The organism is Nonomuraea sp. NPDC050022, assembly GCF_044460705.1.
GTDB lineage: Bacteria > Actinomycetota > Actinomycetes > Streptosporangiales > Streptosporangiaceae > Nonomuraea.
The window spans coordinates 559090-616621 of the sequence record NZ_JBITKE010000008.1 but is presented as its reverse complement, the minus strand read 5'-3'; the positions used below and the strand labels follow the sequence as shown (position 1 = coordinate 616621).

Annotated in this window: 45 protein-coding genes (2 of these 45 running past the window's edge); 25 read left to right on the top strand and 20 right to left on the bottom strand. The window is 69.6% G+C overall.

Going from position 1 to position 57532, the window contains the following annotated elements:
* On the top strand, positions 1-720 hold the 3' portion of the coding sequence (locus ACIBO2_RS35060; RefSeq protein WP_358552394.1) for an NADP-dependent oxidoreductase. The gene continues 213 nt to the left of window position 1, outside the view; 720 of the gene's 933 nt are visible here — the last part of the coding sequence; its start codon lies off the left edge, out of view; its stop codon occupies positions 718-720.
* Positions 721-762: 42 nt separating this feature from the next.
* Here ACIBO2_RS35060 and ACIBO2_RS35055 read toward each other — a convergent pair whose 3' ends face one another.
* Genes ACIBO2_RS35055 through ACIBO2_RS35040 form a run of 4 tightly spaced genes read right to left on the bottom strand, consistent with a single transcriptional unit; the run spans position 763 to position 5216 of the window.
* Entirely contained in the window at positions 763-2415 is a 1653-nt protein-coding gene (locus tag ACIBO2_RS35055; protein ID WP_397302516.1) for a GMC oxidoreductase, read from the bottom strand.
* A 43-nt stretch (positions 2416-2458) separates the two neighbouring features.
* A complete protein-coding gene (locus ACIBO2_RS35050; RefSeq protein WP_397302513.1) occupies positions 2459-2875 on the bottom strand; it encodes a gluconate 2-dehydrogenase subunit 3 family protein in 417 nt (138 codons plus the stop codon).
* A 5-nt stretch (positions 2876-2880) separates the two neighbouring features.
* A complete protein-coding gene (locus ACIBO2_RS35045; RefSeq protein ID WP_397302510.1) occupies positions 2881-3972 on the bottom strand; it encodes a Gfo/Idh/MocA family protein in 1092 nt (363 codons plus the stop codon).
* 44 nt (positions 3973-4016) lie between these two features.
* Positions 4017-5216 carry a Gfo/Idh/MocA family protein gene (locus ACIBO2_RS35040; RefSeq protein ID WP_397302507.1) on the bottom strand — a complete coding sequence of 400 codons (1200 nt, stop codon included), beginning with the start codon at positions 5214-5216 and terminating at the stop codon, positions 4017-4019.
* A gap of 87 nt (positions 5217-5303) precedes the next feature.
* Here ACIBO2_RS35040 and ACIBO2_RS35035 point away from each other — a divergent pair, with 87 nt between their 5' ends.
* Positions 5304-6509, top strand: coding sequence for an ROK family protein (locus ACIBO2_RS35035; RefSeq protein ID WP_397302504.1), 1206 nt, complete (start codon positions 5304-5306; stop codon positions 6507-6509).
* A 43-nt stretch (positions 6510-6552) separates the two neighbouring features.
* On the opposite strand, the gene ACIBO2_RS35030 is transcribed toward ACIBO2_RS35035, so the two are convergent.
* Positions 6553-7104, bottom strand: a complete 552-nt coding sequence (locus tag ACIBO2_RS35030) for a TetR/AcrR family transcriptional regulator (protein ID WP_358552382.1) — start codon at positions 7102-7104, stop codon at positions 6553-6555.
* An 85-nt stretch (positions 7105-7189) separates the two neighbouring features.
* Between ACIBO2_RS35030 and ACIBO2_RS35025 the strand changes: the two genes are divergently transcribed.
* The gene (locus tag ACIBO2_RS35025) at positions 7190-7930 is read left to right on the top strand and encodes an SDR family oxidoreductase (protein WP_397302501.1); all 741 of its coding nucleotides are present in this window, start codon (positions 7190-7192) and stop codon (positions 7928-7930) included.
* Positions 7931-8017: 87 nt separating this feature from the next.
* On the opposite strand, the gene ACIBO2_RS35020 is transcribed toward ACIBO2_RS35025, so the two are convergent.
* A complete protein-coding gene (locus tag ACIBO2_RS35020; RefSeq protein ID WP_358552378.1) occupies positions 8018-8815 on the bottom strand; it encodes an aminotransferase class IV family protein in 798 nt (265 codons plus the stop codon).
* 91 nt (positions 8816-8906) lie between these two features.
* Here ACIBO2_RS35020 and ACIBO2_RS35015 point away from each other — a divergent pair, with 91 nt between their 5' ends.
* The 7 genes from ACIBO2_RS35015 (at position 8907) to ACIBO2_RS34985 (ending at position 24418) form a co-directional block, all read left to right on the top strand.
* On the top strand, positions 8907-9251 hold the full coding sequence (locus ACIBO2_RS35015; RefSeq protein ID WP_358552376.1) for a MerR family transcriptional regulator: 345 nt from the start codon (positions 8907-8909) through the stop codon (positions 9249-9251).
* Positions 9252-9452: 201 nt separating this feature from the next.
* Positions 9453-10604 carry a hypothetical protein gene (locus ACIBO2_RS35010; RefSeq protein ID WP_358552374.1) on the top strand — a complete coding sequence of 384 codons (1152 nt, stop codon included), beginning with the start codon at positions 9453-9455 and terminating at the stop codon, positions 10602-10604.
* 166 nt (positions 10605-10770) lie between these two features.
* The gene (locus tag ACIBO2_RS35005; protein ID WP_397302497.1) at positions 10771-11439 is read left to right on the top strand and encodes a class I SAM-dependent methyltransferase; all 669 of its coding nucleotides are present in this window, start codon (positions 10771-10773) and stop codon (positions 11437-11439) included.
* Between the two features lie 478 nt (positions 11440-11917).
* On the top strand, positions 11918-15973 hold the full coding sequence (locus ACIBO2_RS35000) for a LamG-like jellyroll fold domain-containing protein (RefSeq protein WP_397302494.1): 4056 nt from the start codon (positions 11918-11920) through the stop codon (positions 15971-15973).
* A 21-nt stretch (positions 15974-15994) separates the two neighbouring features.
* Complete coding sequence (locus tag ACIBO2_RS34995; RefSeq protein ID WP_397302491.1) at positions 15995-22117, top strand: RHS repeat-associated core domain-containing protein; 6123 nt, start codon at positions 15995-15997, stop codon at positions 22115-22117.
* 197 nt (positions 22118-22314) lie between these two features.
* Positions 22315-23136, top strand: coding sequence for a TetR family transcriptional regulator (locus tag ACIBO2_RS34990; RefSeq protein ID WP_358552366.1), 822 nt, complete (start codon positions 22315-22317; stop codon positions 23134-23136).
* Positions 23137-23146: 10 nt separating this feature from the next.
* Entirely contained in the window at positions 23147-24418 is a 1272-nt protein-coding gene (locus ACIBO2_RS34985; RefSeq protein ID WP_358552364.1) for a cytochrome P450, read from the top strand.
* A 46-nt stretch (positions 24419-24464) separates the two neighbouring features.
* Here ACIBO2_RS34985 and ACIBO2_RS34980 read toward each other — a convergent pair whose 3' ends face one another.
* From ACIBO2_RS34980 to ACIBO2_RS34970, 3 genes are all read right to left on the bottom strand, one after another.
* Positions 24465-25979, bottom strand: coding sequence for a tannase/feruloyl esterase family alpha/beta hydrolase (locus ACIBO2_RS34980; RefSeq protein ID WP_358552362.1), 1515 nt, complete (start codon positions 25977-25979; stop codon positions 24465-24467).
* A gap of 104 nt (positions 25980-26083) precedes the next feature.
* Positions 26084-27613: a CocE/NonD family hydrolase gene (locus ACIBO2_RS34975; protein ID WP_358552360.1), complete on the bottom strand. Its 1530-nt coding sequence runs from the start codon at positions 27611-27613 to the stop codon at positions 26084-26086.
* Positions 27614-27635: 22 nt separating this feature from the next.
* Complete coding sequence (locus tag ACIBO2_RS34970; RefSeq protein WP_358552358.1) at positions 27636-28982, bottom strand: citrate:proton symporter; 1347 nt, start codon at positions 28980-28982, stop codon at positions 27636-27638.
* 103 nt (positions 28983-29085) lie between these two features.
* Between ACIBO2_RS34970 and ACIBO2_RS34965 the strand changes: the two genes are divergently transcribed.
* From ACIBO2_RS34965 to ACIBO2_RS34955, 3 genes are all read left to right on the top strand, one after another.
* The gene (locus ACIBO2_RS34965) at positions 29086-30003 is read left to right on the top strand and encodes a LysR substrate-binding domain-containing protein (RefSeq protein ID WP_358552356.1); all 918 of its coding nucleotides are present in this window, start codon (positions 29086-29088) and stop codon (positions 30001-30003) included.
* A 97-nt stretch (positions 30004-30100) separates the two neighbouring features.
* Complete coding sequence (locus ACIBO2_RS34960; RefSeq protein ID WP_358552354.1) at positions 30101-31348, top strand: CoA transferase; 1248 nt, start codon at positions 30101-30103, stop codon at positions 31346-31348.
* Complete coding sequence (locus ACIBO2_RS34955) at positions 31338-32252, top strand: CoA ester lyase (RefSeq protein ID WP_358552352.1); 915 nt, start codon at positions 31338-31340, stop codon at positions 32250-32252. Before ACIBO2_RS34960 ends, ACIBO2_RS34955 begins: the two co-directional genes overlap by 11 nt.
* Here the strand turns inward: ACIBO2_RS34955 and ACIBO2_RS34950 are convergent.
* Entirely contained in the window at positions 32240-33295 is a 1056-nt protein-coding gene (locus tag ACIBO2_RS34950; RefSeq protein WP_358552350.1) for a LacI family DNA-binding transcriptional regulator, read from the bottom strand. The two genes, ACIBO2_RS34955 and ACIBO2_RS34950, sit on opposite strands and share 13 nt — an antisense overlap.
* A 222-nt stretch (positions 33296-33517) precedes the next feature.
* Between ACIBO2_RS34950 and ACIBO2_RS34945 the strand changes: the two genes are divergently transcribed.
* From ACIBO2_RS34945 to ACIBO2_RS34930, 4 genes are read left to right on the top strand one after another with little or no spacing between them, the layout of a single operon-like run.
* On the top strand, positions 33518-34792 hold the full coding sequence (locus tag ACIBO2_RS34945) for an extracellular solute-binding protein (RefSeq protein WP_358552348.1): 1275 nt from the start codon (positions 33518-33520) through the stop codon (positions 34790-34792).
* A 7-nt stretch (positions 34793-34799) separates the two neighbouring features.
* A complete protein-coding gene (locus ACIBO2_RS34940) occupies positions 34800-35750 on the top strand; it encodes a carbohydrate ABC transporter permease (RefSeq protein ID WP_397302482.1) in 951 nt (316 codons plus the stop codon).
* Positions 35747-36592 (top strand): carbohydrate ABC transporter permease, encoded by an 846-nt coding sequence (locus ACIBO2_RS34935; RefSeq protein WP_397302479.1) that lies wholly within the window; start codon positions 35747-35749, stop codon positions 36590-36592. The genes ACIBO2_RS34940 and ACIBO2_RS34935 overlap by 4 nt, the downstream gene beginning before the upstream one ends.
* A 35-nt stretch (positions 36593-36627) precedes the next feature.
* Positions 36628-38181, top strand: a complete 1554-nt coding sequence (locus ACIBO2_RS34930; protein WP_358552442.1) for a glycoside hydrolase family 43 protein — start codon at positions 36628-36630, stop codon at positions 38179-38181.
* On the opposite strand, the gene ACIBO2_RS34925 is transcribed toward ACIBO2_RS34930, so the two are convergent.
* The 3 genes from ACIBO2_RS34925 to ACIBO2_RS34915 all read right to left on the bottom strand — a co-directional run bounded on the left by ACIBO2_RS34925 (position 38171) and on the right by ACIBO2_RS34915 (position 41154).
* On the bottom strand, positions 38171-39295 hold the full coding sequence (locus ACIBO2_RS34925) for a S8 family peptidase (protein WP_358552342.1): 1125 nt from the start codon (positions 39293-39295) through the stop codon (positions 38171-38173). The genes ACIBO2_RS34930 and ACIBO2_RS34925 overlap by 11 nt on opposite strands.
* Before the next feature lie 273 nt (positions 39296-39568).
* Entirely contained in the window at positions 39569-40348 is a 780-nt protein-coding gene (locus tag ACIBO2_RS34920) for a pectate lyase (RefSeq protein ID WP_358552340.1), read from the bottom strand.
* A 185-nt stretch (positions 40349-40533) separates the two neighbouring features.
* The gene (locus tag ACIBO2_RS34915) at positions 40534-41154 is read right to left on the bottom strand and encodes a TetR/AcrR family transcriptional regulator (RefSeq protein WP_397302474.1); all 621 of its coding nucleotides are present in this window, start codon (positions 41152-41154) and stop codon (positions 40534-40536) included.
* Positions 41155-41313: 159 nt separating this feature from the next.
* Here ACIBO2_RS34915 and ACIBO2_RS34910 point away from each other — a divergent pair, with 159 nt between their 5' ends.
* The 4 genes from ACIBO2_RS34910 to uidA all read left to right on the top strand — a co-directional run bounded on the left by ACIBO2_RS34910 (position 41314) and on the right by uidA (position 46241).
* Positions 41314-42600 carry a sugar ABC transporter substrate-binding protein gene (locus tag ACIBO2_RS34910; protein ID WP_358552336.1) on the top strand — a complete coding sequence of 429 codons (1287 nt, stop codon included), beginning with the start codon at positions 41314-41316 and terminating at the stop codon, positions 42598-42600.
* Positions 42601-42662: 62 nt separating this feature from the next.
* A complete protein-coding gene (locus tag ACIBO2_RS34905; protein ID WP_358552334.1) occupies positions 42663-43541 on the top strand; it encodes a sugar ABC transporter permease in 879 nt (292 codons plus the stop codon).
* 1 nt (position 43542) lies between these two features.
* Positions 43543-44412, top strand: coding sequence for a carbohydrate ABC transporter permease (locus ACIBO2_RS34900; RefSeq protein WP_358552332.1), 870 nt, complete (start codon positions 43543-43545; stop codon positions 44410-44412).
* Between the two features lie 41 nt (positions 44413-44453).
* Positions 44454-46241 (top strand): beta-glucuronidase, encoded by a 1788-nt coding sequence (uidA, locus tag ACIBO2_RS34895; RefSeq protein ID WP_397302470.1) that lies wholly within the window; start codon positions 44454-44456, stop codon positions 46239-46241.
* Between the two features lie 8 nt (positions 46242-46249).
* Here uidA and ACIBO2_RS34890 read toward each other — a convergent pair whose 3' ends face one another.
* Complete coding sequence (locus tag ACIBO2_RS34890) at positions 46250-46435, bottom strand: hypothetical protein (protein ID WP_358552328.1); 186 nt, start codon at positions 46433-46435, stop codon at positions 46250-46252.
* Positions 46436-46516: 81 nt separating this feature from the next.
* Positions 46517-47698 (bottom strand): RNA-guided endonuclease InsQ/TnpB family protein, encoded by a 1182-nt coding sequence (locus ACIBO2_RS34885; protein WP_397302467.1) that lies wholly within the window; start codon positions 47696-47698, stop codon positions 46517-46519.
* Positions 47699-47909: 211 nt separating this feature from the next.
* Here ACIBO2_RS34885 and ACIBO2_RS34880 point away from each other — a divergent pair, with 211 nt between their 5' ends.
* Positions 47910-48620 carry an N-acetyltransferase gene (locus ACIBO2_RS34880; protein ID WP_358552440.1) on the top strand — a complete coding sequence of 237 codons (711 nt, stop codon included), beginning with the start codon at positions 47910-47912 and terminating at the stop codon, positions 48618-48620.
* 39 nt (positions 48621-48659) lie between these two features.
* On the opposite strand, the gene ACIBO2_RS34875 is transcribed toward ACIBO2_RS34880, so the two are convergent.
* The 3 genes from ACIBO2_RS34875 to ACIBO2_RS34865 all read right to left on the bottom strand — a co-directional run bounded on the left by ACIBO2_RS34875 (position 48660) and on the right by ACIBO2_RS34865 (position 52493).
* Positions 48660-51365 carry a M48 family metalloprotease gene (locus tag ACIBO2_RS34875; RefSeq protein WP_397302464.1) on the bottom strand — a complete coding sequence of 902 codons (2706 nt, stop codon included), beginning with the start codon at positions 51363-51365 and terminating at the stop codon, positions 48660-48662.
* A 37-nt stretch (positions 51366-51402) separates the two neighbouring features.
* Positions 51403-51729 carry a hypothetical protein gene (locus ACIBO2_RS34870; protein ID WP_397302462.1) on the bottom strand — a complete coding sequence of 109 codons (327 nt, stop codon included), beginning with the start codon at positions 51727-51729 and terminating at the stop codon, positions 51403-51405.
* Between the two features lie 215 nt (positions 51730-51944).
* Positions 51945-52493, bottom strand: coding sequence for a hypothetical protein (locus ACIBO2_RS34865; RefSeq protein WP_397302459.1), 549 nt, complete (start codon positions 52491-52493; stop codon positions 51945-51947).
* A gap of 166 nt (positions 52494-52659) precedes the next feature.
* Between ACIBO2_RS34865 and ACIBO2_RS34860 the strand changes: the two genes are divergently transcribed.
* Both ACIBO2_RS34860 and ACIBO2_RS34855 read left to right on the top strand, forming a co-directional pair.
* The gene (locus ACIBO2_RS34860) at positions 52660-53490 is read left to right on the top strand and encodes a hypothetical protein (protein WP_397302456.1); all 831 of its coding nucleotides are present in this window, start codon (positions 52660-52662) and stop codon (positions 53488-53490) included.
* A gap of 67 nt (positions 53491-53557) precedes the next feature.
* Positions 53558-54472, top strand: a complete 915-nt coding sequence (locus ACIBO2_RS34855) for a maleylpyruvate isomerase family mycothiol-dependent enzyme (RefSeq protein ID WP_358552316.1) — start codon at positions 53558-53560, stop codon at positions 54470-54472.
* Between the two features lie 226 nt (positions 54473-54698).
* Here the strand turns inward: ACIBO2_RS34855 and ACIBO2_RS34850 are convergent, their stop codons facing one another.
* Both ACIBO2_RS34850 and ACIBO2_RS34845 read right to left on the bottom strand, forming a co-directional pair.
* Positions 54699-55721: an ADP-ribosylglycohydrolase family protein gene (locus ACIBO2_RS34850; RefSeq protein ID WP_358552314.1), complete on the bottom strand. Its 1023-nt coding sequence runs from the start codon at positions 55719-55721 to the stop codon at positions 54699-54701.
* Positions 55722-55823: 102 nt separating this feature from the next.
* Positions 55824-56654, bottom strand: a complete 831-nt coding sequence (locus tag ACIBO2_RS34845) for a SpoIIE family protein phosphatase (RefSeq protein WP_397302452.1) — start codon at positions 56652-56654, stop codon at positions 55824-55826.
* A gap of 304 nt (positions 56655-56958) precedes the next feature.
* Here ACIBO2_RS34845 and ACIBO2_RS34840 point away from each other — a divergent pair, with 304 nt between their 5' ends.
* A protein-coding gene (locus ACIBO2_RS34840) for an ATP-binding protein (RefSeq protein ID WP_358552310.1) crosses the window boundary here: on the top strand, positions 56959-57532 show its 5' end (the start). It continues 581 nt past the right edge of the window; only the first 574 of its 1155 coding nucleotides appear in the window; it begins with the start codon at positions 56959-56961; the stop codon falls past the right edge of the window.

Genomic DNA, 57532 nt, shown 5'->3' with positions numbered 1-57532 from the left:
GTGGTGCGGACCGGCCCCGGAGTCGTCGGCCTCGCCGCCGGTGACCGGGTCTTCGGCAGTACGGTCGGCGGCAGCGGCGGGTACGCCGAGCTGGCGCTACTGCCTGCGGCAAAGGCGGCGCGCATGCCGGACGGGCTGTCGTTCACGGACGCGGCGGCGCTGCCGATCGCGGCGGGCACCGCCTATGAGAGTCTCGCCGAGCTCGGCCTGGCCCCAGGGCGGAGGCTGCTGATCCTGGGCGCCGGTGGGGGAGTGGGCACGATCGCGGTCCAGCTCGCGGCCATGGACGGAGTCGCCGTCGTGGGCACCGCGAGCGCGGCGAAGCGCGCCTTTCTCCAGTCCCTCGGCGCCACGGCGATGGCCTACGACCGCGACGACGTCGCCGACCGGCTCCGCGACCTGCTTCCGGCGGGCGCCGACGCCGTGCTCGACCTGGTCGGCGGTGACGCGCTGCTCGGGGTCGCCGGTGTGATCAGCGAGCGGACGCGGGTGACCACGGTGGCCGACGAGAAGATCGCCGCCCGCTTCGGCGCGCGCCCGCTGAAGCGGACCGGTGGTACGGGGACGCTGCCGGCCTTGGCCGAGCTCGTGGCCGCCGGGAAGCTGGATCCGTGCGTTGGCCGGGTGTTTCCGCTGGCCGAGGCGGCTGAGGCGCTGGCGTTGGTGGAGTCCGGTCACGTGTCCGGCAAGGTCGTGCTCGACGTCGCCGGGCGTCGCTGAGCCTCACCTACGCTTTCGTCGGCGGCTCGTTGACAGTCGTGCTCACCACTCCGCGCAGAGTCGTTCGGTCACGCGGAAGGCCAGAGCCATGATCGTCAGGACCGGGTTGACGCCGCCGTTGGTGACGTGCACCGAGGCGTCGACGACGTAGAGGTTGTCATGGCCGTGGACCCGGCCCCACCGGTCCACGACCGACGTCCGCTCGTCGTCGCCCATCCGGCACGTACCCGACTGATGCTGTCCGCCGTGCAACGCCAAGGGCACCGGTCCGCTCCACGTCCGGCGCGCGCCCGCGGCGACGAGCCATTCGCCGGCCCGTTCCCGCAGGTGGGCGGCGGTCCGCAGGGTCTCGGGATGAGTCGTGCCGGACAGGCGGGCGACGGGGATGCCCCAGCGGTCGCGTACGTGCCGGTCGAGCCGGGTGCGCGCGTGCGGGCTGGGGATCTCCTGGACAGGTCCCCCCACACGCATGACGCGGCGGTAGTTGTCACGCATGTACCGCTTGTTGAGCGCGCCCCAGCGGGGCAGGTCCGGCGGCAGGTTCCGCGCCCAGAAGGCGATGGGCAGCACCGTGAACTCGTCCGCGAGCATCGCCCCGCCGACGACCCCGTCGTTGTGATGCGCGAAGTCGAGCGTCGCGACCGAGACCCCGGGGCCGCGTCCGTCGTGCACGGGCTCGTCCATCTCGGCCAGCGCCCACACGTAGGCATGGCCCTGCAGATGCCGCCCCACCTGATCGTGGTTGTTGCCCAGCCCGTACGGCTCGCGCCGGGTCGGTGAGTTCTGCAGCAGCCGGGCGGTCTCGATCGCGCCGGCGGCGCAGACCACCACCTCGGCCTCGACCACGTGACGTGCCCCCGAGCGGTCCACCCAGCGGACGCCGGTGACGCGGCCGGCGGCATCGCAGATGACGCGTTCGGCGACGGCCTCCGGCCGCAGCCGGGCGTGGCCGGTGGCGAGGGCGCGACGCAGGACGGTGTTGTGCGAGCCGTTCTTGGCGTCCACCGGGCAGGCGAAGCCGACGCAGTGCTGGCAGCGGGTGCAGGCGGCCCGCCCGGCGTACGGCACCGAGTTGATCAGCAGGGGGATCGGTAGCACGTCCCAGCCGAGGGCGGCCGCGCCGCGCCGCAGCGCCCTGGCCTGTAGGCCCTCGGGAAGCGGGGGCATCGGGTACGTCTTCGCGCGCGTCCAGTGCCGGCTGCTCGCCGCGTGGTCGCCGCACACCCCGATCTCCCATTCGGCGCGCTCGTAATGGGGTGCCAGGTCGTCGTAGCCGATGGGCCAGTCGGCGAGGCTGCTGCCCGCGGGGACGCCGTACGTGCCGGCCATCGTGAAGTCGGCCGGCAGGAAGCGCCACGCCTGGGCCCCGTAGAGCCGGGTGCCGCCGCCGACCAGCGTGGCGTTGCCGTGGAAGCCCGGCTCGTGTGCCCGTACCAGATGCTCGCGGCCCATCATGTCGACGGCGACGCGCGGGCTCCCCTCTAGGTCCGGTCCGGAGCGGTGCGGATAGCGGGCGATCCGGTGATTGCGCAGGTGGTCGCGGCCGATCTGCTCGTAGGTGAGGTCGCGACCGCGCTCCAGGACGAGCACCCGCTTGCCCGCCTGGGCGAGGACCGCGGCGGCCACCCCGCCCCCGGCGCCCGACCCGATCACCACCGCGTCCACCCGCTCGCCCCGCCCGGCGTCTTCCCGCATCAGTCGCTCACCTCGAACCCGATCAGCACCGCGACCGCCGGCATCAGTCGCTCACCTCGAACCCGATCATCCGCCATGAGACGGCGTCGCGGTTGCCGCCATTGCCCGGATCACCGTAGAAGCCCTCCATGACGTGCTCCACCACCGTGCTGACGAACGTCGGCGCGTCGAACGGCCATGGCGTGCGCGTCTGCCCGGCTTCGACGGCGCGCAGCAAAGCCTCCCGCCGGTCGGGTTCGAGGAGGTCGAACCGCGCGCCGTACGTCTGGCCGGCCTCGGCGTCGAGGGCGTCGAGGCCGGCGCCGTAGTACGCGCGCAGACCCGCCAGGTCGCGCCCGAACTGCCCCTCGAGGTAGTCGAGGACACCGGCCTCGACGCCGCCCGGATGCTCATCGGCGGGGACGATCGTGTCGACGACCGCGCTCAGGGTCGCCACCTGTGAAGCGGTCAGGTTCGCCATCACGGTCAGCTCTCGAAGCGGCCCGCCGGACGTTCACACGTGCTCTCCAAGGTGACGACCTGCGCGGCCCCGTCGATCGCGGAGAGCGCCTCGAGCACGTGGAAGGCGAACGCGGCGTTGGCGCGGTGCGGGCCGCCCTCGATAGCGTCGGCCAGATCCCGTACGCCGAGCCCCCGGCGAGCCTGCTCCTTGGTGCCGACCGCGCCGAACAACTCCACGACCGGCGGAAGGACGGTCCAGTCCGCCTCGCCGTGCTGCCGCACCCGGACGTCGCCGTCGAAGTGGTTGGGGTTGGGCACCGACAGCGTGCCTTCGGTGCCGTAGATCTCGATGGCGGGCAGATCGCTGTCCCAGACGTCGAAGCTCATCAGCGTCGTGCCGATGACCCCGGAGTCGAAGACGAGGACGCCTGAGGCGTGGGTGGCCACCTCGACGTCGATGTGGTCCACGGTCCGGTCCGGCGCGGTCACCGTGCGTACCGGGGCGCCGATGCGGGCGGCCCCCGCCACGGACCTGATGGGGCCGAGCAGGTTCACCAGTATGGCGAGGTAGTACGGGCCCATGTCCAGCACCGGGCCGCCGCCGGCCTGGAAGAGGAAGCGCGGGTCCGGATGCCAGGTCTCGGCCTTGCTGTGCCGGATGAACGCCGACGCGCCGATGGGCTCGCCGATCAGCCCGTCGTCGAGCGCCTTGCGCGCGGTCTGGCTGGCGCTGCCGAGGAAGGTGTCCGGGGCCGAGCCCAGAACGCGCCCGCTGGCCGCGGCCGCCGCCAGCACCGTCTTCGCGTCGGCGACGGTCGTGGCGATCGGCTTCTCGACGTAGACGTGCTTGCCGGCGTCGAGCGCCCGCATGATGGTGCTCGCGTGGTGCGCCGGCGGGGTCAGGTTCACCACGATGTCGATCGAGTCGTCGCCGTAGAGCTCGTCGGCGTCCCCCCACCCCGGGATGCCGTGCTCGCCGGCGGCCCGCTTGGCCCGGTCGACGTCGATGTCGCCGACGCGGACGATCTCGAGCTCCGGGTAGCGGGCCATGCCGGTGACGTACCGGCTGAAGATGTTGCCGCTGCCGAGGATGCCGATGCGGTGGTGTGTCGCCATGTCTTCGCTGTCCTTCCTTAGGGGATTCAATCGTGAGGGCTGTCTCACATGCGTGCTGGGGCCTGCTCGACCACGGTCCAGGCGAGGCTGTCGTTGGCCCGCAGCACCGCGTCGATCAGGTGCGCCGAGCGGACACCGTCGGCGGCCGTCGGCAGTCCCTCCACCTGGTGGCCGACCATGGCCGAGTAGGCGTCGTTGACGAAGGCGCGGAAGCAGTCGCCGTACCCCTGGGAGTGTCCCGGCGGAAGCGTGGCCAGGCGGCGCTGCTCGGCCGATCCCCGGCCCGGGTCCCGTAGGAGCAGCCGGGCGCCGTCGGCGTCGCCGAGCCACACCGACTCGGGGTTCTCCTGATCGAAGACGGCGCTGCCGTCCGCGCCGTCGAGTTCGAACCAGAGGCGGTTCTTGCGGCCGGCGGAGACCTGCGACACCGTCAGCGAGCCCAGGACCCCGTCGGCCGTCCGCAGCAGGACGGCGGCGACGTCCTCGGTCGAGACCGGCCGCAGTCCGTCCGCTGCCGCTCCGTACGTCCCGCTCTCCGGACCGTCCGGACTGCTCGTTCCACTGTCCGGACCATTCGCACTGAAAGTGTCGCCGCTGCCCGCCGGGCGCGCCGGGATGGTGACGCCGAGCCGGGCCGTCACCTCGTGGAACCGCACCCCGGCCACCCACTCGACGAGGTCGCACCAGTGCGATCCGACGTCGGCGAAGGCGCGGGAGGGCCCGCCCCGCGCGGCGTCGACGCGCCAGTTCGTGGTGCCGGTGTCGAGCATCCAGTCCTGCAGGTAGCTGCCGTGCAGGAGCTGCCAGGCGCCGAAGTCGCCGCTCATCCGGCGGGCCCGGATCTCGCGTACCAGCGGGTGGTAGCGGTAGACGTACGGGACGGCGAGCGTCCGGCCGGTCTCGGCGGACACCGCGGCGAGCCGCTCGGCGTCGGCGAGCGACGTCGCGATCGGCTTCTCGCAGATCACGTGCTTGCCGGCCCGCAACGCCGCCACCGCCTGGTCGGCGTGCAGCGCGTTCGGCGTGCAGATGTGCACCACGTCGACCGCGTCATCGGCGAGTACGGCCGCCAGGTCCGAATAGCGCGCCGGGACGTTCCATTCGTCGGCGAGCGCGGCCGAACGGCTCGGAGTGGAGCCGACGACGCCGCGCACGGTCGCGCCGACGCCGCGCACGGCCGCCGCGTGTACCGAACCGATGAAGCCGGCGCCGACGATCACGGCTTGGATATGCGGATGCGCCACGTTCAGACCTCCGGACAGATGTATTGCCGTATAAGAGCATGATTGAGGCCATTGACAGCCACAAGATGCCGTCTTTAGTTTCGTCGCATGCAAAAAGACGACGAGCACGGGCCGACACCTGTGGCCATCGCGCTGCGCAAGGTGCTCCGTATGATCGCCACCGGCGAGGCGACCAGCCGCGCGGCTATCGCGCGGCTCACCGGCCTGGCCCGATCGACGGTGAGCCAGCAGGTGGACAGGCTGATCGAGCTCGGCATCGTCGAGGAGACCGAGTCGAGCCAGTCCGTACGCGGGCGGCCGCCCCGGGCGCTCACCATCAGCCCGCGCGCCGGTACCATCGCCGTGGCCGACGTGGACGTCTCCGCGACCCAGCTGGCGATCGCCGACCTCAGCGGCACCGTCATCGCCCGCGACACCGTCGACATGTCCGTCGACGGCGGTCCCGAGAAACTGCTGGCCGTGGTGTCCAAGCGGCTGCGCTCGATGCTCGACGAGCACGACCATGATCCGGCTCGGGTACGCCACGTCGTCGCGGGCCTGCCGGCACCGGTCGACTTCCAGCGCGGCTGCGCGGTACGCCCGCCGATCATGCCCGGATGGGACGCCTACCCTGTCGGGGACTACCTGCGCGGGCAGTTCGGCGCCGCGGTCACGGTGGACAACGACGTGAACCTGATGGCCCTGGGCGAGGCGACCCAGGAGATGGCCGACACGCCCCTGCTGTTCATCAAGGTCGCCTCGGGCATCGGCGCCGGCATCGTGACGGCCGACGGCTCGGTGCATCGCGGCGCCGACGGCGCGGCCGGCGACATCGGGCACATCCGGGCGCCCACGCGCCGCGACGTGGTCTGCAGATGCGGCAAGACCGGCTGCCTGGAGGCCGTGGCCAGCTATCGGGCGGTCCTCGCCGACCTCGGCATCACGCCGTCCTCGTTTGACGACCGGCTGCACGCCTCGCGCGAACTGGCCCGCCTGGTGGCCGACAGCGACACCAGCGCACTGCACCGCATCCGCCAGGCGGCCACCGACATCGGTGAGGTGGTGGCGATGCTGATCCACACGCTGAATCCGCGCACGCTGGTGCTCGGCGGCCCGTTGAGCGAGCTGCAGGACGAGATCCTGTCGGGAGTGCGCGCCGCGGTGTACGAACAGGCGTTGCCGCTGGCCACGCGCAAGCTCATCATCATGCCGAGCCAGCTCGGCGCCGACGCGGGGATCTTCGGCGCGATCGCGCTGGCCAGCCGGGAGGCCTTCAGCCAGGCGGGAGTGGGCCGCCTGCTCGCCGAGGCATGACCGTTCGCCTTTGGCTACGGATGCCTGGTCATGGCTTTCGTGATCATTCGCGAGCTCGTACCCCATCGAGAACGATGCGGAGCAGGTGCCGGGCTCGGCTGTCCCACTCGGTCTCCTCAAGGCGGGTCAGATAGCCCATGAGGAGTATGACGTCACGGGCGTCGACGTCGGAACGGATGGTTCCGTCCGCCTTGCCGGCGTCGAGGAGAGTGGTCAGCGCGTCACCGATCGGGCCCAAGCTGTGGGCCGCGAGGCCCTGCCACACCGACGCTTCGACGGCGGCGAACACCCCGCGTTTGACCTGCGCGTAGTCGACGACCCGGTCGAACCAGCGAGCCAGCGCCGTGAGCGGCTCGTGCTCGCCGAGCAGTGCCGGCGCTACCGCCACCAACTCGTCGACCTCCTCCCGGTAGACCTCGATGAGCAGCGCCTCCCGGGTCGGAAAGTGGCGATAGAGGGTGCCCTGCCCGACCCCTGCTTGCTTGGCGATCGCATTGAGCTTGATCTCGTCCGCGTTCGCGATGACCGCTCGTGCGGCCTGGATGATCCGGTCGCGGTTGTCGGCGGCGTCGGCTCGGCGCCCGGTTGGGTTCATCGCTTCCCTACTTTGCTAAGCGGACACGTGTCCGGTAGCTTCGGGTTAAGCGGACACGTGTCCACTTTATCTGAAGGGGATTCCTATGACTGCCATCGAAGGCCAGGTCGTCGCCATCACCGGAGCGAGCAGTGGCATCGGTGAGGCCACGGCACGCCTGCTCGCCGAGCGCGGCGCGGCGGTCGTCCTCGGCGCGCGCCGGACAGAACGCCTCGACCAGCTCGCGCGGGACATCCGCGATCGTGGCGGACGTGCCATCGCCTGCGCCACGGACGTCACCCGGCGCGGGGACCTCGAACGACTTGTCGGCCAGGCCGTGGCGGAGTTCGGCCGGCTTGACGTGCTGGTGGGCAACGCCGGCATCGCCCGGATCGGCCCCGTGAGCGAGCTCGACGTCGACGGCTGGGACGCGATGATCGACGTCAACCTGCGGGGAGTGCTGTACGGCATCGCCGCCGCCATGCCGGTGTTCCGCCGGCAGGGCCACGGCCATCTGGTGACCACAGTGTCGACGTCGGGCCTGAAGATCGTGCCTACGCAGGCGGTCTACGCGGCGACGAAGAACGCCGTACGCACCCTGCTGGAAGGACTGCGGCAGGAGTCGACCGATGGCGTGCTGCGGACGACGGCGATCTCGCCGGGCTTCGTCCGTACCGAACTCACCGGCTCGATCGACGACACGCAGGTCCGTGAGGAGGTCCGCCGCAACATGGACGGGTTCGGCATCGCGCCGGAGGCCGTCGCCCGCGTTGTCGCCTTCGCGATCGAACAGCCCCGGGATGTCGAGATCGGCGAGGTCACCATCCGCCCGACCGTACAAGGCTAGGAATGCTCTGGCCTGCTGAGTCGGTGAGCGATAGATGGCCCGCCGCGCGGCAGGCAAGTGACAGTCGACGCGCGACCCGCCCAGCCGCTACGGGGTAGTGAGCCGTTCGGCCTGGTACGCCCGGCGCAGGGTCGCCTCGAAGGCCGGCGCGTGGGGCAGAGGCACGGAGCCGATTCGACGCACTGGAACGGCCGGCGTCCACGAGTTCATCACCACGGCCCCGGCCATTCCTGGCAGGTCGGCCGGCCGGATCTGCTGAACGCGCTGGGGAACCCCGAGCCGGTCCAGCTGCCGGCGGACGATGCCCATCGTGGTCCCGGTCAACATCTCAGCTTCTGGCCACACCACCGCGGTCCCGTCCCAGAAGGCCAGGTTCCAGATCGACGCTTCGCTGAGCCGCCCCCGGCGGTCGATGAAGGCGGCGTCGTCGAAGCCGTCCATGACGGCCTGGCGGAGATAGTACGTCTTGGCCACCTCCCCGACGTGCTTCACCGCAGGAAGCACGCGTTCATGCTCCACCACCGCCAACGCGAGCGGCCCCCGGGGCCCGGACGCCGCTGGTCCGGTACGGATGAGCAAATCGGGCTCGGCGTCCGCCGGCGTGAACTCCCCCGCGGGCGAGAACGCCGTGGCCGTCAGAGAGAGGTCGGCCGGTCCGGCCTGGACGGCTGCCCGCAACAGGGCTCGCACCCGGTCGTCGGGCACCGCGCGGCCGAAGAGCGCTGCGGAGGCCGCTCGCAACCTTTCCAGGTGCAGGTCCAGCCCCCGAACCTGGCCGCCGCGCACCTGCATGGCGGTGAAGTGCGCGTACCCGGCGAATGCGAGCGGCGCAAGGTCCATGGCGTCGGCCACCCGGCCGTCACGTTGCACAACGTAAGAAGACATACCTCGCTCCAGCAGTATGGAATGTGCGTTTCCCGAGCGACGTTAGGGCTTGACATCAATGGCAAGGTCAACCGAGGAGTGGAGCCGGCGCATGCTGATCGGTGAGTTGTCGCGGCGCACCGGGGTCAGTACACGGCTGCTGCGGTACTACGAGGCACAGGGAGTGCTGGAGGCCGGTCGCGGCGCGAACGGCTATCGCTTCTACAATGAGGACTCCGTGGTCACCGTGCGTCAGGTGCGCGCGCTGCTGAAGGTGGGCCTGTCGACCGAGGTGATCCGCGTGGTGTTGCCGTGCGTGCGCGGCGAGCGTCCGGACTTCGAGTGGTGTGCCGAGCTCTGGGAGATTCTGAACGGCGAGCTCGAGGCCATGGATAAGCGCATTGACGATCTCCAGCGCAGCCGCGGCGCCCTGGCGGGCTTCCTCGGCCAGCCCTGACCGATCAGGACGGCGGCGCTCGCCCCGAATGTTGAAAATCCCGGCGCGGCGGGAGGAACGTCCTGCACAGTGTGATCATGACAAATCACCGGTAACCCCGGACCACCACCTGATGCAGAAGCACCGCCTCTGCCGCTGGACGGCACGAGTCGGTAACCGACCGTATCGGAGCACGAGATCAACACATCGCATCGCGCTGGCGTGGACGACCGGCGCCGCATCCCGTTAGCCCGCTCGCTCGCCCGGAGCTGCCTGTCCGCCGCGCTCGCCCTCGCCTTCCTCGCGGCCGCCCTTTCCACGAGCGTCGTCCCCGGCGACTTGCGAACGAGCGGCGCGGAAGAGACCGTCAGCGCCATCGACGCCCGCCCCAACGACGGCTCCGGCTACTGGCCGGACTTCTCGAACACCGGCTACGCCAACACCCCGGCCAACGCCGGAGGGCTGGGCCTGGGCGCGTACCCGGGCAAGCTCAGCGACTACGAGTCGGGCATGAGTGCCGACGAGCCGCTGAGGCTTGAGTTTCCGGACAACAGCGTCATCTCCTACAAGCGCTTCCTGGGCTTGAAGGTGCTGATCTATGGCGACAACCTGACGTTCGTCGGCTGTCTGTTCGAGGGCACCAACCCCAATGACAACCTCGTCCAGATCTACTCCGACAACAACATCAAGTTTCTCTACTCGACGTTCAAGCCGAACTCCTACGCGATGCCTCCCGGCAACGACGGCACCGTCTCGTCGTCCCACTCCAAGCCCGGCACGCCCTTCGAGAAGTCCTGGCAGCTGGCCACGACGATGAAGGAAGCCGTGGCCGTCATGGACCACAACGACATCTGGGGCAACGCGGGCATGATCATGGTGACGGGATTCCCGGGCCGCCCGTCGACGTGGACGAACAACTACATCCACGACATGGCCGACACCTCGCATGACGTCTACCACCACGACGGCATCGGCCCGCAGAGCGAAGGTAACGGCGGTCCGATGATCCTCGACCACAACACCCTGGCCTCCGTGGGGAACACCAACGGCCTGGCCCTGCAGGGCAGCGGCGTGTACGACCACATCTCGGTCACGAACAACTATGTCTCCGGCTGGGGTTATGCCTTGCACATCGGCGACGTCAACAACGCCACGAACATCACCGTCACCGACAACGTCTTCTCAGCGGAGCTCGAGCAGCTGTACGGCTTCCTGTACGGCAACATCTGGGGCGGATCGGCGCGCGGCTCCACCTGGCGCCGAAACCTCATCCAGGCCCGTACGGGAGACGACAGCCGCACCTATACGACGGCCGACCACGGCAAGTATCTGTGGCCGAGCGGCCAGACCCAGACCACCGACTACACGGGCTGAGACTCTTCCCACGTGACGCCCGCGGGACCATCGCTGCTCTTCGTCATCCGCACCGCCTCGAAGAGCAGCGAGGCCGCGGCGCTTTCTGGAGGGCCTTACGGAACGGACGCGCCGACCGGTCGATGATCGACGACCTTTGCCGACCGATGAACTACAGTCGTCCGCCATGGCCGAATCCTCCTCCCACCTGACCGCGACTTATCTGAGCGCGACGGCGGACGCCTACGACGCCGTCGCCGACCTCTATGCCGATCTCGCCCGGGACTCGCTCGACCGCCTGCCACTGGATCGCGCGATCGTCGCCGTGTTCGCCGAACTCGTACGGGCCACCGGGCCCCGGCCCGTCGCCGAGGCCGGCTGCGGTCCCGGGTACATGACGGCACACCTGCGTAGCCTCGGGCTGGACGCCTTCGGCGTCGACCTGTCTCCCGCACTGATCGAGATCGCCCGCAAAGACCATCCTGACCTGCGTTTCGAGGTCGGTTCGATGAGTGCCTTCGATGTGGCCGACGGCGAGCTGGGCGGTCTGCTGTCTTGGTACTCGGTCATCCACGTCCCACCGCCGGAGCTGCCGGCGTACTTCGCCGAGTTCCGCAGGGTGCTGGCTCCGGGTGGTCACCTCCTGCTCGGCTTCTTCGAATCCGATGGCGGTCCAGTGCTGGAGTTCGACCATAAGGTCACGCCGGCCTACCGGTGGCCGATCGACGACTTGGCCGACCTGGCCCGCAAGGAGGAGTTCATCGAGGTGGGGCGGATGTTGCGCGAGCCTTTGGAGGATGAACGATTCCGCCGCGGCCACCTGCTGATGCGCAGACAAGCCGCCTGTTCGTCCTGATCGCAGGGATTGATCGACGTCCCCCGGGACCGCCTGGGCCCCGGGGGATCGCTGGTATTGCGCGGCGGGAAAGCCGCTCGCACCGCGAAGCCGCGCCCGGGAGGCGGGCCCGCATGACACATGTCCTGAAGCGGGAGGCCGTTGAAAGTGCTTCCCTGATCCCCCTCATGAGATGCCGGAAGCGACCGGCGGGGACGAGGACCTCCACGCGAATCTCGTCCTTGTGACCCGGCCGCACGCATCCTGGTGCTCCTCTGCGGCATAACACGCACAGCGCGGCAATTGATCTTCCGCCCTGGACCGCGGCAAATGGCCGATAAATGTCCGCCTCCTGCCCTGGAGCATGAACGCTCCGAGCCGGAAGCTCGATCTTGTCGCGGCACGAAGGCAGCAGTGGCCTGCCTGAGGAGTTTCTGGAGGCGCAGTGAGGCGTTGGTTGCGTGCGCCGTTAGCGGGGCTAACGGCCATGTTCGCCGGTTTGTTACCAGTCACGGCGCCGGCGGAGGCGGCACGGGACACCATGGTGGCGGCGATCGCGGACGACCCGGCGGGCTCCGCGCCCTGGGCCGTCGTCCAGGCGAAGAAGTCGGGGCAGCGGGTCGCGGTGCCCGCGGAGCAGTCGGAGGCCCGGGACGTCTACGCCAACCCGGACGGCTCGTTCACGGCCGAGCTGCGGACCGTTCCCGTCCGCGTCCGACGCGGCGCGGGCTGGGTCCCGGTGGACACGACGTTACGCGTGCGGGCCGGCGGCGGCGTGGAGCCGGCCGCGACCACGGTCCCCGTCGTCTTCTCGGGCGGCGGGGACCAGCCTTTGGTACGGCTCGGCGAGGACGCGGCCCGGATCGAGCTGCGCTGGCCGAAGCCGCTGCCGGACCCGGTGCTGAGCCGCGACTCCATCAACTACCCCGAGGTGCTGCGCGGGGTTGACCTGCGGAAGACCGCGACGGCACAGGGCTTCACCGAGGTCCTGGTGGTCAAGAACCGGGAGGCGGCGCGCAACCCGGAGCTGTCGAAGCTGACGTTCGGCCTGGACACCAGGGGCGTCTCGGTCCGCGACGACGGCGACGGGAACATCGCCGTCTACGACGCGAAGGGCGAGCAGGTCTTCGGGTCCGGCGCGCCGATGGTGTGGGACTCGACCCCGTCGGCCGCCAAGCGGGCCGTGGGCGCGCTGGAGCTGGGCAAGAAGGCGCTGGTCCTGCGGCCCGATCGCAAGCTGCTGGACGATCCCGCCGCGACGTTCCCGGTGTTCATCGACCCGGACTTCGCGGCCGGCCGGACGGGCTTCGCCCTGGCGTTGTCCGGCCATCCGAGCCAGGCGTACTGGGGCGGTGACGGGGAGAACCTGGCCAAGGTCGGGCTCTGCGACTGGGCGGGCTGCAACGGCATCGGCGTGGCCAGGTCGTACTTCCAGTTCGACGCCTCGTTCATGGTCGGCAAGCACGTACTCGGCGCGGAGTTCAACGTCTTCGAGAACTACGCCCCGTCCTGCTCGGCCCGCGCGGTCGAGGCGTGGGGCACCAACCCCGTCGGCGGCGGCACGACCTGGAACAACCAGCCCTTCCCCGGCGGCGGCCCGGTCGCGCTGGGCACGGCCAACGTCGCCCACGGCTACAGCGCGAGCTGCCCCGGCGCCTGGGTCGGGTTCAACGCGACCGGGGCGGTCAACGCGGCGGTGACGTACAACAACGGGGCCACGGCGATCATGCTGAAGGCGGCCGACGAGGGCGACAAGTTCGCGTGGAAGAAGTTCAGCACGAACCCGAGCCTGGTCATCACGTACAACAGCTACCCCGGCGCGCCGACCGGCCAGACGGTGGAGAACGCGTCCTGCGCGGTGCAGCCGAACGAGCCGTACGCGAACCCGCACATCGACAACGACCCGAGCAAGGGCCCGCGCGGGCCGAAGTTGTCGGCGGTGGTCGCCGATCCGGACGGCGGGCTGGTGCAGGCACAGTTCGAGTGGTACACGAGGTTCGGGGCGCAGCTCGGCGGCTCTGCCACGGAGTTCAAGTCCTCCGGCTCCGCCTTCACCGTGGACGTTCCTGCGGCGCACGCCGGCGACGGGGCGAAGCTGGCCTACCGGGTACGCGGCGCGGACGGCGTGGACTTCGGCCCGTGGGGCCCGTGGTGTGACGTCACCATCGACAGGAAGGCCCCGGACAAGACACCGAAGGTCAGCTCGGTGACCTACCCCGAGTGCCCGCCGCCGGACTACGACCCCTGCGACAGAGGCGGCGGGGTCGGCCGCACGGGCGGCTTCACGCTGGGCGCCGACGGCGTGGAGGACGTGGCGGGCTTCGAGTACTACCTGTACGGCCAGGAAGGCTACTCCAGCGTCAAGACGAGCTCGGGCTCGGCGAACGTGCTGGTCACGCCGCCTGAGGACGGCCCGATGGACCTGTACGCGCGCAGCGTCGACAAGGCCGGCGACGTGGGCCCGGAGTACCGCTACCACTTCTGGGCCGGCCCAGGCACGCCGCCCAACGGGCACTGGAAGCTCGATGGCTATGCCGAGCCGGCCGTGGTCGACGACTCCAGGAACGCCCACCACGGCACCTTCACCAAGGGCCCGGCGAAGTGGGCGCCCGGCCGGCACGGTGACGCGCTCTGGTTGGACGGCGCCACCGGTTACGTGAGCACGGAAGGCGGCTCCACCGTGGACACGAGCAAGTCGTTCTCCGTCTCCGCCTGGGTGAAGCTCGACCGGCTCGACACCGACTGGCGGACCGCGGTGAGCCAGAGCGGCAGCACGATCAGCGGGTTCTTCCTGCAGTACAACCCGAACGTCAAGAAGTGGCACTTCGTGCTGCCGGCGACGAACGCCGACACCGCCGCACGCGACGTCGCCGAGTCGGCGGGCCCAGCGGTCGCGGGCCGCTGGACGCACCTCGTCGGCATGTACGACGCCGCCGCCAAGAAGATCAGGATCTACGTGGACGGCGTGCCCGGCACGACGGGCGACCATCTCACGCCGTGGAAGGCGACCGGCTCCGTGCAGCTCGGCCGCGCCCAGGTGGGCGGGCAGGCGGTGAACTACTGGCCCGGCTCGCTGGACGAGGTCCGCGTCTACGACCGCGCACTTACCCTGGACGAGATCCACGACCTGGCCGGCTCCCCGGCGACGGAGGAGGTGTTCCTGCCGCTGGACGAAGGGACGGGCACGACGGCGCAGGACGTGTCCGGCAACTACCGCCTCGGCACGCTCGGCGCCGCCGCCTCCTGGACCACCGGCAAGGTGGGCACGGGGGCGGTGATGTTCGGCGGCGGCACCGAGACCCTCTCCACGACCGGCCCCGCACTCCGTACGGACGCCGGCTTCACCGTCACGGCGTGGGTCAAGCTGGACGCGGACGACGGCCAGGTCCGCACGGTGCTCAGCCAGGACGCCGTGCAGGGCAGCGGCTTCCAGCTCCGCTACGACGGCGGGAAGCGCAAGTGGTCGTTCGCGCTGCCGCAGTCGGCGACCGACACCCAGCTCGCCCTCAGCGTCGAACCCGGAGACAGCGCGCAGGCGGGCGTGTGGACCCATCTGGCAGGCGTCTACGACCCGGCGGCCCAGGAAATCCAGCTCTACGTGGACGGGGTCAAGGCCGGCTGGAAGAAGGTCACGGCCACGGTGAACGCCACGGGCGCGCTCCAGGTGGGGCGGGGCAGGCAGGCTGGGGCGCCGGCCACGCCGTTCGCCGGGGCGATCGACGACGTGCACGCGTGGACCGGGGTGCGGACCGCCGACCAGATCAAGGCGGAGTACCAGAAGCCGATCACCAGGCGGAACGTGCCCTACGGCGCCCAGCTCAGCCGCTATAACAACCTGGCCACCGGCCGGCACATCGTGACGAACGGGCCGGTGCCACCGTCGGCGCATCTGGAGGGCTCCTTCGGCCTGCTCGCCGGCGCGGACGAGCCCAACACACGAATGGTGTACTCCTGCCGCAACGGGGAGGTCGACTACTTCCTCGCCCACGACTGCGGCACTTACACCAACCTCGGCAGCGTGGGCCGGCTCTACATCTCGCCGCCCGCCGGGGTGCCCGCGCAGCGGGTCTACCGGTGCCTGATCCCCGGCTTCGGGCACTTCGCCTCGCTCGATCCCGGGTGCGAGGGCCAGACGACGGAGTTCGAGCTCGGTTACACCCGCGGCTATCTCCGTCTGGTCAGGCACATCACCACCGGATATCCCTACGACCACGCCAGCTCCACCGGCCGGATCGCGGCGAACTACCGCCCCGAGGGCTCCACCGGGACGTTGTCGATCGCGCAGCTTCCCGGTACCACGGCGCTGATGAGCTGTCAGGACGGCACCGACACCTTCAGCTCGACCGACGCGGCCTGCGAGGGCAAGACCGTCGTGGGCAGGATCGGCTTCATCTGGACCAGCCCGCCGCAGGGCTTGCCGGGAGCGCCGGGCGCGACCGGCAAGGAGCTGTTCCGCTGCCGGGCCAGCTGGAACGAGCTGTTCGACTCGGGCGACCCCGCCTGCGAGGGCCAGACCCTCGACCGTTCACTCGGCTTCGTCGCCTCCGGGCTGTGACCAGGAAAGGGATCTCGACTCATGCGCGGTAACCGACGGTGGCTGTGGCCGATCACGGCCCTGATCTGCTTACTCATCGTGGCCCTCACGGGCCCTCCCGCGGGGGCGGTCGGTCTCGGGCCCGTACGGCCCAGCGAACCCGACGTAGTGGAGCCGGTCCCCGGCAAGGACTTCACGCCCCCCGCCGCCCGGCGCGACCCCGAGGCCGCGACCGCCGAGCGGGCCGCGCCCAAGAAGGACTGGCCCACCGCCGGCGCTGCGGAGGTGGCGGTGCCGGTCGCCGCCGCGCGTGGGGCCGTGTCGGGCCGCAGCCGGGCCGGCGACCTTCCCGTGTGGGTGAGTCCCGCCGGCGCGCCGGGACCGGCGCGGGTGAAGGTCGAGGTGCTGGACCGGGCCGCCGCCGTACGGGCAGGGGTGGAGGGCCTGCTGTTGTCGGTACGGCGGGCGGACGGTGAGAGCGAGCGCGGCCCGGTCACGGTGGCCGTCGACTACTCGGCCTTCCGCGACGTCTACGGCGGCGACTGGGCGTCCCGGCTGCGGCTCGTCCCGCAAGGAGCCGACGCCGGGCCCGTCAGCGCCGTACGCAACGACCTCAAGGCCGCGACGGTGTCGGCCGAGGTGGCGGTCGGCGGCACGGCGAGCACGTTCGCGCTGACGGCCGGTGCCGACGGGCCGGGCGGCGACTACAAGGCCACCTCGATGGCGCCGTCCGGCACCTGGCAGGTCTCCACGCAGGGTGGCGAGTTCGCCTGGTCGTACCCGCTGAGCACGCCGCCCGTGCCCGGAGCGCTGGCCCCGGAGCTGGCCTTCTCGTACTCCTCGCGGGCCGTGGACGGGCGGACCGTGTCCACGAACAACCAGCCGTCATGGGTGGGTGAGGGCTGGAACCTCGTACCCGGCTTCATCGAACGCTCCTACAAGGGCTGCGCGGACGATCTCGGCGGCAACAACGGCCAGACCAAGACCGGCGACCTGTGCTGGGAGACCGACAACGCCACCCTGTCCTTCGGCGAGCACTCCGGACGGATGGTCTTCGAGAACAACGCGTGGCGGCTGGAGAAGGACGACGGCAGCCGGATCGAGCGCCTGTCGGGCGCGGTCAACGGCGACGACGACGGCGAGTACTGGAAGGTCACCACGACCGACGGCACCCAGTACTTCTTCGGTCTGAACCGGCTGCCCGGCTGGACGCAGGACAAGGCCACCACGCAGTCCGCGTGGACGGTGCCGGTGTACGGCAACGACGCGAACGAGCCGTGCAACAAGGCCACCTTCGCCGCTTCGGCCTGCCAGCAGGCCTACCGCTGGAACCTCGACTACGTCGTCGAGCCGCACGGCAACTCGATGAGCTACTTCTACGACCAGGAGACCAACCGGTACGCCCAGAACCGCGGCGCCGCCACCGCGACCTACGTCCGCGGCGGCACGCTGCGCCGGATCGAGTACGGGACCCGTACCGGCGCCGAGTACACCACCCAGGCGCCCGCCCGGGTGCTGTTCGAGACCGCCGACCGCTGCGTACCCGGCCAGAACTGCGCGGTCCGCACCAGCGCCGCCTGGCCCGACGTCCCGTGGGACACCGACTGCGCGTCCATCCCGTGCGCGGACCGGTACTCGCCGACGTTCTGGTCCACCAAGCGCCTGGCCAAGGTGACCACCCAGGTCTCCACGGGCGGCGGGAACTACCGCGGCGTGGACCAGTGGGAGCTGGCCCACACCTACCCGGCGCCCGGCGACGGCACCACGGCGGGGCTGTGGCTGAACGGCATCACCCACTCGGGCGTGGCCGGTACCGCGATCGCGCTGCCGGACGTGACGTTCGACGGCACCATGAAGGCGAACCGGGTCAACTTCGCCACGGACGGCCTGCCCGCGCTGAACAAGCCGCGCCTCACGACCATCACCACCGAGTCCGGCGGAGCGGTCAACGTCCGTTACGCCGACCCTGACTGCGCCCCGGGCGCCCTGCCCGCTGCGGCGGAGAGCAACACCAAACGCTGCTTCCCGGTCAGGTGGGCGATGCCGCCCGCGGTCACGCCGGTCAACGACTGGTTCCACAAGTACGTGGTGGCCAAGGTGGTCGAGGACGACCTGGTGACCGACGCCAAGGACATGGTGACCACGTACGAGTACGACGCCAAGGGCGGCGCCTGGGCCTACAACGACGACCCGCTGGTCGCCCAGGACAAGCGCACCTGGTCGGAGTGGCGCGGGTACGAGAAGGTCGTGGTCCGCAGGGGCGATCCGGCCAACGACGAGAACAAGCCCGTCTCCAGGACCGACTACCTGTACTTCCGCGGCATGAACGGCGATCGGCTCAACGCGGGCGGCGGCGCCAAGACGGCGCAGATCACCGATTCCGCGGGCGTCAAACTGGACGACGCCGCGCCGCTGTCGGGCTTCCTGCGCGAGCAGGTCACCTACGACGGCGCCACCGCCCTGACCACCGAGGTCAACGACCCTTGGACGCGCCTCGTCGCCACCCAGGGCGGCCTGCGGGCGTACCAGGTGGAGACCGCGCGGACCGAGACCCGGCAGTGGCGCTCCGGCGGTGGCACGCGCGTCCTGCGGGTGGAGACCACCTACGACGAGTACGGCAACGCCATCCAGATCAACGACCTCGGCAGCGTCGAGTCGGCCGGTGACGACCGGTGCACCACCGTCGCCTACGCCAAGAACACCGGCCTCATGCTGGTCAGCCTGCCGAAACAGACCACCACCGTGGGTGTGGCCTGCGGCGCTGCCCCGGCGTACCCCGCCGACGCCGTCTCCGACACCCGCACCTCCTACGATGGCCAGGACTTCGGCGTGCCGCCGACGCGAGGGGACGCCACCAAGGTCGAGGTCGCCAAGTCCTACCAGGGCGGCAGCCCGGTCTACATGGTGAGCGGCACCGCCACCTTCGACGACTACGGCCGCCCCGAGCAGTCGGGCGACCCGCTCAACCGGATCACCACCACCTCCTACACCGAGACCAACGGGCTGACCGTCGAGCGAAACGTGACCAACCCGCTCGGCCACGAGACGACCACCACCCTGGACCCGGCATGGGGCAAGCCGCTCAAGGAGGTGGACGCCAACGGGCGGACGACGTCGCTCACGTACGACGCGCTCGGCCGTCTGGTCAAGGTCTACAAGCCCGGCCGCACCGAGGCGGACGGCGACAGCCCCCACGTCCGCTACGAGTACGGCGTGCGCCGCACCGGCGGTCCCAGCTACCTGCGCACCAGCACGCTGAAGGCCAACGGCAACCACGTCGCCACGTACACGCTGTACGACGGCTTCCTGCGGCCCCGTCAGACCCAGGAACCCAGCCCCGCCGAGGGCCGCGTGCTCACCGACACCCTCTACGACTCCCGCGGCCTGGTCAGCGTCAACCGGGCGTCCTACCACGACACCGGCGCACCCGGCACCACGCTGTTCCAGCCGCAGGCCGGCAAGGTGCCGTCGGCCACCGTCACCACCTACGACGGGGCGGAACGCAAGACCGCGGAGATCCTCCTGAAGCTCAACGTCGAGCAGTGGCGCACCACGACGTCCTACAGCGCCGACTGGGTCAGCACGATCCCGCCTCAGGGCTCGACCGTGACCACCCGGTGGATCGACGCCAGGGACCGGACGACCGCGCTGGTGCAGTGGGAGGGCAGGACTCTGTCCGGCCCGTCCGCGGCCACCCGCTACGGCTACAGCAAGCGGGGCGAGCTGACGAGCATCACCGACCCGGCAGGCAACGTCTGGCGGTACACCTATGACGTCCTCGGACGCAAGCTCACCTCCGACGACCCGGACAAGGGCGTCTCGACCATGACCTACGACGGCGCCGGCCAGTTGCTGACCGTCACCGACGCCCGCGGCAGGACCGTCGCCTCGGTGCCGGACAAGCTCGGGCGCGTCATCGAGACCAGGCAGGACTCGCCCACCGGGCCGCTGCTCACCAAGACGACGTACGACACCCTGGCCAAGGGCGCCCTGACCTCCTCGGCCCGCTACGCCGGCGGCCAGGTGTACGTGAAGGAGATCACCGGCTACGACGAGGCGGGACGGCCTGAGGGAACGTCGGTGACCATCCCCGCGAACGAGGGGAAGCTCGCCGGGACCTACCTGACGAACACGACGTACGCCGAGGACGGCAGCCTCGCGACCAGGACGTTGCCCGCGCTGGGCGACCTTCCGCGCGAGACGCTGACCTTCACCTACGACGACCTCGGCCGCCGGGACACGGTGACCGGCGCCCTGACCTATGTCACCGATACCGAGTACAACGCCCTGGGCGAGACCGCCCAGCTCGAACTGGGCGCCGACGGCAAGCGGTTGTGGCGCACCACCTACTACGAGGAGGGCACCCGCCGGGTCACCGAGACTCTCACCGAGCGCGAGCAGGCCAGCGGCGTCATGGTGCACGACCTCACCTACGGCTACGACCCGGCGGGGAACGTCACCCGCGTCACCGACCGCACCGCCGGTCTGGGGAAGGACACCCAGTGCTTCCTCTCCGACCATCTGCGCCGGCTCACCACCGCCTGGACCCAGGGCACCGACACCTGCGCGGCCACGCCGTCCGCGTCCGTGATCGGCGGCCCCGCGCCCTACTGGCACGAGTACGGCTACGATCTGACCGGCAACCGGCTCACCAGGACCGTCAAGGGGCTGGGCGGGGCGGCCGACACCGCCACCACCTACACCTACCCCGATCCAGGCGACGGCGTCGACCTGCCGCACGCGGTGACCGCCGTGACCACGGGTCAGGCCGGCGCGCAGTACGGTTACGACGCGGCCGGCAACACGATCAAGCGGCCGGGACCCGCCGGCACCCAGACCCTGACCTGGGACGCCGAGGGCCTGCTCGCCGCGATCGCGGCGGGTGGCACGTCCACCTCGTACGTCTACGACACGGACGGCAATCAGCTCATCCGCCGCGACACCGGGGCGGTGACGCTGTTCGTCGGCGACGGCGAGATCCGGCTGAACACCGCGACGGGCGCGACGGCGGGGACGCGTCAGTACGAAGGACTCGGCATCCGCACCGGCGCCGGCTTCACCTGGACGATCTCCGACCACCACGGCACCTCCGTGGCCGCCGTGGACGCCGGCACGCTGGCGGGAACCGCGCGGCGGCTGGACCCGTTCGGCGACGCCAGGGGATCGACGGCCGGCTGGCCCGCCGGCGATCGGGGTTTCGTCGGCGGCACCGCGAACCCCGAGACCGGGCTGACCCGGCTGGGCGTCCGCGAGTACGACCCCGTGACAGGCAGGTTCGTCTCTGTCGATCCCGTCGTCGATCCGATGGATCCGCAGCAGCTCAACGCCTACGCCTACGGCAACAACAACCCGGCCACCATGTCGGATCCCGACGGGCTCAGGTACATCGTGGACGCCGGAGGGTATGTGAGCGTCCCGGGGGCCCAGGCCGCCAAGTACCTGACTCCCTACAAGTACCAGATGATGATCTACCGTGCCGCGCTGCGGGCCTTCAACTGGTACAAGCCTCGCACGTGCTTCCTCTGTTCGGCGTTCAAACCGAAGCCGCCGAACATCTTCGACCCGAAGATCTACAACCCCAAGGCCGTCGCGCCCAAGCCCCAGCCCAAGGCCGACAAGCCGGTGTCCAGTCCGAGCAAGCCCGTGAACTGGGACCGGCCGATCATCACCGCCCTCCCGAACAGCAACGACGCCAACGGTTCGACGTCCTTGTGCGCGTCCGCCGCGGCGGCCGTCGCCTACGGCGGCGGGGCGACGGCCTGCTTCTCGGCCGACTCCAACGGTCTGACGTTCAACGCCGGGCTGAAGCAGTTCCTCACCGACGGGGGCTTCATGTCCGCGGACCTCGGCATCCTGGCGAACAGCGACAACGCCACCCAGATCAACAGTGGGAACGGGGCGTACGCCCAGGCGTCTGTCAACGGGCATGCCCTGCTCGGCGGCACCATGGCGGCCGGCGTCGAGCGCAGCCTCGACGACGGGCACATCTCCAGGTACTCGCAGTTCGGCGGGGGCGTGGGCATCGGCGCGGCGATCGGGGAGATCGGCCTGACCCGCGGCTGGAACTCCGGCTACCTGCTGCAGTGGTCGGACGAGAAGAAGTACATCGTCGACCTCCCGGACCAGCGGCCGTTCACACAGAAACCGCGCGACCCGATGGTGTAGGCGCTCACCCTTCTCAGTAGTCGCCGGGGCACGATCTCGTCCGGGAAGCATGATCCCGGACGAGATCGTGGAAGCGGGTTGCGGCCGGGCGCGGCCGCAACCCGCTCCCGCCCCGCCACCTCGACGAACAGGGGACAAACCCACGCAGAAATGAAGCCGCCCTTGACGAATCAAATGAACGGTCTTTTAATTTGATCATGGGGCGTATCGCGGGCGTCACCGCCGCCGAGACGCGTGAACGCTTGCTGCGAGCGGCTGCCGAGGTGTTCGCCGAGCGCGGTTACGAAGGCACGCGTGTGGCGGACATCGCTACGGCCGCCGGGGTGAGCAACGGCGCGTTGTACGCGCACTTCGGGTCCAAGGCCCAGCTGCTCGTGGCCGCGTTGCGCGCGCACGGGCCGCGCTTGCTGGCCGATCTGCTGGCCGCCGATCCGAACCGGTCGATCGCGGAGCTGCTCGTCGTGGTCGGCCGGCGGCTGCCGTACAAGCGTGACGCCGGCGGCTATCTCATCGTCGAAGCCCTGGTCGCGGCCCGTCGTGATGAGGAGGTCGCGCAGCCGATGCGCGACTACATCGGCGAACGCGCCGGCTGGCTGGCCGGGCTCGCCGGCATCGCCGAGAGTGATGGCGAGCTCGACCCCGCGCTGTCGGGGAACGCGCTCGCCCACTTCTGCCTCCTGCTCGCGATGGGCAGCGCGCTCATCAGCCCGGACCTGCACGCGGTGGACGACGAGGAGTGGACCGCGTTGCTCACCCGCGTCGTCGCCGCCCTGGCCCCCGCCGGCACCACAGACCGTCGAGACCACGGCTCAGAGAGGAGCACCCCAGTGAAAGTGCGTATCGACTCCGAGCGCTGCCAGGGGCATGGTCGCTGCTACGACCTCGCCCCCGACCTGTTCGGCGAGGACGACGAGGGCTACGGGCAGGTGATCGGCGAGGGGATCGTGCCGCCGGACAACGAGCGCGCGGCGCGCCTGGCGGTGTCCAACTGTCCCGAACGAGCGATCGAGATCCTCTAGGAGGATAGACATGACCGTGGACGACCGCTTCAACCAGGAGTACCGGGGGACGCTGGAGGAGCCGCCTCCGGGCGCCCGTAACGAGGTCATCACCGGGCCCGTCTCGGACTGGGCGACCGATTTCTCCCATGCCGAGCCGGAGTGGGCGGCCGACCCGTACCCCATCCAGGACGAGCTGCGGCAGCGCTGCCCGATCGCGCACACCGAGCGGTTCGGCGGCGGGTGGCTGCCGACCCGCTACGAGGACGTCGCGGCCATCGCTTACGACACCGAGCATTTCTCGTCGCGGGCGATCATCATGAGCAACTTCCGGCCGCCTGTCGAGCTGGCTCCCGTGGGCACCGCGCCGCCGATCTCCTCCGATCCGCCCTTCCACCACCACGCGCGCAAGCTGCTGCTGCCGGCGTTCACCAAGTCCGCGGTGGCCAAGCGGGAGGCGGGGACCAGGGCGTACTGCCACGCGCTCATCGACGCGATGGCGGGGCAGGACGTCGTCGACGCCGCCGCCGACTACGCCCAGCACATCCCGATGCGGGTCATCGCCGAGATGCTCGGCTTCCCGCCCGAGGACGGGGCGCAGTTCCGGGTGTTCGTCGAGAACGCGCTCGAAGGCATCAACCTGCCGCCGGAGGAACGTTTCGCCCGTTCGCAGCAGCTGTTCGACTACCTGCTCGTGCAGATCCGTGAGCATGTCGAGCACCCGCGTGACGACCTCACCAGCTACCTGATCGACGCCGAGCTCGACGGCAACAAGCTCGACCCGTCCCACGTGGCGGGCACGATGGCGCTGCTGCTCATCGCCGGCATCGACACGACCTGGAGCGCGATCGGCGCGTCATTGTGGCACCTGGCGAAGACGCCCGCCGACCGAGAGCGCCTGGTCGCCGAGCCGGAGCTGCTGCCGACCGCGATGGAGGAGTTCCTACGGGCGTACGCGCCGGTGACGATGGCCCGGCTGGTCAAGCAGGACATGCACTGGCGCGGCGGCGACATGAAGGCCGACGACTGGATCCTGCTGTCGTTCCCGGCGGCCAACCGCGATCCGGCTCAGTTCGACCGGGCGGACGAGGTCGTCATCGACCGTGAGGTCAACCGGCACGTCGCCTTCGGCCTGGGCATTCATCGCTGTGTGGGCTCGCACCTGGCGCGCATGGAGCTGCGGGTCGCGCTCGAGGTGTGGCTGGAGCGGTTCCCGGACTTCAGCCTGGCCGACCCCGACGCGGTGACCTGGGCCGCCGGTCAGGTCCGCGGGCCGCGTACCCTTCCGCTCCGCGTCGGCTGACCGGTCCGCGTCGGCTGACCTCCGTCCGGTACGCCCTACCTGACCGCTAACACGTGAAGGGCCTGAGGGGACGGGTCATCGCGACGCCGTCCGCCGGGTTGTCGTGTACGTACTTCGTCGCGACGATCTCGGCGGGCGCCGCTCCGCGCTCGACCCAGCTCACGATCGGGGTCAGCGTGTCGAAGACGTTCGGACCGGGGCCGCCGCCGCAGTGGGCCATGCCGGGGACCATGAACAGCCGGGCGAACTCCCGCGTCCGCGCGACCGCCGCGCTGCCCGGCCGGCGCTCACCGGAGGTGGCGCGAACCACCTGACCGTAGTAGTCGATGGTGTCGTGGGCGGAGACGACCGGATCGGCCCAGCCCGTGTACATGATGAGCTTGCCGCCACTACGCCGGAACGGCCTGAGGTCCGGTTCGGTGGCGTTGATGATCGGGCCGAGCTTCTTCTGGGCCAGGCGCAGGTCGCGGTGGAAGTCGAAGGTCCACCACTTCCAGTTCGGATCGTTGAAGACCCAGTAGCGCCAGAAGTTCGCCCGCGCCGGCTCGGTGGCGCCCCAGTAGGAGCTCCAGCCCACCCGCACGGTGCCCGACGCGTCCACCACGGGTGCTTCGCTGCCCACCGGCCAGCCGGGGTAGATCTGCTCGCCGGTACGCGGGTCGCGGGCGCCCGCGTACATCTCCCGCAACGCCTGCACTTGGCGCTTCGTCAGGCAGGTGGGAGCGTCGCCGGCCGGACAGCGGAGCGAGGCGGGATCGAAGGAGCAGCGTCGCGGATCGGTGAGGAAGTCGTCGGTCGCCAGACCGCCGTCTTTGCCCCGGCATCGCTTGACGGCCGCGTTCGTCAGCAGCGGCAGCTTGGCCGCTGGGACGATCGGGTCAGAGGTGCTTCCGGGGGTGTGATTGCGGAGGAACTGCCAGAGGAAGCCGGCGTTGAGCGCGACGCGGTTGTTGCCCGGGGCGCCGGCCACGATGCCGTCGAAGTCGTCCGGGTAGCGCTGGGCCTCCATCAGCGCCTGGTGGCCGCCGGTGGAGCAGCCGATGAAGTAGGAGTAGCGCGGCTTGGCGCCGGTGTACGCCTCGACGATCGGCTTGGCGTTGACGATCGTCTCGTGGACCGCGCGGTGGCCCCAGTCGACGATGATCTCCGGATTGGCGGCGCCCTGGACGAACACGTCAGGGTCGTCACCGGTGTGCCCGGTGTCGGTGCCGACGGTGGCGTACCCGGCCGCCAGCGCGGGGCCGCCCATGGACGGGAAGTCGATGGCCGAGCTGTATCCGCCGTTGCCGAACATCAGCAGCCGCTGGTTCCACCCCTGCTGGGGGATCCACACCTCGAAGCCGATGCTGGAGTTCGGCACCGGCTTGGCGACGCCGTGGACGCGGCAGAACGCGGGCACGGACGGCAGGACCCGGCCGTCGGGAGCGGTGTGCCTGCCCGCCGGGACCGATTCGGCGAGGGTGACGGTCGTGTGGGGGAGCGTCACGGCGGTCAGGCTCTCGCACGTGCCGCTCTCGGCCACCGCGGCGGCGGACGGCTGCGCGTTCAGGGGGATCGCCATCGACAGTACGGTGGCGATCGCGGCCAAGAGCCTCCCGAGGTGAGGCATCTTCCCGGCGGGCGTCCTGAGGCGGGTCAAGCGGGCGTCGCCTGTCCTGAGACGGGTCATTGGACGTCCTTCCCCGAGAGCGTGCCGAGCCGGATTTCGGTGCCGCCGGAGCCCACGCGCAGGTGGACCCGGCCCGCCGGAGCGTCGGAGTCGATCTCGGGATAATCGTCGCTGGACACCGTCACGCGGAGGCTGTGGCCGGCGCTCAACCGGTAGTGCGTCGGCCAGGTGCGGATCTCCAGGTCATACGTCTTGCCCGGCCGGACAGGGACGGCGCGTTCGTGTCCGAACCGGTGGCTCGCCTTCAGCCAGCCCTGGGTGACGCGGACGGCCGTACCGTCGGGGGCGACGTCCTCGACCACGACCGCGATGTTGCCGTCGGTGGCGCTGAAGGCGGCGCGCACCTTCGCGGCCACGTCGCCGGCCAGGACGGTGTCCTGCTGATAGGGCCGCGTCTGGAAGGTGAGCCGCTCGTCCGGCGTCGCGGGGGTCGTCTCGGTGTTGACGGTGAAGGCGAGGGTGGCCGGCTTGGTCGATCCGGTCGTCAGAGCGCCGTCGGCGCTCAGGCCGAGCCGGGTCTGCCGGGTGCCGGGAGGGGGCCAGGTGGCGAACTGCTGCCAGCCGGTGCCCGGCACCTGATAGGAGGTCACCTTGGCGGCGGGCAGCGGCGCGTCGGCGCGGCCGGCCAGCCAGTGGTCCCACCAGGCGAGATAGGCGCCGTTGCCGATGTCGGCGGGCTGGCCTGACGGCCAGCCGTGCTGCCAGGGGCCGGCGATCAGCCAGGCGTTCTTCGGGCGGGCCTGGAAGTTCGCCACCATGGCAGCCCGGTATCGGTCGTACCAGCCGGCGATCTCCAGGACCGGGACGTCCAGATTCTTCCAGCGGGCCTTGACGCTGCGCTCTCGCCAGTAGTCGTCATAGAGCGGGTGCTCGGCGTAGGTCACCAGAGTGTCGGGCGCGACGGCGCGCTGCCAGTCCCGGATCCTGGCCGAGTAGATGCCGCCCCGGTAGATGGTGTTCTCGTACCAGTCGCTGATTCCGTCGACGGGGATGATCGCGGCCAGGTGGGGCGGCTTGTTCACCGCGACCAGGAGGGAGGAGTGGCCGCCGTAGCTGACGCCGGTCTGCCCGATCTTGCCGGTGGACCAGGGCTGGGCCGCCAGCCACTCGATGAGGTCGTAGTTGTCGCGTTGTTCCTGCGCGCTGAACGGGTCGAGGCGCCCGGGTGAGGCGCCCGTGCCGCGGGCGTTGCACACGGCGGCGGCATAGCCGCGGGTGACGAAGAAGGCCGCCGCCTGACCCTGTGGCTGCAGTTGGTCGTAGGCGTTGTAGTCGTAGACGATGCCGGGGAAGCGGCCGTCGGCGGGCTTGCCGTCGGGGCCGGCGGGCCGGTGCAGGTCGCAGGCCAGGTGGCTGCCGTCGCGCAGGGGCACCGAGACCCGCTCGGTCTGCACGCCGTACGCGGCGGCCCGATCGTAGGAGAAGAAGCGATCCGGGGGCAGCACAGTGTCGGCGTGTGCGGGGGTGGGCGCTGCCAAAAGGGCGGACAGGGTGGACAGGGCGGCGGCGATTCTGCCGTACTTCATGAGGGGGGTGCTCCTCGCGCGGTCAGAGGGAGATGGCGCCGGTCAGGAGCGCGGCCACGGTCATGACCAGGGTGGTGGCGAACGCCCAGCCGAAGATGAAGCGCTGGTGCTGGCCGAGTTGTACGCCGCTCATGCCGACGAGGATGAACGTCGCGGCGGTGAGCGGGCTGAGCGGGAAGCCGGTGGTCATCTGGCCGAGGATGGCGGCCCTGGCGACCTCGGCGGACTCGATCCCGAAGCCGCCGGCGGTCTGGGCCAGCACGGGCAGCACGCCGAAGTAGTAGGCGTCGGGGGTGAAGACCAGGCTGAGCGGCATGCCGGTGATCGCGACCAGCACCGGCAGGTGGCCGCCGAAGGAGTCGGGGATGATGTTGACGAACGCGGTCGCCATCTCGTTGATCATCTTGGTCCCGGTGAGGATTCCGGTGAAGACCCCAGCGGCGAAGATCATCGTGGTGACCAGGACGACGCTCTTGGCGTGCTTGTCGAGCAGTTCCTGCTGCTTCTCCCAGGAGGGGTGGTTGACCAGCGCGGCGATGGCGAACCCGACCACGAACAGCACCGGAAGCGGCATGACCTGAAGGATGAGCCCGACGAGCAGCGCGACGGTCAGCGCCAGGTTGAAGAGGGTCAGGGCAGGGTGCCGGCGCGGCGGGGCGAGGGGCGTCCCCGGCCCGTCTCCGGCGACGAACTCTGCCGCGCGCTCCGACGAGGACTCCCGCGAGGGTTCCGGTGCGGGCTCGGGCAGGGAGACCGTGCCGAGGCGACGGCGTTCGCGCAGGCCGATCAGGTACGACGCCACCAGCACCCAGACGATGCCGATGACCATCGCGGGCAGAACCGGGGTGAACACCTGCGAGCTGTCCAGCTTCAGCACCGCCATCGCCCGCGCGGTGGGTCCGCCCCAGGGGATCATGTTCATCACGCCCGCGCCCAGGCAGACGACGCCGGTGAGCACCAGCGGGCTCATCCGCAGCCGTTTGTAGACGGGCAGCAGAGCGGAGACGGTGATGAGGAAGGTCGAGGCGCCGTCGCCGTCCAGCGCCACGCACATCGTGATCACGGCCGTGCCGACGGCGATCCGCAGCGGGTCGTCCTTGGCCAGGCGCAGGATGCCGCGGATCAGCGGGTCGAACAGCCCCGTGTCGATCATCAAGCTGAAGTACAGGACCGCGAAAGCGATCATGATGCCGGTGGGCGCCACCTTGCCCAGCCCGGCGAGGATCATCGGGCCCATCTCGGCGCCGAAACCGCCGGCGAGTGCCGTCAACACCGGGACCAGCACCAACGCGGTGAGGACCGACACGCGCCTGGTCATGGTGAGCACCAGGAACAGGCCGATGGTGAGAAAGCCGAGGAGCGCGATCATCGAGGTCCTTTCGGAGGGTTACGGAGAAGTTTCCGAGCGCTGACCTTTCACGTCCACCATCAAAAGTGGATTTATCCATGCGGTATGTGCATAGGTTGGCCTCATGGACGCTACTCTCCGGCAACTCGCCGCCTATGTCGCCGTGGCCCGGGCGGCGAGCTTCACCGCCGCGGCCGCGCACCTGCACGTCTCGCAGTCGACGTTGAGCCGCGCGGTCGCCGACCTGGAGCGGGTGCTCGACGCCCGTCTGCTGGAGCGCGACACCCGCAACGTCCAGCTCACCGCGGCCGGCCTGGAGACCCTGCGGGTGGCCGAGCAGATCGTCGGCGCCCACGAGTCGGGAATGAAGGAGCTGCGGCGCTACCTGCTCGGCGAGTCGGGCGTGGTGGCCGTGGCCACGCTGCCCTCGGTCGCGGCGGTGCTGCTGCCGCGCATGATCTCCGCCTTCCGGCGGCAGCGGCCGCAGGTGGCGGTGCGCATCATGGACGGGCTCGAACGGGCCGTGCTCGGCAGGGTGCTGTCGGGTGACGCCGACTTCGCGATCACCACGGTGGGCGCGTCGCCGGATCGGCTCGAGCATCGTCCGCTGATCCGCGACCAGTTTCACGCCGTACTGCCCGAGGGGCACCCGCTCGCCGAGGGTGACGAGGTCACCTGGGAGGAGCTGGCCGCCGAGCCGTTCTTGGCCGTCGGGCCGCAGTCCAGTGTGCGCAGGCTCACCGACGCGGCGTTCGCCCAGGCGGGCGCCGCGGTGACGCCCGCGGCGGAGGCGAGCAACGTGGCGACGGTGGGCGGCCTGGTCGCCGCCGGCCTCGGGGTGTCGGCGATGCCCGCTCTGGTGCTGCCCCTCCTGGGTCCGGGGCACGTCGTGCACCGCCGGTTGACCGGCCCCGTGGTGGAGCGGCGGCTGGATGTCGTGGTCCGGGCGCGGCGAACCCTGCCGCTCGCGGCGGCCGCGTTCCTGGACGTGCTCGAAGAGTTCCGTACGGAGCTGCCGCCGGGCGTCTCCTGGATGGGTTAATGCGTAAATAGCATGAATTTATCGGCTTCTTGTGCTGGACCCGCATTTCTCGCCTTGGGCAGGATGGCAGCACCGGACAGTGCGAAGGAGCTCATGCGTGGCGACCGAACAGGCGACGGAACAGGCGAGCGGACAGGCGACCGAACAGCAGCATGGCCAGGGGCAGTTGTGTGGTCTGAAAGTGGTGGAGTTCGCCCATGTGGTCGCCGGGCCGCTGGCCGGGTCCATGCTCGCCGACCAGGGCGCCGACGTGATCCACGTCGAACCCCCCGGTGTCGGTGACGCCGCCCGCGCCATGGGCCCCACGCGCGATGGCGTACCGCTGTGGTTCAAGGTCGCCGGCCGGAACAAGCGCTCCGTCACCCTGGACCTGCACGACCCCGACGGCCGGCAGGTGGCGCACCGGCTCGTGGCCTGGGCCGACGTGGTGATCGTCACGCTGCGCCCCGGCCGGCTGCGGGCCTGGGAGCTGGACTGGGAGGCCGTGCACCGGATCAACCCCAAGGCCGTCCTGCTGCAGATCTCCGGGTTCGGCGCGACGTCCTCGCGGGCCGACGCGCCGGGCTTCGGCAAGGTCGGCGAGGCCAGGAGCGGGGTGGTGCACCTGACCGGCTTCCCCGACGGGCCGCCCGTGCACACCGGGTTCTCCCACGGCGACGCCGTGACCGGGCTGATGGGCGCGTACGCCGTGCTCGCCGCCCTGCACCGGCGGGCCAACGACCCCGCCTTCGACGGCGAGTGGATCGACCTGGCCCTGTTCGAGCCGCTGTTCCGGCTGGTCGAGTGGCAGGTCATCACGCATGACCAGCTCGGTGTCGTACCCGGCAGGTCCGGTAACCAGCTGGCCGTCGCACCGGCCGCGGTCATCAACACCTACCTGTCCGGAGACGGCGACTGGATCACCGTGACCTCCGCGACCCTCCGCTCGGTCCTGAACGTCGTCCGTCTCCTGGGTCTGCCCGAGGAGGAGTACGACACGACGCAGCGGCAACTCGCCGGCCGGGAACGGCTGGACCAGGGACTGCGCGAATGGGTGGCCGCGCGCGGGACCGCCGAGTGCCTGGAGGCGTTCGCGGAGGCCGAGGTGGTCGCCTCTCGCGTCTTCACCGCCGAGGACATCGCCGGTGATCCCGTGTACGCCGAACGCGGCGACATCATCACCGTCGACGACCCCGACCTCGGGCCGGTCCGCATGCAGGCCGCCCTCCCGCACTTCCACCAGAAACCCGGACACGTCTGGCGAACCGGACCCGCGCTCGGGCAGGACAACGCCCTCGTCTACCGGCAATGGCTCGGGCTCGGCGCCGACCAGCTCGCGGATCTGGAGAAGCGCGGTGTCATCTGACCGGCCACCGCTGCGCTGCCTGCTCTTCGTCCCCGGCACCCGTACCGAATGGCTGGCCAAGGCGGCGGCCGCCGGAGCCGACGCGGCCATCCTCGACCTGGAGGACGCCGTCCCGCAGGCCGGCAAGGCCGCCGCTCGCGCGCGCGTGGCCGAGGCCGTCGCCGGCGCGACGGGTGACATGGCGCTCTTCGTCCGGATCAATCCCCTCGACGGCTGGGCGTCCGCCGAGGACCTGCGCGCCATCACGCACGCCCGCCTGGCCGGGGTGGTCCTGCCCAAGGTCGCCGACGAAGGGGACGTACGCCTGGCCGACCGGCTGCTGAGCTGGTGCGAGCGCGAACACGGCCTGCCCGAGGGCCACATCGCCCTCGTGCCGCTGCTGGAGAGCGCCGCCGCGCTGCGTACGGCGTACGACATCGGCCGGGCCGCGCCCCGCGTCGCCTACCTGGGCGCGGTCACCGGCAAGGGGGGCGACGTCGAGCGGGCGGTCGGCTACCGCTGGAGCCCTGAGGGCACCGAGACGCTGGCGCTGCGCGCCCGTGTCCTGCTGGACGTGCGGGCGGCGGGCGCGCCCTGCCCGATCGCGGGCCTCTGGACGAACATCGCCGACCTCGACGGACTGCGGGCCTTCGCCGAGCAGAACCGCTCCCTGGGGTACGAGGGCATGATGGCGATCCACCCCGCCCACGTCCCCGTGATCAACGAGGTCTTCTCGCCCACCCCGGAGGAGCTCGCCCGCTACGCGCGGATGATCGCCGCCGTGGAGGAGGCACAGGGACACGGCGCCGGGGCGATCACCTTCGAGGGGGAAATGGTGGACGAGGCCATGGCCATTCGGGCGCGAGTTGTCCTTGATACATACGGAAAGAATCCAGAAACTTTCGGAACTTCTCAGCGACTGTAGGGGGCGGTGCTCCCTCGCACCACGAGTTCGGTGGCGAGCTCGATCCGGTTCTGCGGCACCGGCTCGCCGTGCGTGAGCGCCACCAGCATCCTGGTGGCCGCGGCGGCCATCTCGGTGAGCGGCTGGCGGATCGTGGTCAGCGGCGGGATGGCCCACCGCATCGGCGGCAGGTCGTCGAAGCCGATCACGCTCAGGTCGTCGGGGATGCGTAGCCCCCGCTCGTAGGCCGCCCCGTAGACGCCCGTGGCCTGCCCGTCGTTGCAGGCGAAGATCGCGGTGGGCGGATCGGGCAGCCGCAGCAGCCGATGGGCCATGGCCAGGCCGCCCTCGATCAGGAAGTCGCCCGCGCAGATCAGGTCCGGGTCGACGGGCACGCCGGCCATGTCCAGCGCCGCGCGGTAGCCGTCGAGGCGGGCCCGGCTGGACAGCGCGTAGTCGGGGCCGGTGATGATGCCGATCCGCCGGTGGCCGAGCTGCAGCAGGTGGCGGGTCGCCGAAAGGCCGCCGTTCCAGTTGCCGGCGCCCACCGAGGGCACCTGGTGGCCGGGCTCGCCGCTCGGATCCAGCAGGACCAGCGGGATGTCACGGCTGGCCAGCTGGTGGCACTGGGTGTCGGTCAGGCTGCTGAACACCGCGATGACACCGGACGGTCGGCGTCTCATCACGCCCTCGATCCAGCTCCGGCCCGGTACGTGGTGGTGCCGCAGCTGGGAGAGCACCAGGGCCAGGTCGTGCTCCTGCGCCACCCGCTCGACGCCCTTGATGATCTCTATCGGGTAGTCGCCCTCCAGCGCGTGGAAGACCAGCTCCACCAGGGCGGCGGGGCTGTCGCGCCGCCGCTGCCGCCGGTAGCCGTGCTCGCGGATGAGTCCCTCGACCAGGGCCCGGGTCTCGGGCGCGACCTCGGAACGGCCGTTCACCACTTTGGAGACCGTGGCCGTGGACACTCCGGCCAGCTCGGCGAGCTGTGCGATGGTCAGCGGCTGGTTGGGCGCGGTGCCAGCTGCGGGGCCGGATGCGGGCGGCTCCTGGGTCGCGGTCATGGGCGCAGTCTAACGCCACGCTTTCAGGCTCCTGTCCGACTGTTTCGGCAATCTTGCGACCAGATTATTGACGGGTTTCGCGTGAAGTGCCTAAAGTCCCCGATTAACGATCGGCCCAAGTTACGAAAATTTTAGGCGCAGCGACGAACTCCACTCCCATGGGCGCGCCGCCGTCAGTCCGTACCAACTCTTCAGCACCGACCCCCAGGGGAAGAGATCGCCATGAAGCTCCGTATCGCAACATCGGCCGTGCTCGCCATGGCCCTCGCCCTGACCGCGGCCGCCTGTGGTGGCGGCGGTTCTCCGTCGCAACCGACGGGTGACGGCAAGTCGTTCGAGTTCTGGTCGTTCTCCGGGATCAACCAGAAAGCCGACGTCGAGGTCTACCAGAAACAGAACCCGGGCATCCAGGTGAAGCTGACCGAAGTGGGCGGCTCGGTGGAGACGGCGCAGGCGCTGACCACGGCGCTGGCCGGCGGCAAGGTGCCCGACTTGGTGCTGATCCAGGGCGATGATCTGCCCAAGTTCGTGCAGCAGCCGCAGAACTTCTATGACCTGCGGCAACTGGGCGCCGACAAGATCAAGGGCGACTATCTGGACTGGGTGATGAGCCAGAGCACCGCCAAGGGCGGCGAGATCATCGGCATCCCGACGGACGTGGGCGGTATGGCCGTCGCCTACCGGACGGACCTGTTCAAGGCCGCAGGGCTGCCGACCGACCGTGAGGAGGTGGGCAAGCTCTGGCCCACCTGGGACGCCTTCATCGAGACCGGCAAGAAGTACACCGCGGCGACCAAGAAGGCGTTCGTCGACAACGCCGGGACCAGCGTGTTCCACCAGGCGGTCAACCAGGGGCCGCAGAAGTACTACGACCCGTCGGGCAACGTCGTCTACAGCACCAGCCCGCAGGTCAAGACGGCTTTCGACCTGGCTCTCAAGGCGGTGCAGGCGGGCATCACCGCCAAGCAGAGCTCCTTCTCCGATGGATGGAGCGCCGGCATTGGCAAGGACCAGTTCGCGGTGATCTCCGCGCCGTCCTGGTTGCTGGAACAGATCCGGAACAACGCGCCCGGTACGAAGGGCAAGTGGGACATCGCCACTATCCCCGGAGGCGCGGGCAACTGGGGCGGCAGCTACCTGGCCATCCCCAAGGGCGCCAAGAACCCCAAGGCCGCCTGGGACTACATCTCCAAGACCCAGTCCCCGCAGGGCCAGCTGGCGCACTTCGTCGTCACCGGCGCGCTGCCCACCACCCCCTCGGTCTACAAGGACCCCAAGCTCACCGCCCTGAAGGACCCGTTCTTCTCCGACGCCCCGACCGGGACGATCTACACCAACTCGCTGCTCGGGCTCAAGCCCTTCTACATCGGGCCGGACAGCTCCGCCATCGGCCAGGAGCTCCTGAACGCGATCACCAACGTCGAGCAGGGCAAGGGCGATCCGGCCAAGGCGTGGGACGCGGCGCTGGCCAACATCAAGACCGCCATCGGCAAGTAGGACGAGCGTGACGACGACCCTCAGCCCCCGGCGGGCGCAAGCGGCGCCCGCCGGGACGACCTCGGTGCGGCAGAGCATCACCGAACGCATCGCGCCGTACGCCTACATCGCGCCGTTCTTCCTGATCTTCGCGGTGTTCGGGCTGGTGCCGCTGCTCTTCACCTTCTACGTGGCGTTGTTCGACTGGAACCCCATCGGCGAGCACGTCTTCATCGGCTTGGACAACTTCACCCGCCTGTTCGCCGACACGCGGTTCTGGGACGCGGCCTGGAACACGATCAGCATCTGGCTGCTGTCCACCGTGCCGCAGTTGCTGCTGGCGCTGGGCCTGGCGCACCTGCTCAACCACGCCCGGCTCCGGCTGGCGGTGTTCTTCCGGATGTCGATGCTGGTGCCGTACATCACCTCGGTGGCCGCCACCACGATCGTCTTCTCCCAGATGTTCGACCGTGACTACGGTCTGCTCAATTGGCTGCTCGGGTTCACCGGTGTGGAGCCGATCGACTTCAAGCAGTCGGTGCTGGGCAGCCACGTGCTGATCGCGGTCATGGTGACCTGGCGCTGGTTCGGCTACACCACGCTGCTCTACCTGGCCTCCCTCCAGGCGATCCCGCGTGCGATCTACGAGGCGGCGGCCGTGGACGGCGCGGGCGGGTGGAAGCAGTTCCGCCACATCTCGATCCCGTCGCTGCGGCCGGTCATCGTGTTCACGATCGTGACCTCGACGATCGGCGGCCTGCAGATCTTCACCGAGCCGCTGCTCGTCTCCCGCCTCTCGCCGCTCACCTGCGGGCCGGTCCGGCAATGCCAGACGCTGACGCTGTTCCTGTACGAGCAGGGCTTCGGCCAGTTCCAGTTCGGCTACGGCGCGGCCATCGGCGTGGCGCTGTTCGTGCTGGTGGTCGGGCTCGCGACGGTCAACTACGTTCTGTCCACCCGCATCCGTCCGGAGCGATGATGACCAAGACGATCCGGCGCTCGGGTGAGCGCGTCCGCTGGTGGACCTACCTCCTGCTGGGACTGGCCGTGTTCGCCTGCCTGTTCCCGCTGTACTGGATGTTCGTGGTGGCCACGACCGACACGGCGACCGCCACGCGGCTGCCGCCCGAGATCGCGCCCGGCGGCAACTTCTTCCATCTGGCCGGGCTGGTGTTCACGACGGTGCCGTTCGTCCGCTCGATCGTCAACAGCCTCATCGTGGCCGGTACGATCGCGGTCGGGCATGCCGTGCTGTGCTCGCTGGCCGGGTTCGCCTTCGCCAAGCTGCGCTTCCCCGGCCGCAACGTGCTGTTCCTGATCGTCGTGCTCACCATGACGGTACCGACACAGCTCGCCGTCATCCCGCAGTACATGATCATCTCTTCGCTGAACTGGGTGGACACGCTCCAGGCGCTCATCGTGCCCGGCCTGGCCAGCGCGTTCGGGATCTTCTGGATGCGCCAGCATCTGTCCACCACGATCAGCGACGAGATCCTCCAGGCCGCGCGCATCGACGGCGCCACCACCTGGCAGATCTTCTGGCGCATCGCGTTCCCGCTGGTGCGGCCGGCCGCGTTCGTGCTCGGCCTGCTCGGCTTCGTCACCGCCTGGAACGATTTCCTGTGGCCGTTCATCGTGCTGAAGTCACCGGAGATGTACACCGCGCAGATCGCCATCAAGGCACTGCAGAACAGTTACTCCATCGACCTGGGCCTCGCCATGTCGGGCTCGTTCCTGGCCACCGTCCCGCTGCTGGTGCTGTTCGTCTTCGTGGGCCGGCGCATGGTGGCCGGGATCATGGACGGCGCCTTCAAGGGCTGATCTCTTCTCTTTGAAAGGAACCGCTCAACGTGCGGATGTACGACAACCCGGTGATCGGCGGGTTCCATCCGGATCCCAGCGTCTGCCGGGTCGGCGAGGACTACTACCTCGTCTGTTCCAGCTTCGAGTACGTCCCCGGCGTCCCGATCTTCCACAGCCGCGACCTGGTGCACTGGCGGCAGGTGGGCAACGTGCTCGACCGGCCGTCACAGCTGGAGCTGCCCCCGGAGGTGCCCGCCTCGGGCGGGATCTACGCGCCGACGATCCGCCACCACGACGGCCGGTTCTACCTGATCACGACGAACGTGAGCGGCCGGGGCAACTTCATCGTCACCGCCGAGCGCCCCGAAGGCCCGTGGTCGGACCCCGTCTGGATCGACCTGCCGGGCATCGACCCCGACCTGGCCTGGGACGAGGACGGCTCCTGCTGGTGCGCCTTCTCCGGTACGCAGATCGCGCGCATCGACCCGGTGGCGGGCAAGGTGCTGGAGGGCCCGTATCACGCCTGGTCAGGCGTCGGCATGAAATATCCGGAAGGGCCGCACCTCTACCAGGTGGGCGACTGGTGGTACCTGCTGATGTCCGAGGGCGGCACCGAGCGCGGCCACAGCGTCTCGATCGCCCGCGCCCGCTCGCCGCGCGGCCCGTTCGAGGCGGGCCCGGCCAACCCGATCCTGTCGCACCGCGGCACCGACCGGCCGATCCAGAGCACCGGCCACGCCGACCTGGTGGAGGCGGCCGACGGCAGCTGGTGGATGGTCCTGCTCGGCACCCGCCCGCGCGGCTACACGCCGGAGTTCCAGGTCCTCGGCCGAGAGACGTTCCTCACCCCGGTGGAATGGGTGGACGGCTGGCCCGTCGTCGGCCCGGTCCTCGAACGCCATCCGGCGCCCGCCGCCTGGCATCCCCTGCCTGAAACGCCGCCGCGCGACGACTTCGACGCCGACGCGCTGGCGCCGTACTGGATCTCACCGCGCAGCCGCCCGGACGGTTCCTGGTCGCTGACCGAGCGCCCCGGCCGGCTCACCCTGCACGCCACCGGCACCACGACGGACCGCCCGGGATGCACCTTCGTCGGCCGCCGCCAGCAGCACCATGACTGCCGCGTCGCCGCCCTCCTGGAGCCGGGGTCGGCCACGGCCGGGCTGTCCGTGCGCCTGGACGAGGCCCACCACTACGACCTGGAGGTAGGCGAGGGGCGGGCGCGCCTGATCGCGCGGATCGGGCCGGTGCGCCAGTGCGTGGCGGACCAGCCCGTACCTCCGGGGCCGGTCACCCTCGCCATCTCCTTCCGTACGCGCGACCTCCTGCCACCGTCCGTGACCGCGTCCGCGTCTGCATCCGTGTCCGCGCCTGCGTCCGCTTCGGTGGACGCGGGCGTCGGCGAGCCGGTTGGCGTCGGCGCCCGCGGCCCGGACACCATCGCCTTCTCCGCTGGCGGCGTTCTCCTGGCCGAACTGGACGGCCGCTACCTGTCCACGGAGGTGGCGACCGGCTTCACGGGGCGGGTCATCGGCATGTACGTCACGGACGGCAGCGCGAGCTTCGACTGGTTCGACTACCAGGCCGGCGATCGCATCAAGGCTTGAACAGCAGCCGGTTCGGCGTGGAGAGCGGGTTGCCATTGACCGCGAGCTGGGTGGCCCACTGGATGATCAAGGCGTTGACCACGCTGGACGACATCTCGCCGTACCGGTCCTTGATGAGGGCGGCCACCCCGGCCACCGTGGGGGCCGCCATCGACGTGCCGCTCAGAACGCTCGGGTAGATCCCGGCCAGCGGGACGGACGGGATGCCCACCCCTGGTGCGTAGAGGTCGACGCAGGGTCCGAAGTTGCTGAACCAGGCCTTGGTGTCGTTGATGTCCGAGGCGGCCACGGTCAGCGTGTTCGGGGCGCTCGCCGGTGATCTGGTGCACGCGTCGACGTTCTCGTTGCCGGCGGCGACCGAGACGAAGACGCCGGAGTCGGCCAGGGTGGTCACCGCCGTGTTGAGCGCCACGGACTGGGGGCCGCCCAGCGAAAGATTGGCCACGGCCGGGTGGATGGCGTGGGCGGTCACCCAGTCGATGCCGGCGATGATCGCTGAGGTCGACGTGTCACCGCTGCACTCGGGGAACACCTTGACCCCGCGCAGTCGCACCAGCTTCGCCACCCCCCAGGACTGGCTGCCCACCGTGCCGGACACGTGCGTGCCGTGGCCCTGGCAGTCGACTCCGTCGCCGCCGAAAGCGTCGAACACGTTGATGGCGCGGTCGCCGAACTCGCCCTGGTCGGTCTGGATACCGGTGTCGATCACATAGGCGCGAACCGACGCGCCGGTGTATCGGAATATGTACCGATTATTCAAGCCAAATCGCTGGTCGATGCGGTCGAGGTTCCACGGTGGGCTGAACTGCTGGTACCAAGGGAGTTCGGCCTCGGTGCTCGGCGCGGGGTCCAGCTTGACGGGCTTGTCCGCCTCGATCGCTATGACGTCCGGGTTGCCGCGGAGCAGGGCGATCTCTTCCGGGGTCAACGTGGCGGAGAAGCCGTTGACGGCGTGGTGATAGATATGATTCGGCGAGATATACGCCGGTATTTCGGCGCCTTCTTTCAGTGTCACGATGTAGTTGGCGGACGAGGGGAGAGTGGCTCCGATGGCTTCGCCGTCGGTGGCCCGCGCCGGCTGGAAGGCGACCGCCGGCGCGAGGGCCAGGAGCATGCCTGATATGCCCGATGCTAGATACTTTCTCACCAAGGTGCCCTTTCGAGTGCATGGGCGATGATCTCCTTAGTGCCATTTCTCCAGTCGCGCATATAGCGATTCGCTCGCTTGAGTACGCGGAGTGAAAAGTGATTTATCGGTGGGGCGTTTTACGGGGGATTGGGCTGGTGCTGAGCGCGGTCTCCCGTCTCAGCGGGGACCGCGCTCAGGTTCGGTCGTCAGATGAAGGTCCGACCGGCTCCGGCGCCGGCGGTCACGATCGATTTTCGCCTACCGGTAAGTGATGTCCGAGCTGGAGTAGACGCAGTTGACGCCGTCGGCGCCGCTGCCGATCTTGGTGGGTTCGCCGCTGGTCACGCCCTTGTACTTCTCGCAGATCACGATCTTCTTGCCGGAGTCGCCGACGATCGTGATGCCGGAGAACCTGGCGGTGTCGCCGTAGTTGGTGTTGATGCCGGCCAGCGTCTTGCCCGAGTACGTGGCGGTGACGTTGGAGATGACGACATGGCGCGCGTACTGCTTGGAGCAGTTTCCGCAGGAGCGGTAGAGCTTGCCGAAGTTCGTCACCTGGAAGTTCCTGATGTACATGGTGCCGGGGCCGTTGTGCTGGAAGACCTTGTCGCTGGCCGCCTTGGCGCCGCCGCCGTCGATCGTCATCGTCTGGGACGACGAGGTGCCCTTGAAGGTGGCGGCGTCCTCGCCGACGTCCTCCCACCAGACGTTCTGGAGGGTGCAGGTGCCCGTGCAGTGGATGCCGTCGGCCGCGGGGGAGCCGAGGATGACGTTCTTCAGCACCGCGCCGTTGGCGAGCTTGAAGATCGGGCTCTGGCCCTCGTCCTGTCCGCCGCTGCCCAGGTCCCCGGTGCCGTAGTAGCGGATCATCTTGCCGTCGACCGTGCCGGACACGTTGATCGTCGCACCGACGGCCTGCTGGCCGCTCGGCGTCGGCCAGGCCGCGGCGGATGCCGACGGCCCGCTGGCGATGCCGCCGGCCAAGGCCAGTGCGGCGGCCACTATCGCCGCTATCCGGGCCGGGATCGTCTTTCTCACGATTGCCTCCCTGCGGATGCCTTCGCCTGTCGTACACGTATGTGAACGAAAGACAGGTGAGTGAATGACCGTCAATGTAGGAAAGCGCTTTCCAGTCGTCAACGCGAACGCGATCTCCGGCGTCCGGTGAGAAGGCGTCGTGGCTGGCCAGAGCATGACAAGGCCATTTGCTGGGAGTGAAACTTTCAGTTCTGCCGCTGTGGTTCCAGGAGGTCCGCCAGCGAGGACCTCATCGCCGCGACCAGGTCCCGTCGCGGGTTGATGAGCCACTGGAGTTGAAGTCCGTCCCACAGGGCCACCAGAGACTCGGCGATGCTCTCGGGGGCCCGGCTGTTGCAGACGCGGCCCGCGTCCTGGTCTCGGCGAATGGCGATCGCCAGCGTCTCGATCAATCTGTCGTACCTGTCACGAAACCACTCATGCGCCGGATGGTCCGCAGCCGACGACTCCGCGGCCATGAGGGCGAGCAGCCTCAGCATCTCGGGGCGTTCGAGGTTCCGGTGAACGTACTGCAGCACGGCGTACGCCACACCCTCCTCCCGGCAGTCCGCGGTGAAGGAGTCGGCGTGCGCGGAATCGGCGTTCTCGAGTACGGCCACGAGAAGCGCGCTCTTGCTGGGGAAGTGATGGACGACGCTGGTCAGGCTGAGGTCCAGCTGCTTCGCGATCTCCCGCAGCGACCCGCCTCGATAGCCGCGGGCGGAGAAGACGGAGGTCGCGGAGGCGACGATCTCGGCCTGGCGGCGCGCGCTCTTGGCGTAGGGGCCCCGCCGCGTGCCGGGTCGGCTCGCCGTCTCTTCGGTCATGCGATCAACCCTATGGGCCGTGCGTCCGTTGCAGGGGGAATTCGCCCAACGAAATTATGGCAACTGTTCGGTTTTTGGGATAACGTCTCGCTCACCCACACCACGACTTGCGGAGGAAGCGGTGGAGCTTCCCTCGGGTGGAGAGGACCGGGACCACAAATGTGCAGCTCAACCATTGCGAAGTCACTTGTCGGCGGCCTGGCCGTCGCACTGCTTCTGACCGGCTGTGGCCGGTCCGACGCCGGCCCGGCGCAGTCCGCGGCGGCCGCCCCGATTGACGCCAAGCCTGCCGACGGCGCCATCACCGTTTGGGCGATGGGAACGGAGGGCGAACTCCTGCCCAAGCTCGCCGCCGAGTTCAGCAAGGCGAACCCCGGCGCGAAAGTGCAGGTGACAGCGGTTCCCTGGCAGGACTACGCCAAGAAGGTGCAGACCGCCATCGCCTCAGGAGACACTCCGGACGCCACCATGGTGGGGGCGGTGGACCTGGCGGCGTTCGCGTCCACGGGCGGGCTGGAGAAGGTCCCGTCCAAGCTCGTCGACTACGACTCCTTCTACCGCGGCGCCGTCCAGAGCACCCTCTTCGAGGGCGCCGAGTACGGCGTCCCCTGGTATGTGGAAACGCGCTCCCTGTTCTACCGCAAGGACATGGCCAAGGCCGCCGGGGTTTCCGCCCCCAAGACCTGGGAGGAGTACGGCCCGTTCCTCCAGGCCCTGCAGAAGCAAGGCGCCAAGTGGGGGTTGTCCCTGCCTACCGGTGCCACGGCGACCTGGCAGGGTGTCGTGCCGTTCATGTGGCAGGCCGGCGCCCAGATCATGAGCGAGGACGGCACCAAGTTCGCCTTCGACACGCCGGAGGCGCTCAAGGGGCTCGAGTTCTACCGGTCCTTCATCAGCTCGAAGATCACCAGCCCGAACGGCCCGGTGAGCCTGGGCGAGATCGAGCCGCAGTTCGTCGCCGGGTCCACTGCCGCGCTCATCGCCGGCCCCTGGGAAGGGAGCCTGCTGAAATCCGCCGGAGGCGCGTCCTTCGTCGACGACAAGGTCGGCATCACCCCGCTCCCCTCCGGGCCGAAGTCCAACGCCAGCTACATCGGCGGCGGACAGTGGGCGGTGTTCAAGGACGCCAAGAACCGGGAGGGCGCCTGGAAGTTCATCCGGTGGATGGCCGCCCCTGACGCACAGAAAACCTGGTATGACCTGTCCGGAGACCTGCCCGCCGTCGAGTCGGCCTGGAACGAGGGCAAGCTCGCGACCGATGCGACGTTGGCCGTGTTCCGTACGCAGCTGAAGACGGCACAGCCCGGACCGACCACCACGACGTGGCGGCAGGTCACCGCGGTACTGGACGCCGAGTTCGAAAAGGTGGCCAAGGGCGTCTCCTCGCCGCAGGCGGCCTTGCAGGAGATCCAGAAAAAGGCGTCGGCGATCGGAACCGGGGCGTAGAGATGGCCTCTCTTGCCACCACGCGCTCCTCGTCGGGCCGGGCTGCCAAGCCACCGCAGACTATGTCTGGACATTCCCGGCGCACCCTGGTCGCGTGGGCCTTCTGCGCGCCCTTCATCGCACTCTTCGCCACCTTCGGCGTGTGGCCGGTGCTCTCCTCGTTGTCGATGAGCGTCACCGACATCACGAACCGGGACGTACGGGCACCCTTCAGTGTCAACTTCGTGGGCATTGAGAATTACACCAGCCTTTTCGGGGACCCGACCTTTCTCCGGGCAGCTCTTAATACGGTCTACTTCGTCGTCGCGGGAATCCCGCTGACGATGGTCATCGCCTTGGGTCTCGCCGTCGCGCTCAATTACGGGATCCAGCGGGCGAAGGGACTCTTCAGGGTTGCGTATTTCGCGCCCGTGGTGACCAGCATCGTGGCGATAGCGGTGGTGTGGAGATACCTCTACCAGGAGGACGGAATGATCAACTCCGCCCTCGCCGTCGTGGGAATCCACGGCCCGGACTGGTTGAACGACCCGAACTGGGCCATGCCCGCGCTCATCCTCATGGCGGTCTGGCGCCACTTCGGCATCCCCATGGTGATTTTCCTGGCCGGACTGCAGTCCATTCCCGAGGAACTGCGCGAGGCGGCCCACATTGACGGCGCCACCCGCTGGCGCACTTTCCGCAGTGTCACCCTGCCGCTGCTCAGACCGGTCACGCTGGTGGTCGCCGTGCTGCTGAGCATCGGTTATCTGCAGTTCTTCGAGGAGCCGTTCGTGATGACGAGTGGTGGCCCGCTGGACAGCACCACCTCGATCAGTTACTACGCCTTCGAGCAATTCGGCTTCGGCAACTACGGCACGGCCGCCGCCGCCTCGTACGTGCTGGTGGCCGCGATCGCGCTGCTCAGCCTCCTGCAGTTCCGTATCTTCCGAGCGAAGGCGTGATATGACCACTGCGAGCGCGAGCACCGGTGCGGCCACGTCCGGCATCGGCGTACGAATCCGGCCTGCCCGCATCATGCTCTACGGCGCCCTCGTCATCGGCCTGATCGCGACGCTGGCACCGTTCGCGTGGATGTTCCTGGGATCGGTCAAACCGACCGGGGAAATCGTCGCCTATCCGAGCTCCTGGCTTCCCCGCTCTCCGACGCTGGACAACTTCGAACTGCTGCTGTCGAAGCAGAATTTCGGCCTGTACTTCTTCAACAGCGCGCTGGTCGCCGCGGTGTGTGTCATGGGCAATCTGCTCTTCTGCTCCATGGCGGGGTACGCCTTCGCGAAGATGGAGTTCGCCGGAAAGCGGCTGCTGTTCGGCCTCGTCCTCACGATGCTGATCATCCCCGGAACCACGACTTTCGTGCCGCTCTTCGTCCTCGTCAGCAACATGGGACTGAGCAATTCCTATCTGGGATTGATTCTGCCCTTCCTCGTGACGCCGCTCGGCGTATTTCTCATGCGCCAGTTCATCCAGGACATTCCAGATTCGCTGGTCGAAGCGGCCCGGCTCGACGGTGCCGGGGAAACACGCATCTTTCTCCGGGTGATCGTCCCGCTCTGCCGGCCGGCGCTGGCGACACTGGCGATCCTGACCTTTCTCGCCCAGTGGAACAACTTCCTGTGGCCGCTGGTGATCGCGCAGACCGAAGATCATTACACGCTTCCCGTAGCGCTCGCCCTGTTCTCGGTGGGCGCCAACGGCACCAACTACGGGCTGCTGCTCGCCGGTGCGGTCACCGTCGTCACCCCGATCCTGGTGCTCTTTCTGTTCCTCCAAAGACAGTTCGTTCAGGGCATCGCCAACACCGGCATCAAATAACCACCGCGTGAATCACCGCGCGGAGAAAAGGAGCACCGACCATGCTTCGCCCGCAGGACGGCCCCACCCGCGAACGCCGCTGCCTGGCCGGCTTGTGGAGGTTCCGGCTGGACGCCGAGGGAGCAGGCCGCGCCGAAGGCTGGTGGCGCTCACCCCTCGCGGAAGCCGTGGACATCCCGGTACCGGCCAGCTACAACGACATCTATCCCGACGTAACAGTCCGGGACCACGTCGGCGACGCCTGGTACCAGACGAACGTATGGATACCGGCCCAGTGGACAGGACAGCGCATAGTCCTGCGGTTCGACGCCGCTACCCACCGCGCGACCGCCTGGGTCAATGACACCGAGGTCGTCACCCACGAAGGCGGCTACACCCCGTTCGAAGCCGATGTGACCGCACACCTGCGACCGGGAGCCGAGAACCGCGTCACCGTCGTGGTCAACAACGAACTGAGCTGGGCGACGATCCCGCCGGGCACCATCGAGGAACGTCCCGACGGCCGCCGGGTGCAGCGATACTTCCACGACTTCTTCAATTACGCGGGCCTGCACCGGCCGGTCTGGCTCTACACCACACCCCCGGAGCACATCAGCGACATCACCGTCACCACGGCCTTCGACGACACCACCGGCGTCATCGGCTACCGGGCGAACAGCACCGGGGAGACGGACTCGGTCCGCGTGTCGCTGCGCGACGCCTCGGGTGCCGAGGTGGCCGCCGCCACGGGTGCGGTCGGCACCCTGCGGGTGCCCGACGTACATCCTTGGGCACCTGGCGACGGCTACCTGTACGAACTCGAGGCCACGCTGCTCAGCGCGTCCGGGGAGGTCACCGACAGCTACCGCCAGCCGGTGGGCGTACGCACGGTGGAGGTACGCGGAAAGCAGTTCCTGATCAACGGAACCCCCTTCTACTTCAAGGGATTCGGCAAGCATGAGGACGCGGCGGTGCGCGGCAAAGGGCACGACGACGTGCTGATGGTGCATGACTTCGCGCTGATGGAGTGGACCGGCGCGAACTCCTTCCGCACCTCGCACTACCCGTACGCGGAGGAGGTTCTCGACTACGCCGACCGGCACGGCATCGTCGTCATCAACGAGACGGCGGCCGTCGGGCTCAACCGCAACATAGGCGGAGGCGTCTTCAGCTCCGGCGAACGGGTGCTCACCTTCTCCCCGGACGCGGTCAGTGACGAGACTCAGCGCGTCCACCTGCGGGCGCTCCAGGAGCTGGTGGCGCGCGACAAGAACCGTCCCAGCGTCGTGTTGTGGTCCGTGGCCAACGAACCCGACCACGTCCAACCCGAAGCGCGCGACTACTTCGCCCCACTGGCAGCGGAAACCCGCCGCCTCGACCCGACCCGGCCCGTGGCCTACGCCAACGCGCTGCTCGCGCCGCCGGACCAGTGCGTGGTCACCGACCTGTTCGACGTGGTCCTGCTCAACCGTTACTACGGCTGGTATTTCGGTACCGGCGATCTGGAAGCGGCCGAGACCGCGCTGGAGGCCGAACTGCGGCAGTGGGCGGCGCTGCACGACAAGCCCATCGTCATCACCGAGTACGGTGCCGACACCTACCCCGGCCTGCGCAGCGTCGTGCCCAACCCGTGGACCGAGGAGTATCAGGCGGAGCTGCTCGACGTGTATCACCGGGTCTTCGACCGGGTCGACGCGGTGGTGGGCGAGCAGGTGTGGAACTTCGCCGACTTCGCCACCACACCGGGCGTCTTTCGCGTCGACGGCAACAAGAAGGGTGTTTTCACGCGCGACCGCCGCCCCAAGACTGCCGCCTTCCACCTGCGCGCCCGCTGGCGCGAAGACGAGTGAGCCCGGCCCTAATAGTCGACGGCCTCAGGCGCCGGGCCGATTCGGCGGGCCAATTCCGCTTCGTCATACCGCACGTCTATGCCGTGCTGTTTCATCACCGAGACGAGCTTCTTCAGCGAAATGTGAATATCGGTGTGGCCGACCTCCTGCCACCCCACGTTCGACCCGTTGTCCGAATCCGCGGGCATCATCATGATGGGAACCTTGGCCCATCCTATTTCCGAGCACATGATCGCACCTCCGTCCGAGGTGGAGCCGCATACGTACCTCTTGAATCAACTACCACCGGTTGAAGCTGGTGGTTTGCTCTCGCGGTCCCGTCTGGCTGAAGGGAGGCCGGTAGCGTGTGGCTGGTTGATGGCAGCCCAGCCCGCTACGCCGCGTGCGGCGATGTTGCGGGCTGCGATGTGGTCGGCGTGCCCAGCGAGGCCGCACCTTTGGCAGACGAACCGGCCCCGCGCCGGCCGATTCGCCCTGGACACGCACCCGCACTCCGGACACGCCTGCGAGGTGTGGGCGGGGTCGACCAGGACGAAGGCGATCCCGGCTCGGGCGGCCTTGTAGCGGGTGAAGGTGATCTGCTGGGCGAAGGCCCAGTTGTGCAGGGTGCGCCGCTGGAACCGATGAGCCCTTACCCGCCCGCGGATGCCCTGCAGATCCTCCAGGGCGACCCCGCGGCCGGTGCGTTCGGCTTCGCGCACCACGAACGTGCTGATCTGGTGGTTGAGATCGGTCACCATCCGATGCTCACGCCCCGACAGACGGCGCAGCACCCGCCGCGCCGCAGACGTGCCCTTCTTCTGCAACCGGCGGCGTTGGCGGTGCCGTCGCTCCCGCAGCGTGCGGACGTGGCCGTTGCCGCCGACCGGCCCCGGCAGGGCGGGGCCGGGCAGCACCGCGCCATCGGAGGTGACCGCCAGGTTCGCCACCCCTTGATCCACCCCGACGAAGCCGCCAACCGGCTCACGCGCCACCGGCTTCGGCAGGGTGAGGGCGACCTGCAGCAACCACACCCCGTGCCGACAGACCAGGTCGGCCTCCCCCATCGGCAGCGTGTCGATGGCTTTGAGGTCGTCTGGTCGGCCGGTGTAGGGGACGGTGACGCGCCCGGTGGGAGTCCACAGCGACACGGTCCGGGCATCACGATTCCAGCTCATCAGCCGGGCGTCGTACGGGACGGCGCCGTGCGGGCGGAAGATGTGGGCGCGTTTCTTGCTGGAACGCCGGTTGGCGTAGGCGCCGGCGACCCGGGCGATGGCCCGCACGGCCGCTTGCGCGCCCAGCCCGGCCACCTGCGCCCGCACCTCGTAGTAGGCCAGCCGGTGCAACTCCACCACGGTGAAGGTGCGGTGCTGCCAGGCCAGGCGGGAGACGACGGTCGCCGCCTGATTGCACACCAGCACCGCCGCAGCCAGGGCGTCGGCTTGGGCCGGTGCGGGCGTGAGCCGCAGTTGCACGGTCGTGGGGCAGGCCGTGTCGTTTGGTGGTGGAGCGGCGGATTGCCATCGTGCACCTCCTGTCACAGCGTCCTCACCCACCGCACATATTACCGAACGTGACTGAGCCTTTCCATGCTGTTTTCGGTCTCCGCGCCACCATTCAGATTAAGTCGCCAGGCATGCTGAGCCTCCGAAGTGTGTCGACGTGGCGGAGCGCCACGTCGGTGGCATGCTCCGGCGTACCCGGACGCCGGCCTCGGCCATACGATCGCCGCGGTCAAGTTGGTCAAGATCACATGGGGCCAGGCCCATGGACCGCCCTCACGACCCCTACGCCGTCGTCGCGAAAATTCAGATGCCCGCCACGAACCAGTGCTCTACTGTCCGGGAAATGAATCTTCGCGATGAGCGGCAGGGCGACAGAGAACCAGTGCGGACGGTGCATCTGCGGGCGTTCGGCGACCATGGAGCCGTCGTGACCGATCTCGTGGATACCCTGCGCGGCGCGATCACACCTGACACGGGCATCTCGCTGGTGGCCGAGGACGCCGGAAGGGTCATCGGCCACATCATGTTCACCTCGAGCCTGCTCGACGCGCCACGGCGACTGGTCGAGGTGCAGGTCCTCAGCCCTTTGGCCGTGGCGCCCGAATATCAACGGCAAGGCGTCGGATCGGCCCTGGTCCAGCGCGGCCTGGAGGTGCTCGCCGAACGCTCTGTCCCCCTCGTCTTCCTCGAAGGCGACCCGGGCTATTACCATCGCTTCGGCTTCCAGCCGGGGAGTGTCCATGGCTTTCGTAAACCGTCCCTGCGCATTCCCGACGCGGCCTTCCAGGTGATCCGGTTTCCCGCATACGAGCCATGGATGACCGGGACGTTGGTCTACTCGCAGCCATTCTGGCAGCACGATGCCGTTGGTCTCCGTGACCCTGACAACTAGGTTCAGCCCCCGGCGTCTGGGCACGGTATCGGCAGCCTGTCAGGGTGGGCAGAGGGTCGTGAGGCGGCGCAGGTGGAGGGCGTACGCCTGGGAGTCTCCGTCGGCGATCGCTTGACGCAACGCCAATGCCTCGTCCGTCATCACCGGGTGGGTCGAGCGGTCGGCCGCGTCCAGGAACGCGAGAAAGGTGGCCCGCGACTCTTCGTGGCTCAGCGCGCCCGTGCCTCTGCCGGTTGGCAGGCGGTGGAGCAGGTCGCAGGCTTCCAGGGCGGCTGGATCCAGACGCAGAGTGGTGGGCGGTGGTTCGGGGGGAATCCGTACGGCTTCTGGGATCCACAACACGGTCAGTGCGGCGACGGCGATGGCCATGGGGACGATGAGTGAGATGCCCGCGGCGGGAGCGGTGGGGGAGGGGCGCCTGGATACGACGGATGCGACTCCGGTCAACCAAGCGGAGACCAGTGCGGCGGCCAGGGCAGTGAGAGAGCCGACGACCGTCACCTGTCCGAGCGGGAGGCGTACCGCGGACAATGACACGTCCCACGCGCAGGGGCCGGGTCTGAGACTGAAGGCGTCCAGACAGCCGCCGAGGACGCCGGCCGACGGCATGACGAGCGCGCCGACGGCACCCGTGAGGAAGGCCGCCACCATGCCCAGGACGACGGCGAAGCGCTGCCGCCTGACAGTGACCACGCAGGCCACGAACGCGGCCGCCACCGCCTGCAGCAGTATGGCGAGCGACACCTGCCAATGGTTGAACAGCAACGCGAAGCCGGGCATGCCGCGCTGGGCCGGTGCGTACGCCTGGTGAGCCAGGAAACGGATGGCCAGCAGCGCCGCCGCGTACGCCACCGCCGCCCCCACCCCCGTCAGTACCGCCAGTCGGATGGCAGCGGCCGGCCGGGCGAGCACAAGCGGCGGGCGCGTCAGGCTGGTGAGACGGGTCAGCCAGTTCGGGCACCCGTGGGCCGGCGGCCTGACCAGCCACGCGCCCAGCGGAACGGCCCAGACCCCGACCAGCACGGCCGCGATCACCCCCTGCCGCGAGAAGTACTGGCTGAGCGGATGGTTCAGCGCCAGCCACAGCCACCAAGGCCCGGCCCGATTCACCGTGGCGGTGCCGTTCAGCCCGCTCGCCTGGAGGTAGTCGCTCACCGGCAGCTCGGACAGATCCGGCACCTCGAGCGTCAGCGACTGGACGCCGAACCAGCACGCGAACAGGCAACCGGCCGCCATGACGATCGGCACCACGGCGGCACCGATCGGCGCCCTCCCGATGACGGGAAGCCACGCGGCCGCTGTGGTGGCGATCCACCGCACGATGAGGCAGGCGCACGCGACGGTGACCGCCGCCGAGACCAGCCAGAGCAGGGGAGTGATGTCGCCCGTCCCACTCCAAGATCCGGTGATGGCGCTCGATGCTGACAGAGGTTGCCCCAGCACCAGGCCGAGCCCCAGCCCGAGCCCCACGTACGCCAGCCGGGAACGTGCACGCCCCCTGACCGCCCGGTACGCCGACCAGCGCCAGACGGCGACGGCCACCACGCCCATCGCGAGCGGCGCGAACAGCAGCGCCGACAGCCACCGGTTGACCAGCGCGTCGAGCCGGGGTGCCGCCAGCCAGAGCAGGGTAGCGAGGTTGCCGTACACGATGGTCGTCGCGAGCCCGGCGCCGAAGGACTCCCAGAAGCCCGGCGCGAAAACAGCCTGCGGATCCCGCAGCAGCCGCAGCCGGACCTGCGGCTCGAAGTGCCGCCGAACCAGCCCGCCCCACGGAAGCGGCCCGCGCCACGGAAGCGGCCCGCGTCGTGAAGACTGCCCGCTCTGTGAAGACTGCCCACGCCACGACGGCAGCCCGTGCCTCGAACCGCCGCTTGGGGAATCCTCGTGCTGCCGACCGCTCAGGACGGCCTCAAGGCCGCCCGCCCCGCCCTCCCACATGGCGGCACGCACATCGGCGTATGTCTCGCGCGATCGGAGGACGGCATTCCGGGTGAAGTAGACCACGACGAGCAGGAACAACAGCCGCCAGACCACCCCCAGCGATGTCCCGTCCGGCTTGTCGGCCAGGCTCACCGTCACCGGCACCAGAGCGACGATGACGAAGGCCCGCCAGAACGCCACCGTCAGGTACGTCCTGTCGACGTCGGCGTTGCGCAGGTGAGCGAGTTCGTGCAGGACGATCGCGCGGAAGGCTGTCCTGTCGGCGGTCAGCTTCGTGACCAGGCCGGCGTTGAGGCCCAGGTAGCGGCGGCCGTAGCGGCCGAAGGCGACGCCGCCGACGGTGCCGGTCAGCCGCCACAGGTACGTGGGGGGCCGCGCGAGGCCCGCGACGGCCACGAGGCCGTCGAGTTCGCGCACGTGGTCCGGAGCGTCCTCAGCCCGCAGGGGCCGCAGCCCGAGCCGGCGGATCCGCCAGGCGGGCAGGTACCAGTAGATCAGCCCGGCCACCAGGAAGAGCAGCGCGAGCCCGCCGGCCACCCAGACGGCCTTGGCCTGCTCGTACGGCGCCACGCACGCGAGGAACCGGCTGGCGACCGCCCCCATGTCCGAGCCCTCGGCTCCAGGCGCGACCTCCCAGCAGCGCGAGTAGGCCCGCTCCTCGCTCGCGCCCTGCGGCGACAAGCTGAAGTAGAGGATGTTGACGGCGAACACGCTCGTACTGACGATCGAGCCCATCAACAGCACAAACCGCAGCGCTGTCTGAGAGGGCACGGCGAAGGGATCGAGCGGGCGCTCGTTCATGCGCCAAGGTTTTCGGTGGGGCCGAGCGGGAGCCTGTTCATGCGCCGAGGCTTCCGATGACGGCGTCGGCGAGCAGTTCGGCCTTGTCCTCCGGCAGGTCCATCTGGCGGGTCTTTTCGATCGCCGTCATGCGTACCCGGGCGAGCTGCTCCGGGGTCAGCGGCGGGACCGGCGGCAGGGCGTCGTTCTCGGCCTCGGCGGTGCGGCGCAGCAGAGCGCGCATCGTCCGGCGCAGCCCGTCCTTGCCGCGATCGGTCACCACACGGGCGACGTCCTGCGCCAACTGGTCCAGGATCGCCGAAACGACAGGGAGTACCACGGGTGTCATCAGGATGACCGCTGACTCCAGCCCGAACCCCAGCATCTCGTCGCGCCTCGCCCGCCCGGCTGGGAGACGCCGCCCCTGTCGAAGTAGACCGTCGCCACGATCGGGAAGAGTGGCAGTTCCTCAGGAGCGGCGCGTCTCACCGTTTCGCGGGCGATCTCCTGAAGCAGATCGCGGTCCGCGAGATCGAAATCACCGATGCCGTTCATCTCCGTTCCGGATTTCGCGTAGAAGTTTCATCTTTTGACCCGGGCTTAGCAATCCTGAACATAGCTATAACCGCTCAGGACAAGGGTCCGATAGGGATAGCCGAAACCGGCCGGATCCTGACAGCCCTGCCATGACCACGACTCCCGCCGAGGGGCGGTGTTGGGAATGTAGAAGGTCATCTGAGTTCGCTCGACGACGACCGTGCCCGCCCATCGCAGCCGGCCTTTGGCGATGATCAGATCTCCCTCGGGGCCGAGGGTGACCGAGCCGTAGGCGGTGCCGCCGGACGTTCCGCCGCTCCAGGTCCCCTGGAACTCAGCGGGTACGGCCGACCTGGGAAACGCCTGCTGAGGATCATCGGGAACATTCGTCCGTACGGGCGGGGCGTACCTTCGCACCGTGGGGACGTACGAGTCGCCGCCCCCGTCGCCGGGACCCCCGCAGGCGCTCGTCGCCAGTACCGCGGCGCACGCGAGCGCTATGCCGAGCCGTACACCGCCTGTGTGCCTGGACCGCCCCGCGCCGAGCCGTACACCGTCGGCGTACCCGGACCGCCACACGCTCCGCGCGTGAAACCCGTCAGAGTGTTCCATTTCATCATTTAGGCGTATTCCTGGCGTCGCCCCTGCTTTTCCGCCGAACCGCGACCGAATTGTCTGCCGCGCCATGATTCACCCTCCCCTTTCCCCATATTCTGCGGACCGGATCCGGTGCCGCGGAATACGCTCTTTGACGTAGTCCGAGGGGGAGGAGGCGGACATGGGCCGCTCATTGATGAACCCCATGGAGCTGAGCTATCAACTCGGCGACCTGCCCGGCCGCGACGCCTATTTGGCCGCCGCGGCCGCCTGCCTCATTTCCGCCCTCGACGGCGACGTCGTCGGCTGGAACAATCTCGACCTCCCCACCCACTCGGTGGAGCTGTGGTTCGACCCGCCGGACGCCGAGATCTCGGTGGATCTGCTCGCCGCCGTCATGGACGAGCACCCTCTCGTCCGCCACTACCTCGACCACCCCGGAGACGCCTCCCCGCGGCGGATCAGCGACTGTCTCGCCGAACGCGCCTGGCGGTCGCACCGCGTCTACCGCGAGCTGTTCGTCCCGATGCAGGCCCGGCACCAGCTCGCCATCGTCGTCGGTACGTGGCTGCCGTCGGGCGGCCTCGGCTGGGCCGTCAACCGCTCCGGCCGCGACTTCAGTCAGACCCACGTGGAGGTGGCGCAGGCGCTCCAGCCGGTTCTGACACTGCTCGACCGGATCTACGCACCGGGAGCGCCAGGAACGCGGGGAACACTGGGAATGCCGGGCGCGCCAGGAACGCCTGGAGCAGCGGGAACGTCTGGAGTAGCGGGAGCGCCGGGAGCGCCGGGAGCGCCGGGAGTATCGGGAGTATCGGGAGTACCGGGAGTACCGGGAGTACCGGGAATGCCGGGAATGCCGGGAATGGGGCAGCGCCCAGCGCGCAGCAGATCGCCTGCCTGCGCCGGATCAGCGTCCGCACCGTCCGCAAGCACCTGGAGAACGTCTATAGCAAGCTCGGCTGCCACGACCGATTGCTGGCCGTCAACCGCGCCCGCCACCTCGGCCTGATCTGACCCGTCGGCCGCTCCGGCGCCTTTCACCCATGGCAGAACATTGCTCGGTAGTGTTGTTGCCTATGACGGACATATTCGACGACCTCAAGGCCGAGTATGAGCAGCTGGACACCGTCCTCGCTGGTCTCACCCCCGCCGAGTGGTCCCACCCGTCGGCCGCCGAGGGCTGGACCGTCTCCGACGTGGTCCTCCACCTCGCCCAGAGCGAGGAACGCGCCGCCGCCTCGCTCGCGGGCGAGGACGTCACGATCAGGCGCGAGCCCGCCGCCGACGGCGTGCGCGGTCGGGACGGCAGTGCGTCCGGTCGAGACGACAGTGCGTCCGGTCGAGACGATGGAGCGTCCGGTCGGGACCGTGGAGCGTCCGGTCGGGACCGTGGCGCGTTCGGTCGCGAGTCCCGCGACGGCGGCGCCTCCGGTCGGGAGTCCGGCGGCGGCGAGTCCGGTAGAGGGGTGGACGCGGCGGTGGACGCCAGGGTGGCCGCTCAGCGGGGCATCGCCCCCGCCGATCTCCTGGCCCGCTGGCGCAGGGCCGCCTTCGCCATCCCCGACGCCCTACGCGCCCAGCCCAAGGGCACTCGGCTGTCCTGGGTGGCCACCTCGTTGTCCCCTGCGACCCTGGCCACCACCCGGCTGGCCGAACACTGGGCCCATGCCTACGACATCACCGCGCCCCTCGGCATCCCCTACCCCGACACCGCGCGCCTGCGCCACATCGCCTGGCTCGGCCACCGCACCCTGCCGTACGCCTTCGATGTCGCGGGCGTCGAAGGCGGGCCCGTCTACTGTGAGCTGACCTCACCCGACGGCGAGCTCTGGCGCTTCGGCGACCCCACCGCCGCCTCCACCGTCACGGGCCCCGCCGCCGACTTCTGCCGCGTCGGCGCCCATCGCCTGGCCCCCGCCGACTCGACGCTGAAGGCGACCGGCCCGTACGGCGCCAAGGCACTCGCCGTCCTGCGCAACTACGCCCTCTGACGGCTCCCACCTGCGACTTCCACGACTGACTTCCATGCCTGGGAGCGATACCACCGCACGGCCGACGCAGCCTGGGAAGGACCGCCGCACGGTGAACGGAGTCTAAGGAGGGCCGCCGCACAGCGGACGGGGCCTGGGACGCATCGCCGCGCAGCGGAGGGAGTCCAAGGAGGGCCGCCGCATGGCGGACGGAGCTTGGGGCGAGGGCCGCCGCACTGTGGACGGATCAGCCGAGCGTGGTCGATAGTTCGTCGGCGAGCCGCTCGATCGTCTCCCGGCCCTCCAGCGGTCGTGACCACGCGGCCGGGAACGCGGCGGTCCCGTGCACGGCGCCCAGGAGGTTGCCGCAGACCGAGCCCGTGGAGTCGCTGTCTCCCGAGTGGTTGACCGACAGCAGCATCGCCCGCTCCACAGACGGCCCCACCGCCCGTTCCACCAGCGCGCAGTAGACCCCGATGGCCAGCGCCTCCTCGGCCACCCACGCCCCGCCGAGCGATTCGACCGCCTCCGGCGTGTGCTCGCCGCTGCGGGCCAGCTCGACTGCGGCGTGGAGCGCGCTTGTCGTCTCCTCGTGCCGCGGGTAAGTCGACGTCAGATCCAGGGCATCCTGTACGGCGTGCGCCAGCGGTCGCCCCGCCACCAGGAGTGCGACGATCGCCGCGAATGCCCCGGCGGCCAGGTAGCCGGTCGGATGCCCGTGGGTGATCTGCGCGCAGGCGGCGGACAGCTCGAACGCGGCCCGAGGGTCCCTGACGGCCAGGCCGAACGGGGCCGAGCGCATGACCGTTCCGCACCCCTTGGAATCGGGGTTCACCGGGCCTGGCTCGCCGAGCGGCGCCGGGCCGGGGAAGTGCCGGTGCAGGCCCGACAGGCAGGCGTTGCCGGGTGCCCGCCGGGAGTACAGCCAGCCCTCCTCCCGCAACCGGCCCGTACGATGCGGACCGTCCGGCGGCGGAGGCGCGGGATGGTCCTGGGTGTCCAGCCAGCGCTGGTACGCCTGGCGTACCGACTCCACGGCGTCGGCCGGGGCCTCGGCGCGGATGAGGCCCTCAACGGTGAAGAGCGTCATCTGTGTGTCATCGGTGATCAGTCCGCTTTTGCCACGCCAATCGGTGACATATCCGGAAATACCGTCTTTGCCGTGATGCTTGCGGATCTCCCTGAGCGACTGGAACTCGATCGGCGCCCCCAGCGCGTCACCGATCCCCCCACCGAGCAGGCAGCCTCGAACTCGATCCCGGAAGTCCATGGGAAGATCCTGCCACTTCCTGCCACTTCCTCCCGACCGGCCTCCCGGCAGACGGGCGGACGGGCAGGCCGGCGAGGTCGCCCGCGGCCGTCGCGAGACCCCTCAGGTGGTGACGAAGTCCGCGATGACCACCGTCGCATCATCCTTCGGCTCCACGGCGGCCATCTCGTCGAACACCCTGTCCAGGCACGCGGCGGGAGACGGGCCACCGGCGAAGAGCTCCGTCATCCGGGAGGCGCCGAGCGCCCGGATCGCCCCGTTCGTGATGATGACGACGCGATCACCAGGACGGAGGGACACGCTGCCGACCTGCGGAGACAGGGCGGGCGCCAGACCGAGCCCGCGCGGCGGCGAGCCGTCCTCCAAGGAGTACGGCGACCCGTCCTCGAAGGAGTGCGACGTGGTGAGCGGCTGCGGCCGCGCGCTCTTCGGGCAGTGCCAGATCGCGCCGTTCCCGACATGGGCGAAGCGCAGACATGGGCTGTCCGCCGCGTCGAGGATGATCAGATCCAGGGTGTTGACCAGGCCGGACGTGTCGGGGTCGAGCTGAGCGGCGGTGCGCACGGAGTGGTGTACCGCCTGGGCCCAGCCGTCCATGTCCACTTTCCGGGCCTCGCCGTACCGGGGCCGAGCGGCGACCACGGCGCCCAGGGCCACAGCGGCGGCGGAGACGTCGCCGAGCTGCCCGCCACCCCGCCCGCCGCCCTGCCCACCATCGTGGCCGCCGAGCTGCCCGCCGCTGGCCGTCGCGATCAGCCGCTCCTGGATGACGTACGCGTCGGACGGCCGGCCGTGCGAGCCCTCGTACGTACCGCCGACCGCCGACAATCGCGGCCGTGCCACCGGCATCCCGGGCGGCCAGGTCCCTCGCTGACCACGGATCGCCATCACGGACAGGCAGGTGATCAGGATCGCGATCACGATGAAGGTCATGAGGTCCCCTCCTGTCGCGGTCATCGCGACATGTGCCCCCGTAGCCGCGGTCATCGCGACACGCGCCCCAGTACACGCTCGCGCGCGGTGATACGACTGACGGCCGATCGGCCGTCATGCGGCGCGGTGGCGGGGGGTTCAGGGTGCGTAGGACGCGGTGCATCCCGCAGGAGAGCCGGCCCGAGGAAGCAGCGATGCTGACCCATGACCCCATCCGCCGCCACGACCGGAGAAAGCCGATCCGTTCACTTTCGGTGCGTTATCGTGAGACCCGTTTTGTGCTCCCATCGCGAGCGGACGGCGCATGGCTCACCCCGGTTCCACGAGGTACGACTCGGCGGCCAGGCAGTTGGAGCAGGCCATCGCTCGTACAGGAGCGGCGGCCCGTGTCGCCGTCGGCCTGGTGGCGGTCGTCGCCGCGGCGCTCGGCGCGGTGCCGCCGGTCTCCGTCGCGTGGCTGGTGCCGATGCTGGCGGTGGACCTCGTTTGGACGGCGCTGTTCGCCCGCCTGGTGTGGCGCAGGGAACTGCTGCCGAAGTGGCTGGCGGCCGGTGACGTGGCCATCACCATCACGTTGTGCCTCTCGCAGCGCCACCTCGTGGCCAGGGAGGCGCTCGAGGACGGCGCGAGCTGGATCGCGGGGCTGGTCACGATGACCATCGTCGTCGCCGGGGTCGCCTGGCCGCCCAAGGTGGCCGTCCCCACCGGCCTGGCCGTGTCGGGGGCGTACCTGGTCGGGGCCCGGCTCGCCTCCCCTCCCCAGGACGTGAGCATCACGCTGGGGACGCACGTCGTACAGATCCTCTCCATCGTGGTGCTGATGCTGCTGCTGCGCCGCTCGGCCGCCTCGGCGGACGCCTTCCTGCGGGAGAGCGCGC

What these genes read in the sequence shown, in the direction of transcription:
- ACIBO2_RS35025 (WP_397302501.1), top strand. Translation starts at nt 7,190, where the DNA reads ATGACTGCCATCGAAGGCCAGGTCGTCGCCATCACCGGAGCGAGCAGT.
- ACIBO2_RS34965 (WP_358552356.1), top strand. Translation starts at nt 29,086, where the DNA reads ATGGACGCTACTCTCCGGCAACTCGCCGCCTATGTCGCCGTGGCCCGG.
- ACIBO2_RS34990 (WP_358552366.1), top strand. Translation starts at nt 22,315, where the DNA reads ATGGGGCGTATCGCGGGCGTCACCGCCGCCGAGACGCGTGAACGCTTG.
- ACIBO2_RS35050 (WP_397302513.1), bottom strand. Translation starts at nt 2,875, where the DNA reads ATGGCGAACCTGACCGCTTCACAGGTGGCGACCCTGAGCGCGGTCGTC.
- ACIBO2_RS34950 (WP_358552350.1), bottom strand. Translation starts at nt 33,295, where the DNA reads ATGACCGCGACCCAGGAGCCGCCCGCATCCGGCCCCGCAGCTGGCACC.
- ACIBO2_RS34855 (WP_358552316.1), top strand. Translation starts at nt 53,558, where the DNA reads ATGACGGACATATTCGACGACCTCAAGGCCGAGTATGAGCAGCTGGAC.
- ACIBO2_RS34875 (WP_397302464.1), bottom strand. Translation starts at nt 51,365, where the DNA reads ATGAACGAGCGCCCGCTCGATCCCTTCGCCGTGCCCTCTCAGACAGCG.
- ACIBO2_RS35020 (WP_358552378.1), bottom strand. Translation starts at nt 8,815, where the DNA reads ATGTCTTCTTACGTTGTGCAACGTGACGGCCGGGTGGCCGACGCCATG.
- ACIBO2_RS34985 (WP_358552364.1), top strand. Translation starts at nt 23,147, where the DNA reads ATGACCGTGGACGACCGCTTCAACCAGGAGTACCGGGGGACGCTGGAG.
- ACIBO2_RS34925 (WP_358552342.1), bottom strand. Translation starts at nt 39,295, where the DNA reads ATGCTCCTGGCCCTCGCGCCGGCGGTCGCCTTCCAGCCGGCGCGGGCC.
- ACIBO2_RS34880 (WP_358552440.1), top strand. Translation starts at nt 47,910, where the DNA reads ATGCTCCGGCGTACCCGGACGCCGGCCTCGGCCATACGATCGCCGCGG.
- ACIBO2_RS35045 (WP_397302510.1), bottom strand. Translation starts at nt 3,972, where the DNA reads ATGGCGACACACCACCGCATCGGCATCCTCGGCAGCGGCAACATCTTC.
- ACIBO2_RS34980 (WP_358552362.1), bottom strand. Translation starts at nt 25,979, where the DNA reads ATGGCGATCCCCCTGAACGCGCAGCCGTCCGCCGCCGCGGTGGCCGAG.
- ACIBO2_RS34970 (WP_358552358.1), bottom strand. Translation starts at nt 28,982, where the DNA reads ATGATCGCGCTCCTCGGCTTTCTCACCATCGGCCTGTTCCTGGTGCTC.
- ACIBO2_RS35015 (WP_358552376.1), top strand. Translation starts at nt 8,907, where the DNA reads ATGCTGATCGGTGAGTTGTCGCGGCGCACCGGGGTCAGTACACGGCTG.
- ACIBO2_RS34915 (WP_397302474.1), bottom strand. Translation starts at nt 41,154, where the DNA reads ATGACCGAAGAGACGGCGAGCCGACCCGGCACGCGGCGGGGCCCCTAC.
- ACIBO2_RS34900 (WP_358552332.1), top strand. Translation starts at nt 43,543, where the DNA reads ATGACCACTGCGAGCGCGAGCACCGGTGCGGCCACGTCCGGCATCGGC.
- ACIBO2_RS35005 (WP_397302497.1), top strand. Translation starts at nt 10,771, where the DNA reads ATGGCCGAATCCTCCTCCCACCTGACCGCGACTTATCTGAGCGCGACG.
- uidA (WP_397302470.1), top strand. Translation starts at nt 44,454, where the DNA reads ATGCTTCGCCCGCAGGACGGCCCCACCCGCGAACGCCGCTGCCTGGCC.
- ACIBO2_RS34890 (WP_358552328.1), bottom strand. Translation starts at nt 46,435, where the DNA reads ATGATGATGCCCGCGGATTCGGACAACGGGTCGAACGTGGGGTGGCAG.
- ACIBO2_RS34845 (WP_397302452.1), bottom strand. Translation starts at nt 56,654, where the DNA reads ATGACCTTCATCGTGATCGCGATCCTGATCACCTGCCTGTCCGTGATG.
- ACIBO2_RS35035 (WP_397302504.1), top strand. Translation starts at nt 5,304, where the DNA reads ATGCAAAAAGACGACGAGCACGGGCCGACACCTGTGGCCATCGCGCTG.
- ACIBO2_RS34870 (WP_397302462.1), bottom strand. Translation starts at nt 51,729, where the DNA reads ATGCTGGGGTTCGGGCTGGAGTCAGCGGTCATCCTGATGACACCCGTG.
- ACIBO2_RS34905 (WP_358552334.1), top strand. Translation starts at nt 42,663, where the DNA reads ATGTCTGGACATTCCCGGCGCACCCTGGTCGCGTGGGCCTTCTGCGCG.
- ACIBO2_RS34945 (WP_358552348.1), top strand. Translation starts at nt 33,518, where the DNA reads ATGAAGCTCCGTATCGCAACATCGGCCGTGCTCGCCATGGCCCTCGCC.
- ACIBO2_RS34860 (WP_397302456.1), top strand. Translation starts at nt 52,660, where the DNA reads ATGGGCCGCTCATTGATGAACCCCATGGAGCTGAGCTATCAACTCGGC.
- ACIBO2_RS34975 (WP_358552360.1), bottom strand. Translation starts at nt 27,613, where the DNA reads ATGAAGTACGGCAGAATCGCCGCCGCCCTGTCCACCCTGTCCGCCCTT.
- ACIBO2_RS35030 (WP_358552382.1), bottom strand. Translation starts at nt 7,104, where the DNA reads ATGAACCCAACCGGGCGCCGAGCCGACGCCGCCGACAACCGCGACCGG.
- ACIBO2_RS34910 (WP_358552336.1), top strand. Translation starts at nt 41,314, where the DNA reads ATGTGCAGCTCAACCATTGCGAAGTCACTTGTCGGCGGCCTGGCCGTC.
- ACIBO2_RS34995 (WP_397302491.1), top strand. Translation starts at nt 15,995, where the DNA reads ATGCGCGGTAACCGACGGTGGCTGTGGCCGATCACGGCCCTGATCTGC.
- ACIBO2_RS34935 (WP_397302479.1), top strand. Translation starts at nt 35,747, where the DNA reads ATGATGACCAAGACGATCCGGCGCTCGGGTGAGCGCGTCCGCTGGTGG.
- ACIBO2_RS34850 (WP_358552314.1), bottom strand. Translation starts at nt 55,721, where the DNA reads ATGGACTTCCGGGATCGAGTTCGAGGCTGCCTGCTCGGTGGGGGGATC.
- ACIBO2_RS34865 (WP_397302459.1), bottom strand. Translation starts at nt 52,493, where the DNA reads ATGGAACACTCTGACGGGTTTCACGCGCGGAGCGTGTGGCGGTCCGGG.
- ACIBO2_RS34930 (WP_358552442.1), top strand. Translation starts at nt 36,628, where the DNA reads ATGTACGACAACCCGGTGATCGGCGGGTTCCATCCGGATCCCAGCGTC.
- ACIBO2_RS35055 (WP_397302516.1), bottom strand. Translation starts at nt 2,415, where the DNA reads ATGCGGGAAGACGCCGGGCGGGGCGAGCGGGTGGACGCGGTGGTGATC.